Raw genomic sequence first — 57,671 nt, 5'->3', positions numbered from 1 at the left:
TGCCTGCGGGATTTTCGGCCAGACTGCGCTCGGTGGGATTGGCGGCGTCAGCCTGATCAGCCAATTGATCGGTACCGCACTCGGCGTCGCGGTGGCGCTGATCGGTGGCTTCGTCGTGTACGGCGTGATCAAGGCGCTGCATGGGCTGCGCCTGAGTCAGGAACAAGAGTATTACGGCGCCGACCTGTCGCTGCACAAGATCGGCGCGGTGAGCCAGGATTAAGTCTCGGCATCATCACTGCCGGGATAAAAACCGTGAAGCAGGCGATAGCGGTCGATGCGCACCTGATCGACTTTTTCCTGCACCTGATGCGCCGGCAGGCCGAGCATGATCAAGGCGTGGGAGGCGAGCATCAGACTCGATTCCAATAGCTCCGGCACCACTTCGGTGGCGCCGGCGGCTTTCAATTCGGCCCATTGGCTGTCGTCGCGGGTGCGTACCAGGATCGGCACGTGGGCGTTGAGTCGACGCGCTTCCTTGAGGATGCGCAGGGCAATGTCGCTCTGATCCACGGCAACCACCAGCAGTCTGGCGCGCAGCAAGCCCACGGCGGTCAGCAGATCACCGCGCGACGAGTCGCCGTAATGCACGTCGCTTTCTCCGCTGGCGGCTTCCTGTACCCGGACCGGGTCACTGTCCAGCGCGATGTAAGGTTGCTTGGCGTTGCGCAGGAAACGCCCGATGGATTGACCGACGCGGCCGTAGCCGCAAATCACCACGTGCTGATTGAGGTCGGCGTTGAGTGCGCTGATTTCCTCGATCTGTGCTTCCTGATTGGGCTTGCGATGCAGGGCGGCCGCGATGCGGGGCGCCGCGCGCAATAGCAGTGGCGTCAGCAGCATCGAACAGAACGTTGCGGCGAGCAGAAGATCGCCCAACGCTTCGGGCATCATGCTGTGTTGCTGCATCTGCGCCATCAGTGCAAAGCAGAACTCACCGCCCTGGGCCAACGCCAGACCGCTGCGCCACGCCGTTTCGCTGTCACTGCCGCGCCACTTCACCAGCAGTGCCACGACGATGCCCTTGATCACCATCAATCCGACGGTGAGCCCGAGGATCAACAAGCTGTGACTGACGAACAGTTGCAGGTCGATGAGCATGCCGATGCTGACGAAGAACACCCCGAGCAGGATGTCGCGAAACGGTCGGATGTCCGCCTCGATCTGGTGCCGATAGTGGCTTTCACCGAGCAACATGCCGGCCAGAAATGCACCGAGGGCAGGGGACAGGCCAAGCAGGTGCGTCAACCATGCGGTCAACAACACAATCACCAGCGCCAGCAGCACGAACAATTCTGCGGAGCGTGAAGCGGCTACTTCATGGAACAGCCTCGGCAGTAACCAGCGACTGGCCAACAGCAGGCCGACAAACAGCACCACGGTTTTTGCCAGTGTCAGGGGCAACGCCCAGTACCAGGCTTGCGCGCTGCTACCGGCAAATACCGGTACCAATGTCAGCAGCAATACCGCGACCACGTCCTGAAACAGCAACACGCCAACGGCATTCTGTCCGTGGCTGCTGAACACCTCGCCGAGACTGCCCAATTCCTTTGTCACAATGGCCGTTGATGACAGCGAAAGCCCGGCGCCGAGCAACAGCGCCGGTGTCATTGGCATGCCCAGCAGCATCAGCAACAAACCGAGCAGTGCGGTACTGATCAGCACCTGCTGACTGCCGAGACGGAACACCACCTGGCGCAAGGCGATCATCTTCGACAGGGAGAACTCCAGTCCCAGTGAAAACAACAGAAACACCACGCCCAGTTCGGCCACATCGGGCAGGTGTTCGCTTTCGTTGACCCAGTCGAAGGCACTCGGCCCGACCAGCAGTCCGACGCACAGATAACCCAGAACCGGCGGCAGGCGCAGGCGACGAAACAGGGCAATCACCACGAGGGACGAGGCGAGGATGATCAACAGATTGGCAAACACTGGACACTCCGATGTCAGATTCAGGCTTTTCAAGCGTAGAGGCAAAAAGACCGGGAGGATCGCGTAAATGGTTTTTCTGCGGACTGATGTGCGTCAGGGTTTTGCCTGTGAGCCTTTGTCGTGGCGCTGGAGCCTTTGGGCGGCGGTGGCTCGACGGGTTTTCAGGTGCGGCCTAGAATAGGCCCACTCATTTTCTGGTTGAGCACTCATGCTTCCTGAATGTCAGCTGTTCGGCACCCTGGGGTGTCATCTCTGTGAAGTCGCTGAAGCCATGCTGATGGAGTTTGTCGAGCGCGGTTTACTGGTGGAATTGGTCGATATCGCTGAAGACGAATCCTGGTTTGAGGCTTATAGCCTGCGGATTCCGGTATTGCGGCGTGTCGACACCGGGGCAGAATTGGGTTGGCCATTCAGCGCTGATGAAGTCGTCGCGTTTCTGCGTTAACCCGAGTTTCTGGCTCATCCCGTCGGTCGCCGCTGCCATGCATTCCTTGGCATTTTGCGGATTGTTCGGTTACTGTATGTTCATACAGTAAATGCTTCAGAGGGATGAACCGTGGTCAATGTCGAACAGTTGAAAAACAGCGTGAACCGGATGTCGGTTGACGTGGTGCGCGAGGCCGTTCTCGAATTGCGCCTGGACGGGCTGGTCACGGAAGGCAAGACGCCCTTCAACAAGTTGCATTTCAACACCTGCTTTGCCGAGATCGAGGCCTTGTTTCAGCGTGCCGGCTATCACAAGCAACTGGATGTGGTCGGTTATCAGGGTTTGCTCTACGCCTTGTACGACCCGGGTCGCTGGGAGGCGGTCGATGTGCTGCGCTGGCTCAAGGAATTCACTGACGCTGCAGCGCTCAAAACGATCCCGGCCTGAGCATTCTGCGCTAGGTTCGTTTCCCTCAGTGCTGGATAATGCCGCCCTGTATTGAGGGTTCGATTTCCGTATGTCCACATCTACATTTTCTGCTGCGCAGAATCAGGCGAGCACGCTTTATCTGCCACCGGGTGCCTGGCTGACCGTGCTCGATTGCCTGTGCGAGCATTTTCGTGCCATTGATCGCGAGCAATGGCTGGACCGGATCGCCCGGGGGCGGGTGCTGGATGGTCATGGTCAGCCGATCCCGGTGGATTTGCCGTATAAGGAAGGCTTGCGAATTCATTATTTTCGCGAAGTGCCGGACGAGAAGCCGATCCCGGTGGTCGAGTCGATCCTGTATGCCGACGAACATCTGGTAGTGGCTGACAAACCGCATTTTTTGCCGGTGACGCCCGCCGGCGAATACGTTGAGCAAACCTTGTTGCGCAGGCTGATTCGCCGCCTGGACAATCCCCACCTGGTGCCTTTGCACCGCATCGATCGGCATACAGCGGGTCTGGTGATTTTCTCGTCCAACCCACAAACCCGTTCGGCCTATCAGTCGCTGTTCCCCACGCGGCAGATCGACAAGCGTTATGAAGCCATCGCCCCGGCTCTGCCTGATCTGAATTTTCCGCTGGTGCACAAGAGCCGTCTGGTGGATGGCGAACCGTTTTTCCGCATGCAGGAAGGAACGGGTGTCAGCAACACCGAAACGGCGGTGGAGGTCCGGGAAAAGAATGGTGATCTTTGGCGTTATGGATTGTTTCCGGTGACCGGCAAGAAACATCAATTGCGTGTCCACATGACTGCATTGGGCGCGAGCATCTGCAACGATCCGTTTTATCCTGATGTGCTGAAAGACGTCGAGGATGACTACGCCAATCCGCTGAAGCTGCTGGCACAAGGTCTGCGGTTTATCGACCCGGTGACCGCTGAAGAGCGAGAATTCGAGAGCCGGATTACCTTGCAATGGTGAGGCCAAAGCCACCTTTCGAGCGCCCATGAAAAAGCCCGCATTAATGCGGGCTTTTCTGTATCCGGTGTCGACCCAGAGCTTACAGCTCTTTAACGGTACGAACCTGATCCTTGTTGATGCGGGTTTCTTTGCCGTCCAGCTGTTTGAACTCGTAGAAGCCCGAATCGTCATCGTATTTCGGGGTGTCGACGGCCTGGATTTCGCGACCGTCATTCAAGGTGATCACTGTAGGCGACGAGCAACCGGCGAGGGTGGCAAGGCCCAGTGCGAGCATGAAAGTGGCGAGGGTCCGTTGAGTCATGGGTGTGTCTCCGAATGGGAATTCTTTTGGTTACTGAGCTTGAGACGTATACAAGGCGTGAGAGTTCCTTGAATGGTGTCAGTCTGACACAGTGTTGTGCGAATTTAACAGTTCGGGGGTGTTGAGGTTGGCCAGTCGCGGGTCGTTGTCCGGGCACTCCAGGGCAGTGGCGCCGAGATTGCGCATGACCCGGCCGGGGCTGCGTTCACCGGCGTTCCAGGCGTTTTCGAAGGCGTCTAGCAAGGCCACCGGAATCACACACAGCAACGGTTCCCAATGCGCGTCATGGCGCAACATTAAAGGTTTTTCAGGATGCTGATTGGCGGCTTCGCGCATGCTTTGCAGTAATGCCGCGTCAATTCGCGGGACATCACAGGGTAAAACCAGAAGGTGCGTATGGCGCGCAGCTTTCAAGCCTGCACGAATGCCGGCCAATGGCCCTGGAAAATCGCCCTCGTCATCGACCACCAATTGATCGGCAAACGGTGCGTAACGCTCGCGATTACGGTTGCAGGAGATGATCAGATCATCGGTCAGCCCGCGGACCTTGCGCTGCAGATGCACAATCAATGGCTCGCCCAGCCACTCGATCAAGCCTTTGTCCTGACCGCCCATGCGTTGGCCGCGTCCGCCTGCGAGGAGCAGAATGGAGCAGGCGGGCATTTGCGTATCGAGGGTCATGGCAGCTCTCCAGAGGGGCGGCGAAAAAATGGGGCGCTGTGATATAACACCGGGCTGTTTCTCCTACAACTGGACGAGCCTATGAAAGCCAAGGCTGATGTACCTTTCGTGCCGCTCAATATTGCGGTGCTGACTGTCAGTGACACCCGAACCCTGGAAACCGACACCTCAGGTCAGGTCTTCGTCGACCGCTTGGCGGCGGCGGGCCACCATCTGGCGGAGCGGGTGCTGCTCAAAGATGACCTCTACAAAATTCGCGCGCAAGTCGCCAACTGGATTGCCGACGATGTGGTGCAGGTTGTGTTGATTACCGGAGGTACCGGTTTCACAGGGCGCGACAGCACACCTGAAGCCGTTGCCTGCCTGCTCGACAAACAGGTCGACGGGTTTGGTGAGTTGTTTCGGCAGATCTCGGTGGCTGATATCGGCACGTCAACAGTGCAGTCCCGTGCGCTGGCCGGTCTGGCCAATGGCACGCTGGTTTGCTGTTTGCCGGGTTCGACCAACGCTGTACGCACGGGATGGGATGGCATTCTGGGCGAGCAGTTGGACGCACGTCACCGCCCGTGCAATTTCGTTACTCATTTGAAGCAGGCGGCGCCTTGTGAATCCCGTGGGTAAGCCGGGCAAGACCGGGACATTGATGCCGGTCGAGGTGGCATTGGCGCGCCTGCTCGAAATGGCCGAAGCCTCGCCCATTGTCGAGCATGAATATTTGCCTCTGGCTCAGGTTCAGGGGCGGGTACTGAGTGAAGATCTGATTTCGACGCTGGATCTGCCGCCCTGGCCGAACAGTGCCATGGACGGTTATGCGCTGAACCTCGCGGATTGGAATGGCCAGCCGATGCCGGTCAGTCAGAAGGTATTTGCCGGGCAATCCCCCGAACCTCTCAAGCCGGGCACCTGTGCACGGATCTTCACAGGGGCTCCGGTGCCGGCGGGTGCCGATTGCGTGGAAATGCAGGAAAACGCTGCAGTTCAAACCGATGAAACGGTGCGATTCCTCGAGCTGCTGAAGGTTGGGCAGAACATCCGCCCGCAAGGTCAGGAAACCACTGTCGGTGAACTGATCCTGCCCGCCGGAACCCGCTTGGGTCCGATTGAGCAGGGGCTGGCCGCATCGTTGGGTTGTGCCGGGCTGAAGGTCGTGCGCAAGGTTCGCGTCGCGGTGATTTCCACCGGTGATGAATTGGTCGAGCCCGGCCAGGCATTGGGGCCGGGTCAGATATACAACAGCAATCGGGTGTTGCTGTGCAGTTGGCTGCAACGCCTGGGCTGCGAGGTGATCGATGCCGGTATTCTTCCGGATGATCTGGCCACTACCCGTGCACGTCTGGGTGAGTTGCAGGATGTCGACCTGATTCTTTCCACGGGTGGCGTGTCGGTGGGTGAGGCGGATTTTCTCGGCGTCGCCCTGCGCGAAGAGGGCGAGCTTGCCCTTTGGAAGCTGGCGATCAAACCCGGAAAACCGCTGACGTTTGGCCATTTTCGCACTGTGCCGGTCATTGGCTTGCCAGGCAATCCGGCATCGACGTTGGTGACCTTTGCGCTGCTCACTCGGCCATACCTGTTGCGTCGTCAAGGCGTGCGGGACGTCGAGCCGCTGAAGTTTACCGTGCCAGCGGGTTTTGACTGGCCGGTCGCAGGCAATCGGCGTGAGTACCTGCGAGGCCGCCTGGAGCAAGGGCGGGCGACTGTTTACCGCAACCAGAGCTCAGGCGTTCTACGTAGCGCCGCGTGGGCAGATGGATTGGTTGAAGTGCTGGAAGGTCGCACGCTGAGTGCTGGCGACCCAGTGGTCTTCATTCCTTTGAGTGATCTGCTGGACTGATCACTGTCTCGCAAATGCAGGCGTCGGCTGACTCAGGCGACGCCTGCAATGACTCATTCTGTTAATTGCTGATCAGGGTCACAAGTTGGTCGAATCGGCTATTGGCCACCCAACCCAGTAGGCCCAGCACTACTGCTGTCGCACCCGCCGAGTAGGCTAGCCGGTGTTTGATCGTTCTGACATCACAGCGGACTTCGTCCATGTCCCGTCGAAGGTATTTGAGATGGGTTTCCAGCTCGGTAACGCGAGGTTCCATATCAACTTCTCCAGTGGTTCGGGCGCTGTTTTTGAATTCGGACTTGTGATTCGCGCGACTTTCGGCGACAGGTCCGACCGGACTCAATGGCATTCTGGCTTCATGACTGGGCATGAAAGCATCCACCGGTTGTTCCAACTGTTCGCTTGCAACCTTTTCCAGCGCTTGAACTGGCAAGAGTCCCAGGGGTGTATCCACTCATTACATGCACGTCCTTGTGTGTTGGATTGATGATTGATTTCGCCAGCACACGGTGACCCAATGCTTGAGTCGGGTCAATTAAGCCGATTCCGCATGTTTTGTAAGAAAAAATACCTCTGTGTAGGACGTTGAGGTCAGAAGGCCGAATTAATTATGGGGCTGACGGCTTTTTTGCGCGCGGCAGTGGTCAAGATGTCTCAACCGATTCGATTAGGGAGTGATGAGATGAGTGAACGCCGGGCGCTGTTGATTCTGCATGGCAAGCAGGCACTCAACGAGGCGGTACGCACCGCCGTCGAGGACAAACGCAAACAAGGCTGGGAGCTGGCCGTGCGCTTGACCTGGGAGGCGGGGGACGCTCAGCGTTGGGTAAAGCAAGCCTTGGCGGACGGTTACACAAAGATTATCGCCGGCGGTGGAGACGGCACTTTGCGCGACATCGCCGAAGCGCTCGCGGCGCAACCGAATAAAGCCAGTCTGGTCCTTTTGCCTTTGGGCACCGCCAATGATTTTTGCCGCGCAGCCGGCGTGCCGCTGGAGCCTGCCGAAGCCCTTGAGCTGCTCGATGTGCCGCCGCGCGACATCGATCTGGGCGAAGTCGGCGGGCAGATTTTCCTCAACATGGCCACCGGCGGTTTCGGCAGTCAGGTCACGGCCAATACGTCCGAAGACCTGAAGAAAGTACTCGGTGGGGCGGCTTACCTGTTCACCGGTTTGTCACGATTCAGCGAGCTGCATGCCGCTTATGGCGAACTTCAGGGCCCGGATTTTCATTGGCGTGGCGAGTTGTTGGCACTGGGTATCGGCAATGGTCGTCAGGCCGGCGGCGGACACGAATTGTGCCCGCAAGCGCTGGCTGATGACGGGTTGCTGGATATCAGCATCCTGCCGGCGCCACAGGAGCTGGTGGGCACCTTGAAGACGCTGCTCAGTGATGGTTTCGGGATCGATAACATGTTTGTCCGAACCCGTTTGCCGTGGGTCGAAATCAAGGTGGCCGAGGGGCTTTGCATCAATCTTGATGGCGAGCCGCTGGAAGGCGACAACATGCGATTCGAGGCGCGTCCGGCGGCGTTGCGTGTGCATTTGCCGGAGCACTCTCCCCTGTTGGGCGGTGCCCGGTCGGTCAGTCGTCGAGGCTGATAATCTGTTCACGCACGGCGAACAGCACCAGGCCCGCCACGTCGTAGATTTGCAGACGTTTCATGATCTGTGAGCGGTGGGTCTCGACCGTCTTGATGCTCAGTCCCAGGCCATTGGCGATTTCCCGGGTGGATTTGCCCCGCACGATCAAACGCAGGATTTCCAGCTGGCGCGCGGTCAGATTGTGCGAGTCAGCGACTTCCGGCTGCTGCTTCTGATTGCGGGTCAGGGCCTGATTGATCACGGTATGGGCGATGGCCGGGCTCAGGTAGCGCTCGTTGTTGCGCAAGGCTTCCAGCGCATGTTCGAGTTCAGTGGCCGTAGTGTCTTTGAGCAAGTAGCCGTGGGCGCCGGACTCGAGGGCCTGCATGATCAGCGCCGGATCGGTGTGCATCGACAGGATCAGCACCTTGCTCTGCGGACGCACCCGCTTGAGCCGTTGCAGGGCTTCGAGGCCACCGGTTTCTTTCATGGAGATATCCAGCAATACGATATCCGGACTCAGTTGCTCGACCATTTCGAGCAACTGTGAACCGTCATTGGCCTCGCCAATCACCGCGTAACCGGGAATATCCAGCACCAGAGCGCGCACGCCGGCCCTGATCAGCGAGTGGTCATCCACCAGAAGTAAGTTGCAAGTCAACGCATAACCTTATTCGTACTGGCCCGCTCGAGTGCGCGAGGCGCCCAGGGGAAGAGTGCTTCGATTTGAGTGCCTTTGCCCGGCTCGCTGATCACGTTCAGGGTGCCACCCAGTTGCTCGATTCGTTCGGCCATCCCGGCCATACCTCGTTGTCCTTCACGACCCGGATTGGCCGCCGGGGCGAATCCGAGACCGTCATCGCTGATCAGCAGCGTCAGCCCTTTGGGCAGTCGCTGCACGCGTATTACCAGATTTTTCGCCTGTGCGTGACGCAGGATATTGGTAACAGCCTCTTGGGTAATGCGGAAGGCGGCGACCGCCATTTCTTCCGGAATGCCGTTAAGGCGCTGCTGGCAATCGAGGCTCCAGTGCACGCTGGTGTTGGTCAATGTCTTGAGCAGATGTGCACGCAGGCTGGCTTCAAGCCCCAGGCTGGTCAGCTGGCGTGGATTAAGAATGGCCGAAACGTCGCGCACCTTGTTGAGGGTTTCTTCCAGGGTGTCGCACAGCGCGATGCAGTGTTCCTGCAAGTCATCCGGCAGGCGTCGCTTGAGCCATTCGCTCTGCAGTTTGGCGGCCGTCAGCAACTGGCCGATGTCGTCGTGCAGTTCGCGGCTGAGGCGATGGCGCTCGTTTTCCTGGACTTCCAGCAAGCGGTCGGCGAGTTCCTGCGGCTGAAACTTGATCGATTTGCGTGACAGCCGATATTGCACCCAGACACACGCGGTAGCGGCGATGTCGAGCAGTAGCAATCCCAGGCTAAGGGGTGTCGAAAGACCATAGGTCAGCAGGCTGCCGAGTGTGGCCGCGATACACAGTATGAGTGTGAACCGGCGGGCATTTTCCCGGGAGGGTGGCCATGTAGTGATTGACTTGAGGCTGGCGTACATAACGGATGGAGCCAATGGATGTTCGCTGCGGGCAGACCGGCCTGAGGCTGGCGGATCTCTGTCTGAAAATGCTGTCAATTATGTTATTGATTTCAACGCGCTTCAGTGAATGTGTTGACCGCCAACTTCAGTGGATAGCTGTCGCTGAAATCACTGTGCCATTAATTTGAAAGCAACTAATGGGCGGCATAATACCACTTAAGATACCGTTGGTCGCGCTCGCTATATATGTCCAATGAGTCAGGAATTACCTGGTATTGGACGCAAGTTCCATAATGGAAAAGTGATTTATTGAGTTCGATAGATGTAGGTGTTGCCTGAAGTTGTGCTTCTTAACACACAGGCAAACCCTGAGGCCGGCAGAAAACATGAGTGTCTGTCGTCGGTGATTATTTATTTCGATTTGTCGCTGGCAGGTATGAACTATTCAATTACGACATTCAACGTTTGCGTTCCAAGAGCCTGCGCGGACACCGCGTGCTGATCAGGCTTGTCCCGAGTAGGGCAATTGGGGCAAACGTTTGCTCACCAGTGGCGGTTGAATCTGGCTTTGGCCGACCTGGAAGGCGAAGGCTTCGATCAGCGAGGTCTGTTCACTTTCATCCAGAGTCAGTTGGCCGGTCTGCTGATCGACCAGTTCAAGTTGCCAGGCCATCAACGTGAAGCAATCCTGCAACGCTATCAGGGCCTGTTCGTGAAGGACGACGCGATCCTGGATCAGATTGAGCAGGCTGTAAATGTGCAGAGAAAATTCGGAAATCGCCTCCAGCGCCAAGGCTTCAGCCCGGCGTGCGAGTTTCAGGAGGGTATTGAGCATGCACTCGATGGCGTCCTTGTCGTTGCTGATCAGTTGCAGATGGCTGAGGCATTCTTCGGACTTGGCCAGGAGTTGTTCGGCCTCGACAAGGAATTCGGGAAAGCGTTGTACCCACTCTTTGCGGTCCATTGGCATGCTTATCTCCACCACGTCATGTCTGATGAGGGAATGCCGTGTGTGGCGACGATCATGAATCGTCGGGAGATCGCGCCCAAACGTGCAGGTGCACAGACTGAGGGGTTCCAGAGGGCTTGTTTCCACTGAACTGCGATCGCACACAATAGCCTGACTCCGTTCATGCAATGAGAATGGCGTCACATTAATGGCTATTGGATATTGCGAATATCAGGTTGGGCCTGATTGTTACTAGGGGAATCCCTTAGACACGGGAACCTACCGTGCAAACCGAGGTCGCGCCGCAGAGAATGTAGCAGATGAAAATCACCGGGCCAGTAAAGCATGATGTTAATGTGACATCAATGCCTGAGCATGGCATTTTTGACGGGGTCGGGTATGGCAATCAAGAACCGCCATTTGCCGCCGATAACCTCACATAGTGAATTCATCAGAACAAGCCCAGGAGTCATTGATGGCCGGCATTCTCGACACGGTAGACCAACGCACGCAACTGGTGGGTGAGAATCGCCTGGAAATTCTCATGTTTCGACTGGCCGGACGGCAGTTGTTCGCGATCAACGTGTTCAAGGTTCAGGAAGTGCTGCAACTGCCGAAGCTGACCTTGATGCCGCAGCGTCACCCGTTTGTCTGCGGGGTGGTCAATCTGCGCGGTCAGACCTTGCCGGTGATCGATCTGTCCCAGGCGATCGGCATGCGTCCATTAGTGCCAGGCCCGAACAGCACCATCATCGTCACCGAGTACAACCGCTCGGTGCAGGCCTTCCTCGTCGGTGGTGTGGATCGCATCGTCAACATGAACTGGGAAGCCATTCTGCCGCCGCCGACCAGCGCCGGGCGTCAGCACTATCTGACCGCGATCAGCAAGGTGGACGATCAACTGGTGGAGATCATCGACGTCGAGAAAGTTCTCGCCGAAATCGTCCCGTACAACGCCAAGGTCTCGCGGGAAAAGCTCGAAGACCCGGTGCTGGAACGCGCTCGCGGCCGTGAAGTGCTGCTGGTCGACGACTCCAACGTCGCGCTTTCGCAATTGCGCGACACCCTCGGCCAGCTCGGCGTGAAAATGCACATTGCCAGCGATGGTCTGAAGGCGTTGAACATGCTCAAGGCCTGGGCCGATACCGGCGTGAACATGACCGACAAGCTGCTGATGATTTTCACCGATGCGGAAATGCCGGAAATGGACGGCTATCGCCTGACCACCGAAATTCGCAACGACCCGCGCCTGCGTGGTTTGTACGTGGTGCTGCACACTTCGTTGTCCGGCAGTTTCAACGACTCGATGGTGAAGAAGGTCGGTTGCGACAACTTCCTCTCCAAGTTCCAGCCGGACAAACTGGTCGACGTGGTGCGCCAGCGCCTGATGCTCGACGAAGTCCCGGCTTGATCACACACCCATTGTAGGAGTGAGCCTGCTCGCGATAGCGGTGTGTCAGCCCCGAATCATTACCTGACACACCGCTATCGCGAGCAGGCTCACTCCTACAGTTATTGCTCTTTGATTCCTGATCAAGCTCGTATAGGGTGGCGTTTTTATCCTCCAGGGAGCTGGCCATGCTGCGTCTGAGCGCGCTTTATCGTTACCCGTTGAAATCCGGCAAAGTCGACGTGCTGCAACATGTCGACCTCGATAAGCTGGGGCTCGATGGCGACCGACGCTGGATGCTCGTGGATGAAGCGAGCGGCCGGTTCCTGACCCAGCGCGCCGAAGCGAAGATGAGTCAGTTATCGGCCCTGTGGAATGCGCAGGGCGGGCTGACCCTGAGTGCGCCGCAACAGTCCTCCCTCGATGTTGCCTTGCCGGGCAACGACGCCGAACTGCGCGGCGTGACGATCTGGCGCGATACCCTACGCGTGCCGGATGCCGGTAATGAGGCCGCACGCTGGGTCAGTGACTTCATCGGCAAACCGACCCGTCTGGTGCAGGTGCCGCTGGATCGCGCTCGCACCACGCAAGCTGGCTATGGCAACGATGATGATCAGGTGGCGTTTGCCGACGGATTTCCACTGCTGTTGATTGGCGAGGCATCCCTGCAGGATCTGTCGCAAAAGGTCGGACGGCCCTTGGAAATGCTGCGTTTTCGACCGAACCTGGTGATCGAAGGCAGTGAGGCCTATGCCGAGGACAGTTGGAAGCGTATTCGCATTGGCGATGTCGAGTTCCGCGTGGTCAAGTCATGCTCGCGCTGCATTCTCACCACCATCGACCCGCAAACCGGTGAGCGCAGTGCCGATCGTGAACCGCTGGCCACCCTGCAAAAATACCGCGCTGAAGCCGATGGCGCGATGTTCGGCCAGAATCTGGTGAATGACAGCAATGGTCGACTCGAAGTCGGCATGCCGGTGGAGATTCTCGAGTAAGCCGTCACCACAACGAAAAATGCCCGTGTCCTTGGACACGGGCATTTTTCTTGGTGCAGTGAAACCGTGGCGTTAGCCGCGGTATTCGCACAGGTAAGCGGTGTCGACCGCCACCTTCAGCTGGAACTTGCTGTCGGCCGGAACGTTGAACTGGCTGCCGGCGGCGAAGGTTTCCCAGTTGCTGCTGTCGGGCAGTTTGACGGTCAGCGCGCCAGACACGACGTGCATGATTTCACGCTGGCTGGTGCCGAATTCGTATTCGCCCGGGGCCATGACGCCGATGGTCGCCGGACCTTCAGCGGTGCCAAAGGCGATCGACTTGACGGTGCCGTCGAAGTACTCGTTGACTTTAAACATGGGCGATTCCTCGAAAAGGGCTGAAAAAGGGAGGCGGCCAGTATGCACAAGGCTTTCAACGCCGTCACCTGCCCGGGGCTGTCCGGCGAGTTTTCGAATTGACCCTAGAGTGGCAAGACCAGCGGCAATAACCGCGCGGTGTTGCGCGCATCCTCCAGCGCCCGATGCTGTTGCCCGCTGAACTGCATGCCAGCCAGTTGCAATGCGCCGTTAAGGCCGAGCGGCCGTTCGAGGCGCCGAGCCTTGGCGAAGCGTTGTTTGAGGTTCATGTGCGGCACTTTGCTCAAGCCACTGTCGATGTGCAGACGCTGCCACTCCTGCAACAACTGCTTGCGGTCGTAATCGCCCCAACTGGCCCAGCCTTCGAGGCGCGTCTGATGCTGCGCGAGCCAGCGTTCGAATGCCGGCCAGACTTCGGTCAACGGCTGGGCCGCGTCGATGTTGGCCTGGGTGATGTGCGTGAGTTCGCGACAAAAAGGCGTCAGCAACGGCCGTCGCGTCGGTTTGACGAAGCGCTGGAAGTGATCCTGCTCGCGCCCGGCGCGATCGACCAGGGTGGCGCCGATCTCGATAATTTCCATTTCGGTGACCGGCCAGCCACCCTCATCGGTGGTGGCTTCCAGATCTATGACCAGCCAGTGGGGCATCGCAGGGTTCCTGATTTCCGCGTTCTGATAACTCAGAGCGTAGTCAAAACCCGCATGGGTGTGTGGGCGACTACTCGACCTGCAACAGAACCTGACGATTTTTTACCTGATCGCCAACCTTGACCTGCACCCGCTTGAGCACGCCGTCGATACCGGCCTTGAGCGGATGCTCCATTTTCATTGCCTCCAGCACCACCAGCAACTGACCTTTGCTGACCGCGCTGCCTTCGCTGACCAGTACGTCGACGATGGCACCGTCCATCGGTGCTTTCAAGGTGCCGGAGCTGACGCTGGTCTGACTGTCGATCACGGCGTGAGTTCGATCCTCCAGACGCAGACTGCCAGGATGGGTGAACAGCCAGAGTTGCCCGCCATCCAGGCAATAGGCGTGGCGCTGGCGTAGACCGTCGATTTCCAGTGTCAGCGACAGCGCGTCGCGGTCGATGAGTTTCAATTCAATCGAGCGTTCGCCTACCTGCACGTTGAATGCGCCTTGTGCTTGCGCGAGCAATTGCACTGTCCAGTTCTGCTCGTCGAGACCGAGGCGATAATGCAGCGGCACACTGGCGTTGTTGCGCCAGCCGGTGAGCGGAGCGCGGTGGGAGAGGGCGCTGGTTTGATAGAACAGCACCGTTGCAATCGCCAGTTGCTCTGCATCGGGAACGTAACGGTGCAGGCAGGCGTGATCGCTGAAGTGCTGCGCAATGAAGGCGGTACTGAATTCACCGCTGATGAATCGGGGATGTTGCAGCAGGCTGGCGAGCAGACGCTGATTGCTTTGCACCCCTAGCAGCACCGTGTCCTGCACCGCCCGCAGCAGTTTGCGCCGGGCTTCTTCACGGGTCTCACCGTGGGCGATCAGCTTGCCGAGCATCGGGTCGTAAAACGCACTGACCGACTGCCCTTCAAGCAGGCCATGATCGATTCGCGCGCCGTGCTGTAGCGCTGGTGCCCACGTCTCGACACGGCCTGTTTGCGGGAGGAAATCCTGTGCTGGATCTTCGGCGTAGAGGCGCACCTCCATTGCATGCCCGTTGAGTTGGACCTGATCCTGAGTCAGCGGCAATGGCTGACCTTCGGCAACCCATAATTGCCACGCCACCAGATCCAGCCCGGTGATCAGTTCGGTCACCGGGTGTTCCACCTGCAGACGCGTGTTCATCTCAAGAAAGTAAAACTGCCCGCGCGCGTCGAGCAGAAACTCCACGGTGCCGGCTCCGACGTAATTCACCGCACGCCCGGCTTTCAGCGCGGCTTCACCCATGGCCTGGCGCAGTTCGGCGGTCATCACCGGGCAGGGCGCCTCTTCGATGACTTTTTGATGGCGACGCTGGATCGAACAGTCGCGTTCGCCGAGGTAGATCAGGTTGCCGTGTTGATCGCCGAACAGCTGTACTTCGACATGCCGTGGCTCGATCAACGCTTGTTCGAGGATCAATTCATCGCTGCCGAAACCGTTCAATGCTTCGGAGCGTGCGGTGCGCAGTTGCGCCGGCAAATCAACGGCGTTGTGCAGCAGACGCATGCCGCGTCCACCTCCGCCGGCACTGGCCTTGATCATCAGTGGGTAGCCGATGCGTTCAGCTTCTCGCTGCAGGGTTGCATCGTCCTGTTCGGTGCCTTGATAACCGGCGATGCAGGGCACGCCGGCTTCGAGCATGGCGATTTTCGAGCGGCGTTTGCTGCCCATCAATTCGATGGCTTCGACGCTGGGGCCGATGAAGATCAGTCCGGCCTGTTCGCAGGCGCGGGCGAACTCGGCGTTTTCCGAGAGAAAGCCGTAGCCGGGGTGGATGGCGTCGGCGCCGCTGCGGCGGGCGGCGTCGAGGATGACCGGGATGTTCAGGTAGGACTGCTGCACGGGGGCCGGACCGATGTTTACCGCTTGATCGGCCATTTTGACGTGCAGTGCCTCGGCGTCGGCATCGCTGAAAACGGCGACGGTGCGGTAGCCGAGGGCTTGGGCGGTGCGCTGAATGCGGCAGGCGATTTCACCGCGGTTGGCGATCAGGATTTTGTGGATGGCGGGCATGGGCTATTTCCTCAGAAGTTGCGTCGCAGGTGCTGGCCTCTTCGCGAGCAAGCTCGCTCCCACAGGGGATTTATGAACGATACAAATCCAATGTGGGAGCGAGCTTGCTCGCGAAGCTTTTAAGAGGCCCACCGAGGTTTGCGTTTCTGCATGAATGCCATGGTTCCCTCCACACCTTCGTCGCTTGTCACCGCTTCGCTAAACCACTGCGCCGCCTCGTCAAGCAGTTCACTCGAAAGCTGCCCGGCACTCGCCAACAACAATTTCTTGGTCATCGCATTCGCCTCCGGCGCGCAACACAACACATGTTGCAGCACCTCATCGAGCCGCTCGGCCAGCGCTTGTGCATCCTGCTCGACAAAGTGCACCAGCCCCAGACGTCGTGCCTGGTGCCCGTCGAAACGTGCCGCCGTCAGCGCCAGTCTTCGGGTTTCGGTTAGGCCGATGCGCTGCACCACAAACGGCGCGATCTGCGCCGGCAGTAAGCCGAGGCTGGTTTCCGGCAAGCCGAATTGCGCCTGATGATCGGCAATCGCGATATCGCTGACACACACCAGTCCGAAACCTCCGCCGAGCACTGCGCCTTGCAGCACCGTAATCAACACGTGCGGCGTGTGTTGCGCCTCTTCCAGCAAAGCCCCGAACGCACGATTCAGATCACGATAAGCCTCACTGCCCTGCGCACGGGCATTGGCCATGTCCTTGATGTCACCGCCGGCACAGAAATGCCCGCCGGCACCGCTGAGTACCAATGCCCGAACGCTGCGGTCATCGTGCACAGCTGCCAGTACCGCGCGCAATTCGCCAACCATCTGCAGGCTCATCGCATTGCGGCTATCTGGCCGATTGAGGGTGATATGCAACACGCCGCCATGCCGTTCCAGCAACAGCGTCTGGCATTCCGGCAGACGGCTCATTTGTTTTTCCCCGGCAGGATGCCCATCAGTTTGCAGATGATCCCCAGCATGATTTCGTCGGCGCCGCCGCCAATCGACACCAGCCGCACATCGCGATAAGCGCGGGCCACCGGGTTGTCCCACATGAAACCCATGCCGCCCCAATATTGCAGGCAGCTGTCACTGACTTCGCGGCCGAGGCGCCCGGCCTTGAGCTTGGCCATCGATGCCAGCCGCGTGACGTCCTGGCCTTTCACGTACTGCTCGGTGGCCTGATAAACCAGCGCGCGCAGGCATTCGATTTCGGTCTGCAATTCGGCGAGGCGGAAGTGGATGACCTGATTGTTGATCAGCGCATTGCCGAAGGTCTTGCGCTCCTTGCAGTACTCGATGGTGCTGTCGACGCAATATTCCAGGCCTTTGATCATGTTCGCCGCACCGAACAGGCGTTCCTCCTGAAACTGCAACATCTGCATCATGAACCCGGCGCCTTCGTGGCCGATGCGATTGCGCTGCGGTACGCGCACGTTGTCGAAAAACACCTGCGCAGTTTCAGAACTGCGCATGCCGAGCTTGTCCAGATGCGAACTGAGGCTGATCCCCGGCGTGTTCATCGGCACCATGATCAGCGACTTGTTGATGTGCGGTTTGTCGTCCGAGGTGTTGGCCAGCAGGCAGATGAAATCGGCGCTCGGCGAGTTGGTGATCCACATCTTGCTGCCGTTGATCACATAGTCGTCGCCGTCCTTGCGCGCGGTGGTTTTCAACCCGGCGACATCCGAGCCGGCACCGACTTCGGAAACGCCAATGCAGCCGACCTGTTCACCGCTGATCGCCGGGCGCAGGAACTCTTCACGCAGTTCATCGGAGCCGAAGCGGGCGAGGGCCGGGGTGCACATATCAGTCTGCACACCGATCGACATCGGAATGCCGCCGCAGTGAATGGTGCCGAACTCTTCGGCAGCGACAATCGAATAGCTGTAGTCCAGACCCATGCCGCCGAATTTTTCCGGTTTGGAAATACCCAGCAAACCGAGGTCGCCGGCCTTGCGGAAAATCTCGTGGATGGGAAAGCGGCCGGCCTTTTCCCATTCTTCGACGTGCGGATTGATCTCGTGCTCGACGAATTGGCGGACGGTACGGCGCAGGGCTTCGTGTTCCGGGGTGAAGATCATTGTTATTGTTCTCCGTAGGGTCCGTGGCGGTCAGAACCGGCTGACGCCGAAGCTGTTGGGTTGCAGCGTGCGAATCTCGGCTTCGTGGCAGATGTCCAGCAAATAGCCGAGCAAGGTGCGCGTGTCGCGTGGATCGATCAGCCCGTCATCCCACAGGTTGGCGCTGCCGTAGAGCGCGGTGGACTGACTGTCGAGTTTCTGCGCGGTGACCTGCTCGAGCATGTCGAGCATTTTCGGGTCTGGCGTCAGACCGTCCTTGAGCTGTTTGGCTTCGGTGACGATGCGCAACACCTTGCCGGCCTGAGCGCCGCCCATCACCGCCGTTCGGCTGTTCGGCCAGGCGAAGATGAAACGCGGATCGAGACCGCGCCCGCACATCGCATAGTTGCCGGCACCGTAAGAGCCGCCGACGACAATCGTCAGTTTAGGCACCCGCGCATTGGCCACCGCTTGGATCAGTTTCGAGCCGTGTTTGATCACGCCTTGCTGCTCGGATTCGGTGCCGACCATGAAGCCGGTGGTGTTGTGGAAAAACAGCAGCGGCGTCTGGCTTTGATCGCACAACTGAATGAACTGCGCGGCCTTGCTCGCACCGTTCGGTGTGATCGGGCCGTTGTTGCCGATGAAACCGCAGGCGCGGCCCTGAATCTTCAACTGGCCGCAAACGGTCTGCTGATCGAACTCGCCCTTGAATTCGACGAAGCACGATTCGTCGGCGATGCGCGCGATGATTTCGCGCACGTCGTAGGGCTTTTTCGGGTCGTCGGGGATCAGGCCGAGCAACTCGTCTATCGGGTAGAGCGGCTCTTTGTATTGCGGCTCCGGCAGCCATGGCAGTTGTTCGTTCCACGGCAGCATTCGGAGGATCTCGCGTACCTGACGCACGCCATCGGCATCGTTTTCCGCGAGGTATTCAGCCGTCCCGGCGACCTGCGCGTGCATCTCGGCACCGCCCAGTTCTTCATCGGTGGCGACTTCGCCGGTGGCGGCTTTGAGCAGCGGGGGACCGGCGAGAAACAGCTTGGCCTTGCCGCGCACCACCACCACGTAATCCGACAGCCCCGGCTGATAAGCGCCGCCGGCCGTGGCCGAGCCATGCACCACGGTGATTTGCGGCAAACCCATTGCTGACATCCGCGCCTGATTGGCAAAACTGCGCGCGCCTTCGACGAAAATCTCGGCGGCGTAGTTGAGGTTCGCGCCACCGCTTTCGGCGAGAGTGATCACCGGGAGTTTGTTTTCCTGGGCGATCTGTTGCAGGCGCAGAGACTTTTTCAAACCGCTTGGCGAGATGGTGCCGCCCTTGATTGCGCTGTTGTTCGCCACGACCATCGCGCGGATTCCGCTGACGTAACCGATGCCTGCGATCAGTCCGCCACCGGCGGAGCTGCCGTCCTTGTCGTCGTGCAATTTGTAGCCGGCAAGGCTGGCCAGTTCGAGAAAGGGCGCGCCAGGGTCAAGCAACAGATTCAGGCGCTCGCGGGGCAGCAGTTGCCCGCGCTTGTCGAATTTGGCCTTGGCTTCGGCGGCCTTGTTCAGCAGGTTCTGTTCGAGTTGCTGCACTTGCTCGATGGCCGCAAGCATTGCCGAACGATTGCGGGCGAAGGCTTCACTGTGAGGGTCGAGTTGAGACTGGATCTGCGGCATGACCTACTCCTTGTCCTTCAGCACATCGGGCAGGTTGGCTCGATGAAAGCCGTTGAACGACTCGCTGTGAGTCGCCTTGTGCAGTGGCCATGCACGGCTGCCGAGGCTGGCCGCACCGTCGATTTTCAAGGTGCTGCCGCTGATGAACGCCGCCGCCGGGCTGAGCAGAAACACGATCGCGGCGCTGACTTCCGATTCGGTGCCGATGCGCTTCAGTGGCACGTGTTCACGCAGGGTCGGAATCACCGCTTTGAACGCGCCTTCGTAAGTGTCCATGCCGCTGGAGGCAATCCAGCCCGGCGCCACCGCGTTGACTCGCACACCGGCATAACCCCACTCGAACGCGGCAGTTTTGGTGAAGTTGTCCATGCCCGAACGCGCCGCCCCGGAATGACCCATGCCGGGCATGCCGCCCCACATGTCGGCGAGCATATTGACGATGTTGCCGCCGTGTTTGCTCATCGACTGGTTGAACACTTCCCGCGCCATCAGGAAACCGCCCACGAGGTTGGTACGCAGCACGGTTTCGAAGCCTTTCTGATTGATTGCGGCCAGGGGCGACGGATACTGGCCGCCGGCGTTGTTGACCAGACCGTGAATCGGCCCGTGCTCCGCGATCAGCGCCTTGACCAATTGCTTCACCGCTTCTTCATCGCGGATATCGCAGGCCTGCCAGTGGGCGCGGCCACCGTCCTCGGCGATTTCGGCGGCGACTTTTTCGAGTTTTTCCGGCTTGCGCCCGACCAACAGCACGTTGGCGCCGAGCGCTGCCAGTTCATGCGCGGTGCAACGGCCGATGCCGCTGCCGCCGCCGGTGACGATAATGCTCTGGCCGCTGAACAGATCGGCATTGAAAATCGACGCGTATGCCATGCACATCCCCCTCTAGTCGAACTGTTCGGCGATGCTTTGCGGCACCGGGATCTGGATTTCCAATAGTTGCTGGGCGAAGGCTTTGCCTTGCGGATCGATGCGCAGACTGGCCACGCCACCACCGCCAAGCGCGTTTTCCAGGAGAAAGTTGAGGCTGTGGGTGCCGGGCAGATACCAGCGCTCGACCCTGCCGTGGATCGGGTCGAGCACGTGGCTCATCCAGTCGACAATGACGGCCGGCGTCAGCGCTTCGGCGATCCATGGCAGGTATTCGGGTTTGCGCGGCAGCACGCCGATGTTGCTGTGATTGCCCTTGTCACCGGAGCGCGCCACGGCCAGTTTCACCAGCGGCACACTGGCATCGGCGCGGCCCTGTGGTTTCGGCGGTTGCTGGGGAATCGGCAAATCGTCGCTGTCGAGCGCTGCCAATGAGGGCAGGGCACAAGGATGGCGAACACCGGCCAGGTCAATCTGCAAGGCGCAGGCGCTTTTATCGATCAGAAAAGAAAACAGACGAATCAGCGGATACACCGTCGGCCGCCCGCCGACGATACCGGTCAGCCCGGGTGCCATGCCGGTGGCGGCCTGGGCGATTTCCCGGGAGAACAGCACCAGTGCCTGTTTATTCGGGTGGCGCACGGCGAGTTTGATCACCACTTCACGACTGTCGTGGCGCTGGCCGTGAGGGCCGTAGGTGGCTTCGCTGCCGAGCAGTTCGATGTCGGTTTCGCTGTAGGGCGCCCAGCCGCGCAGGCTGAACATCTCTGCGGTTTTGGCGATGATCGCCTGACTGACGCGCTGCGCTTTTTCCACTGCATCGATGCCGGCGATCAGGCAACTGGCGGTGCAGCGAAAACCGTCCGGATACGTGGCGCTGACCTTGTATTTGTCGCGGGGTGGCAGGCCTCTGGCGCCGTGCACGTGCACCGCGTTTTTGCCTTGCTGCTGAAGTTTGACCTGAGTGAAATCGCAAACCACGTCGGGCAACAGATAGGCTTGTGGATCGCCGATTTCGTAAAGCATTTGCTCGCCGACGGTCAGTGGTGTGACCAGTCCGCCGCTGCCTTCAGGTTTGCTGACGATGAATTGGCCGTCGGCGCTGACTTCCACGATCGGAAAGCCGATGTGTTCGTAGTCCGGCACTTCGCGCCAATCGGTGAAGTTGCCGCCGGTGCACTGCGCGCCACATTCGATGATGTGCCCGGCCAGCGCGGCCTGGGCGAGTTTGTCGTAGTCGTGCCACGACCAGTCGAATTCATGCACCAGTGCCGCACTGACTACAGCGCTGTCGACCACGCGTCCGGTGATGACGATGTCGGCGCCCAGACGCAGCGCTTCGACGATGCCCGGCGCGCCGAGGTAGGCGTTGGTCGACACGCACATTGGCGGCAGCGGGGCGCCGCTGAACATTTCGGTGATGCCGCTGAATCGTTTGAACTGGGGTTGCAGGTCATCGCCCAGTAATACGGCGATTTTCAGCGCGATGCCGGCCTTGTCGCACGCCGCTTGCAGGGCGGCGGCACAGGCTTGCGGATTGACTCCGCCGGCGTTGCTGATCACGCGAATATTCTGCTCGGCCAACTGCGGCAGCAGCGGCGTAAGGATTTCGATGAAGTCGCTGGCAAATCCCGCCTGCGGATCTTTCATGCGGGCGCCGGCCATGATCGACATAGTGATCTCGGCCAGATAATCGAACACCAGATAGTCGAGCTTGCCGCCCTCCACCAACTGCGCGGCGGCGGTGGACGTATCTCCCCAGAATGCACTGGCGCATCCGATGCGAACGGTGGTGGGCATTTTTATCTCCGACTCAGCAACCTGCGACAGAAGTGTCTGGAGGCTACCAAGCAAGCGCTTGGTTTGTAAACAGCTGAAACTATCTTCTGCCCAAGCGCTTGCTTGGTTGCCGCTGGCGGCTTAAATTGCGCGCAACCCTGCGGTTTCAGGGGGCAACAGACTGATCGACTGTAGGAGAGAACGGGTGGACGAGCAAAAAGCCTTGAGGGTCATGCGCGATTTGGTCGATGAAGGCCAGTTGACCGACCCCGACAGCGCCCGCGGCAAATTGCTGCAAGTGGCCGCTCACCTGTTCCGCAACAAAGGCTACGAGCGCACCACGGTGCGTGACCTGGCCGGCGCCGTCGGCATCCAGTCAGGAAGCATTTTTCATCACTTCAAAAGCAAGGATGAAATCCTCCGTGCGGTGATGGAAGAAACCATCCGTTACAACACCGCGTTGATGCGAGCGGCGCTGGCCGACGCGGCGGATGTGCGCGAGCGCGTGCTGGCGCTGATCCGCTGCGAATTGCAGTCGATCATGGGCGGTAGCGGTGAAGCCATGGCGGTGCTGGTCTACGAGTGGCGTTCGCTCTCCGAAGACGGCCAGGCCAAAGTGCTGGCGCTGCGCGATGTCTACGAGGACATTTGGCTGCAAGTCCTGGGGGAAGCCAAGGACGCCGGATTTATTCGTGGCGATGTATTTATTACCCGACGTTTCCTCACCGGTGCACTGTCGTGGACGACCACATGGTTCCGTGCCGGCGGCAGTTTGAGCCTCGATCAGTTGGCCGACGAGGCGCTGATTCTGGTCCTCGAAGCGCGTTGAAGCACTTTCTATCCGGCCGGGAAACTGGCTAACTGGGCGAAACCGCCTAGCTTGAATGCATTGATCGGTATTTTTTCGGGGAGTGGGGTGTTTTGAAGTCTTCGCCAATTCGGACGGCCGCGGGGTTGTTGCTCGCAGCGCTGGCTGCATTTTGGGTTTTGCCCGCTCAGGCAGCGCAACTGGTTCGGGTCGGCGCGGCGCATTTTCCGCCTTACACCATTCGCCCCGAGAGCGGTGCCGACACAGGCCTCCTGCCGCAGTTGGTCGAGTCCCTCAATCGCCTGCAAAGCGACTATCAGTTCGTCCTTGTGCCGACCTCGATTCCCCGACGTTTCGGTGATTTCAAGCAGGGCCGGATCGACATGGCGATTTTCGAGAATCCCGATTGGGGCTGGAAAGACATTCCTCACACGGATGTCGACATGGGCCTTGAGGACGCCGAGATTTTCGTCGCGCAACGCGAGGACGGGCGTCAGCAGAGCTATTTCGCCGACCTCACCGGCAAGCGCCTGGCCCTGTTCAGCGGTTATCACTACGAATTCGCCAACTTCAACGCCGACCCCAAATTTCTTGCACAGAATTACAACGCCACGCTGACCTATTCCCATGACAGCAATCTGCTGATGGTGCTGCGCGGTCGTGCCGATATTGCCTTGGTCACCCGTTCCTAGCTGTTCGATTACCTGTTGCGTAACGAGAAGGTGCGCGACGAATTGCTGGTGTCGCAGCGCATCGATCAGGTCTATCACCACTACGCGATTTTGCGCCCGACGGCGCCGATTACCGGTGCTGCGTTTGGCAAGCTGCTGCAGGGTTTGCGCGACAACGGTGAAATGCTGAAGATTTTTGATCCGTACAAGATTGCGGTGGTGCCGGTGCCTCATCACTGAGGCACCGATTTCCCGGTAAAGCCTAAATTTTCCTTCCCGGCTCACGTCACATCGTTGAACTGTCGACGATTATCGTGAGCCCGACCCATGTCCAATCTGAATGACCTGAATGCCCTGGCTTTGCCCTCGGGCAGTCAATTGATCGCTGATGCCACTGAAAGCCGTCTGAGCCTGAGCCTGGACGGCCAACCGCTGATCCGCCTGCGCCTCGATCGAGAGGCCAAGGGGGCGATCCAGCTCGATGAGCGCTTTGCGCTACCGCCCGGGCAGGCGTTGTGGGCAGCCTGTTACTGGCTGTTCGCGCGGGATCCGGCGTGCCAGCAATTGACCTGGCAACTGGATCAGCCGCCGACCGAAGCCTTGCTCAGTGGCTTGCTGCTGAGCACCGAAGTGGCCGGTGAATATCGCTGTGAACGCACGCTGTTCTGGCAACTGCCACAACCGTGGCTTGGCACTTCGCTGACCGGCAGTTATCCGCAGCAAATGGTCATCAGCCAGGGCAAGCGCCATCCTTTGCGGCCGGTGAAGCCGCGCGGTGAAGTGTATCGGCGTTTCGATGCCCGTCTGGGCGCGTGGATTTCCCTGCGCACTGTAGAGATCGAAGAAGACCTGCCGCGTTTCAATCGCTGGCAGAACAGCCCGCGCGTCGCCAGCTTCTGGCAGGAAGAGGGCAGTCTCGAGAAGCACCGCGAATACTTGAGCAAGCTCGAGGCCGATCCGCACGCGCTGACGTTGATCGGCTGTTTCGATGATCAGCCGTTTGCCTATTTCGAAGCCTATTGGGCCAAGGAAGATCGCATTGCGCCGTTCTACGATGCCGACAATTACGATCGTGGCATTCACATGCTGGTCGGCGAGGAGGATCACCGCGGCCCGCACAAAGTGGCGAGTTGGCTATCGGCGCTGGTGCATTACCTGTTTCTCGATGATCCGCGCACGCAACGCGTGGTCGCTGAGCCGCGGGCTGACAACGCGAAGATGATCGGCCATATGCAGAATCAGTGCTTCCACTGCGAGAAAGAATTCGACTTCCCGCACAAGCGCGCGGCGCTGATGATTCTGGGGCGTGAGCGGTTTTTTGATCGGTGCAAACTGGCCTGAGGCGATTTAAAAGCAAAAGATCGCAGCCTTCGGCAGCGCCTACAGAGGAATGCATTTCCATGTAGGCGCTGCCGGAGGCTGCGATCTTTTTCTATCTGGCCACGTGGTCTTAGCGACGACCCGCAATCACCGCATCCTGACGGCTGCCCGAGACCTTGCGGCAGTGCACCAGCGCATCACGAATCATGAAGTTGACCAGGGTTGGCGAAACGCCGAGCTCCTTGGCGATGTCCTTTTGCGGCACGCCGTGCAGGCGGTACATCTCGAACGCATAGCGCGTGCGGCTGGGCAGTTCGGTCAGCGCGTCGGCGATGTTTTCCAGGGTCGAGAAGTTGATGTGCGAGGTTTCCGGCGAAGCACCTTGAATGACCACGTTCAGCCCTTCCTCTTCAGGGCCGGAGTACTTCTGCTCAAGCGCCTGCTTGCGGTAGTGATCGATGGCGAGGTTGCGCACGATCTGGAACAGATAGCTCAGTTGCGCCTTGATCGACGACGTGATCGGTGGCGCCGACTGCAATCGGAAAAACGCATCCTGCACCACGTCTTCGGCACGTGAGCGGCAGCCGGTAATACGGGCTGCAATCTTGACCAGAATCAGTCGATTGTCGACGAATGCCTGAAGTAGCGGTGAATCGCACCTGCTTGTGGATACTTGTTCCGTCATGGAAATCACCTTGCTGCCAAATAGGTTAGTGGGACGCCTGGGGACGGGGCCGTCCTACACATCGAGCGACAAATTATGTTGAATGATAATGATTGTCAATTGAGAAAGAGAACTAATGATCCAAATCGGTGCGATGTGAGCACTGCGACACGCCGCCACACCCCGGCCCCATTGGCGATCCAGCCTGCCGACTAATTATTTCAAGACGTCATCCGTTCTCATTGGTGAATGGTTCCGGGTGCACGACCCCGGCCAGACAGCATTCCGATGCCTTGCGCGGTCGGCACAGACCGCGCCCTGCATGCCCTTCGCGGGGTGTGACGCAGCAAACCGATTCCATTAGCAAGCCGAATTCAGGCAGGAAACCTCATGACCGACGCGTTCGAACTCCCCAGCACCCTGGTCCAAGCCCTTCAGCGCCGCGCGGCCCTGACGCCGGATCGACTGGCCTTGCGTTTTCTCGCTGAAAACCCGGAGCAGGCTGTGGTGCTCAGTTATCGCGAGCTGGATCAACGCGCACGCATGATCGCCGCCGCGCTGCAGGCTGATACTGAGTTCGGTGATCGCGCGGTGCTGCTGTTCCCCAGTGGCCCGGATTACGTTGCGGCGTTTTTTGGTTGCCTGTACGCCGGCGTGATCGCCGTGCCGGCCTATCCGCCGGAATCCGCGCGTCGTCATCACCAGGAGCGTTTGCTGTCGATCATTGCCGATGCCGAACCGCGTCTGCTGCTGACCAGCGCCGACCTGCGCGACGCCTTGCAGCAGATCGAAGGCGCGCCACCGCTGCTGTGCGTCGATACCCTCGACAGTGCACTGGCCGAAAACTGGCTTGAACCAAGCCTGCCGCAAGACCACATCGCCTTCCTGCAATACACCTCCGGCTCCACCGCACTGCCCAAAGGCGTGCAGGTCAGCCACGGCAATCTGGTCGCCAACGAACTGTTGATCCGTCACGGTTTTGGTATCGATGTGAACCCGGACGACGTGATCGTCAGTTGGCTGCCGCTGTATCACGACATGGGTCTGATCGGTGGTCTGCTGCAGCCGATTTTCAGCGGCGTGCCGTGCATCCTGATGTCGCCGGCCTACTTTCTTGGCCGGCCATTGCGCTGGCTCGAAGCGATCAGCGAGTACGGCGGCACCATCAGTGGCGGGCCGGACTTTGCCTATCGCCTGTGCAGTGAGCGGGTCAGTGAATCGGCGCTTGAACGCCTCGACCTGAGCCGCTGGCGCGTGGCCTATTCCGGTTCCGAGCCGATCCGTCTCGACACCCTCGAGCGCTTTGCCGAGAAGTTCACCGCGAGCGGTTTCAGCGCCGACAGTTTCATGGCGTCGTACGGTCTTGCCGAGGCGACGCTGTTCGTCGCCGGCACCCCGCGCGGCACCGGTATCCCGGCACTGCGCGTGGATGATCAGGCGCTGGCGCAAAACCGCGCCGAGCCTGGCGATGGCAGCCCGATCATGAGCTGCGGCATCAGCCAGCCGGAACACGCCGTGCTGATCGTCGAGCCGAGCAGTCTCGAAGAACTCGCTGATAACGCGGTGGGCGAAGTGTGGGCCGCCGGCCCGAGTATCGCGCTCGGCTACTGGCGCAACCCCGAAGCCAGCGCCAAAACCTTCGTCCAGCACGCCGGTCGCACCTGGCTGCGTACTGGCGACCTTGGTTTCATTGGTAATGGCGAGCTGTTCATCACCGGCCGCTTGAAAGACATGCTGATCGTGCGCGGCCACAACCTCTATCCGCAGGACATCGAGAAGACCGTCGAGAACGAAGTGGAAGTGGTGCGCAAGGGCCGCGTCGCTGCATTCGCCGTCACTCAGGACGGTGAAGAGGGCATTGGCATTGCGGCGGAAATCAGCCGCAGCGTGCAAAAAATCCTGCCGCCGGAAGCGCTGATCAAAGCCATTCGCCAAGCAGTCGCTGAGGCGTATCAAGAGGCGCCGAGCGTGGTGGTGCTGCTCAATCCGGGTGCGCTGCCGAAAACTTCCAGCGGCAAATTGCAGCGTTCGGCGTGTCGCAATCGCCTGGCCGATGGCAGTCTCGACAGCTACGCGGTGTTCCCTTCGACGGCGTCTGAAAGCCAAGAGTCGACCACCAGCGCATCCGAACTCGAAACACTGATCGGCAACATCTGGGCCGAGCAACTCAACCTCAAGCAGGTCAACGCCGACGATCACTTCTTCCTGCTTGGCGGCAACTCGATCGCCGCCACCCAAGTGATCGCCCGCGTCCGCGAAGAACTCGCGCTTGAGCTGAACCTGCGCCTGCTCTTCGAAGCGCCAACGCTGTCAGCATTTGCCGCTGCCGTGGCGCAACAGCAACAGGACGGCGGCAGCGCCCAAGGTGCAATCAGCGCGTTGTCGCGCAGCGAGCCGATGCCGCAATCGCTGGCGCAAAATCGTCTGTGGATCACCTGGCAACTCGACCCGCAGAGCAGCGCCTACAACATTCCCGGTGCCCTGCGTTTGCGCGGTGAATTGGACGAAGACGCGTTGCGCGCCAGTTTCCAGCAACTGATCGAACGCCATGAATCCCTGCGCACACGCTTCTTCGAACGCGATGGCGTGGCCCTGCAACAAGTCGATGCTGCTGCCGATTTCAACCTGCAACTGATCGACATCAGCGACTTGCCGGCGCCTGAGCGCGAGGCCCGTGCGCAACAAATCCGCGAAGACGAAGCACGCACTCAGTTCGACCTGGAAAAAGGTCCGCTGCTGTGGGTGACACTGGTCCGTCTCGACGATGAAGATCATCAATTGCTGGTGACGCTGCACCACATCATCGCCGACGGCTGGTCGCTGAACGTATTGATCGACGAATTCTCACGCCTGTATGCCGCCGCTTCGCAAGGCGCAACCGCCAACCTTGCGCCGCTGCCAACCCAGTACGCCGACTACGCCAGCTGGCAGCGCCAATGGCTGGCGCAAGGCGAGGGCGAGCGGCAACTGGCGTACTGGAAAGCGCAGTTGGGTGACGAGCATCCGCCCCTCGAACTGGCCACTGACTCCCCGCGTTCGGCACAGCATGTTCACAGTGCTGAGCGTCACACCGTGCGGCTGGGCGCGAACCTCAGCGATGCGATCCGTAACACGGCACAGGCTCAGCAATCGACCCCGTTCATGCTGTTGCTCGCGGCATTCCAGAGCCTGCTGCATCGCTACAGCGGTCAGCGCGACATCCGCATCGGCGTGCCCAATGCCAACCGTCCGCGCCTGGAAACCCAGGGTCTGATCGGCTTCTTCATCAACACTCAAGTGCTGCGCGCGCAGATCGATTCGCGCCTGTCGTTTATCGAACTGCTGGCCCAGACCCGTCAAGCCGCACTCGGTGCGCAAGCGAATCAGGATCTGCCCTTTGAACAACTGCTCGAAGCCTTCCCGCAGGCTCGTGAACAAGGCTTGTTCCAGGTCATGTTCAACCACCAGCAGCGCGATCTGAGTGCACTCAAGCGCCTGCCGGGACTGCTCGCCGAAGAACTGCCGTGGCACAGCCGCGAAGCCAAGTTCGACCTGCAATTGCACAGCGAAGAGGACCGTAACGGTCGCCTGACGCTGTCGTTCGACTACGCCAGTGAACTGTTCGACGCGACGACCATCGAGCGTCTGGCCGAGCACTTCAGCAACCTGTTGCGTGAAGTCTGCGAACGCCCGGAGCAAGCCATCGGCGACCTGCAACTGCTGACCACCACCGAGCACGATCAGCAAAAACACTGGAGCATCGCGCCGTGCACCCCGGCGCAGCAGTGGCTGCCGGAATTGCTCAGTGAACAGGCGCGGCAAACCCCGGAACGCACCGCGTTGGTGTGGGACGGCGGTCGCCTCGATTTCGCCGAATTACATACTCAATCCAATCGCCTCGCCCATTACCTGCGCGACAAAGGCGTCGGCCCGGATGTCTGCGTGGCCATCGCCGCCGAGCGTTCGCCACAACTGCTGATCGGCCTGCTGGCAATCATCAAGGCCGGCGGCGCTTATGTGCCGCTGGACCCGGATTACCCGGCCGATCGTCTGGCCTACATGCTCAGCGACAGCGGCGTCGAACTGCTGCTGACCCAGACCGAATTGCTCGGCCGCTTGCCGGCCAGCGCCGGCGTCAGCGTGATCGCCATGGACGCGCTGCACCTGGAAAACTGGCCGAGCCAGGCACCGGGCCTGCATTTGCACGGCGACAACCTCGCTTACGTGATTTACACCTCGGGTTCCACCGGGCAACCGAAAGGCGTTGGCAACACCCATGCGGCGCTGGCCGAACGTCTGCAGTGGATGCAGAACGCTTACGACCTCAATGAAACTGACGTGCTCATGCAAAAGGCCCCGATCAGTTTCGACGTGTCGGTGTGGGAATGCTTCTGGCCGCTGATCACCGGCGCACGCCTGCTGATCGCCGGCCCGGGTGAGCACCGCGATCCGCATCGCATCGCGCAACTGGTTCAAGAATATGGCGTGACCACGTTGCACTTTGTGCCGCCGCTGCTGGCGCTGTTCATCGATGAACCGCTGAGCGCCGAATGCACCAGCCTGCGCCGGGTCTTCTCCGGCGGTGAAGCACTGCCGGCCGAATTGCGCAACCGCGTGCTCGCGCAACTGCCAGCGGTGCAACTGCACAACCGTTACGGCCCGACTGAAACCGCAATCAACGTCACCCATTGGCATTGCACCACTGCCGATGGCGAACGTTCTCCGATTGGCCGTCCGCTGGGTAACGTGATCTGCCGTGTGCTCGATGGCGATCTGAATTCAGTGCCGGCCGGTGTGCCGGGTGAACTGTGCATCAGCGGCATCGGTCTGGCTCGCGGTTACCTTGGCCGTCCATCGTTGACCGCAGAACGTTTTGTCGTCGATCCATTGGGTGAGCAGGGCGCGCGGTTGTACCGCACCGGTGACCGTGCGCGTTGGACGTCCGATGGCGTGATCGAATACCTCGGTCGTCTTGATCAGCAGGTCAAACTGCGTGGCTTCCGCGTCGAACCGGAAGAAATCCAAGCACGCTTGCTCGCCCAGAACGGCGTCGCCCAAGCCGTGGTGCTGGTGCGTGAAACTGCTGCCGGCGCGCAACTGATCGGCTACTTCACCGCCACCGATACCAGCGAAGATCACGACGAGCAAGTCACTCGCCTGAAAACCGCACTGGCCGCCGAGCTGCCGGAGTACATGGTCCCGGCGCAACTGATGCGTCTGGACGCAATGCCCCTGAGCCCCAGCGGCAAACTCGACCGCCGCGCCTTGCCCGAGCCGCAATGGCAAGTGCGCGAACATGTCGAACCGGTGACTCAACTGGAACAGCAGATCGCCGCGATCTGGCGTGAAGTGCTCGGGCTGCCTCAAGTCGGCCTGCACGACGACTTCTTCGCCCTCGGCGGTCATTCGTTGCTGGCCACGCAAATCATCTCGCGCACCCGTCAGGCCTGCGACGTCGAACTGCCATTGCGCGCGTTGTTCGAGCACAGCGAACTGGTTGATTTCGCCGAGCAGATCCGCCTGATCCAGGCCAGCGGCCGCACCAACAAACAGCCGCCGATCGGCAAGGTTGATCGCAGCAAACCGGTACCGCTGTCCTACTCGCAACAGCGCATGTGGTTCCTCTGGCAGATGGAACCGGACAGCCCGGCGTACAACGTCGGCGGCATGGCGCGCCTGCGCGGCGTGTTGCACGTCGAGCGTTTCGAGGCGGCGCTGCAAGCACTGATCCTGCGTCACGAAACTCTGCGCACCACGTTCCCGAGCGTCGACGGCGTCGCCCGTCAACACGTGCATGCCGAGACGGGCGTGCGCATGGGCTGGAAGGATTTCTCAACATTCGCCGCCGATGTGCGCGAGCAAAAGGTTCAGCAATTCGCCGACGAAGAAGCGCATCTGCCGTTCGATCTGGAAACCGGTCCGCTGCTGCGCGCCTGCCTGGTGAAGACCGCCGAGCACGAGCATTACTTCGTGCTGACCCTGCACCACATCGTCACCGAAGGCTGGGCGATGGACATCTTCGCCCGCGAACTCAGTGCGCTGTACGAAGCGTTTGTCGATGATCGCGATTCGCCGCTGCAACCGCTGCCGGTGCAGTACCTCGACTACAGCGTGTGGCAGCGCAACTGGCTGGAATCCGGCGAGCGTCAGCGTCAGCTCGACTACTGGACCGCGCAACTCGGCCGTGAGCATCCGCTGCTGGAATTGCCGGGCGACCGTCCGCGTCCGCCGGTGCAAAGCCATCAGGGCGAACTGTTCCGCTTCGACCTCAGCGACGACCTCGCCGCGCGGGTTCGGGCGTTCAATGCGCAAAACGGTCTGACCCTGTTCATGACCATGACCGCCGCGCTGGCCACCCTGCTTTACCGCTACAGCGGCCAGACCGATCTGCGCATCGGCGCGCCGGTGGCCAACCGCATCCGCCCGGAAAGCGAAGGGCTGATCGGTGCGTTCCTCAACACCCAGGTGCTGCGTTGCCAGCTCGACGGCATGATGTCGGTCGGCGAACTGTTCGAGCAGGTGCGCCACACCGTGATTGAAGGCCAGTCGCATCAGGATCTGCCGTTCGATCATCTGGTTGAAGCCTTGCAGCCGCCGCGCAGTGCTGCTTACAACCCGCTGTTCCAGGTGATGTGCAACGTGCAGCGCTGGGAATTCCAGCAGAGCCGTATGCTCGCCGGCATGACGGTGGAATATCTGGCCAACGATGCGCGGGCGACCAAGTTCGACCTCAATCTGGAAGTCACCGACCTCGACCATCGACTCGGTTGCTGCCTGACCTACAGCACCGATTTGTTCGATGAACCGACCATCGCGCGCATGGCCAAGCATTGGCGCAACCTGCTCGAAGCGTTGATCGCCGATCCACAACAACGCCTCAGCGAATTGCCGCTGCTCGACGCTCCGGAGCAACAGCAACTGCTCGACAGCCTCGGCGTCGAACCGGGCGAGCATCGCCTCGACCAGTGCATTCATCACCTGTTCGCCGAGCAGGCACTGGCGCGCAAAGACGCGCCGGCCCTGACCTTCGCCGGGCAGACTCTCAGCTACGCCGAACTCGACGCGCGTGCCAATCGTCTGGCCTGGGCGTTGCGTGAACGTGGTGTCGGCCCGCAAGTGCGCGTTGGCCTGGCGCTGGAGCGTTCGCTGGAAATGGTCATCGGCCTGCTGGCGATTCTCAAGGCCGGTGGCGCGTATGTGCCGCTCGACCCGGAATACCCGCTCGACCGTCTGCACTACATGATCGAGGACAGCCGTATCGGTCTGCTGCTCAGTGATCGCGCGGTGTTCAAAGCCCTCGGCGATCTGCCGCCAAGCGTGGCGCGCTGGTGCCTGGAAGAGGACAGTGCAGCACTCGCCGCTTACCCGGCCAGCGAGCTGCCGTTTATCAGCTTGCCGCAGCATCAGGCCTATCTGATTTACACCTCCGGTTCGACCGGCAAACCGAAAGGTGTGGTGGTCTCCCACGGCGAAATCGCCATGCACTGCCAAGCCGTGATCGAGCGTTTCGGCATGCGCCCGGATGACTGCGAACTGCATTTCTATTCGATCAACTTTGACGCGGCGACCGAGCGTCTGTTGGTGCCGCTGCTCAGTGGCGCGCAGGTTGTATTGCGTGCCCAAGGTCAGTGGGACGCCGAAGAGATCTGCGGTTTGATCCGCACCCATAAAATCAACGTACTCGGTTTTACCCCGAGCTACGGCAGCCAGTTGGCGCAGTTCCTCTCGACGCAAAATGAAATTCTGCCGGTGCGGATGATCATCACCGGCGGTGAAGCATTGACCGGTGAACACCTGCAACGGATTCGTGCGGCGTTCAAACCGGCGAGGTTCTTCAACGCCTACGGCCCGACGGAAACCGTGGTCATGCCACTGGCCAGTCTGGCGCCAGAGGTGCTGGAGGAGGGCGCCGGCAGTGTGCCGATCGGCAGCGTGATCGGTGCGCGTGTGGCGTACGTTCTCGACGCCGACCTAGCATTGGTGCCGCAAGGTGCGACCGGTGAGTTGTTCGTCGGCGGCGCCGGTCTTGCACAGGCCTATCACGACCGTCCGGGCATCACTGCCGAACGTTTTGTCGCTGACCCGTTTGCCGCCGATGGCGGGCGCATGTACCGCACCGGCGACCTGGTGCGCCAGCGTGCCGATGGCTTGGTGGAATACCTGGGGCGGATCGACCATCAGGTGAAAATCCGTGGTTTCCGTATCGAACTGGGCGAAATCGAAACCCGTTTGCTCGATCACGATTCGATCCGCGAAGCTGTGGTGCTGGCACTGGATGCGCCGAGCGGCAAGCAACTGGTTGGCTATCTGGTCACTGAAGTCGCCGAGCAAAGTGAGGCCCAACAGGCCGAACTGCGCGATGCCCTCAAGGCGCACCTCAAGGCACAACTGCCGGATTACATGGTGCCGACGCACCTGATTCTGCTGGCGAGCATGCCGCTGACCGCCAACGGCAAACTCGACCGCCGCGCGTTGCCAGCGCCGGACCCGGAACTCAATCGTCAGGACTACGTGGCGCCGAGCAACGAGCTCGAGCAGACCCTGGCGCAGATCTGGTGCGAAGTGCTCAACGTCGAACAGGTCGGCCTCAACGACAACTTCTTCGAACTCGGCGGCGACTCGATTCTGTCGATCCAAGTGGTCAGCCGTGCACGTCAGCAAGGCATTCATTTCAGCCCGCGTGATTTGTTCCAGCATCAGACCGTGCAGACCCTCGCCGCCGTCGCCAGCCGCACCGAGCAAGTGACAGCCGAGCAAGGTCTGGTGGCCGGTGAATCGCGCCTGACGCCGATTCAGCACTGGTTCTTCGATACGGCAATCCCTGAGCGTCAGCACTGGAACCAGGCGCTGTTGCTGGAACCGACCGTAACCCTCGAACCGCATCGTCTGGAGCAAGCGCTGCTGGCGGTGATCGAACAGCATGATGCCTTGCGTCTGCGCTTCACCGAGGTCAACGGCGAGTGGCAAGCGACGCACCAACCGGTGTCCGATGCGGCGGTGTTGTGGCAAGTGCGCGTGACCTCGATGGACAAGTGCGAAGCACTGTTCGCCGATGCCCAACGCAGCCTCGACCTGGAACAAGGTCCGTTGGTCCGCGCTGTGCTGGTCGATGGCCCGCAAGGTCAGCAACGCCTGTTTATCGCGATCCATCACTTGGTCGTCGACGGTGTGTCGTGGCGCGTCTTGCTCGACGATGTGCAAACCGTGTACCGCCAACTCAACGCCGAACAAGCGGTAAAACTGCCGGCAAAAACCAGTGCCTTCAAGGACTGGGCGGCGCGTTTGCAGGCCTACGCCGGCAGCGAATCGCTGCGCGAAGAACTCGACTGGTGGCAGACCCAACTGGCCGGTCCGAATGCCGACCTGCCATGCGAAAATCCGCAGGGCGGCCAGCAGAATCGTCGCGCGCAAACCGTCAGCGTGCGCCTCGATGCCGAGCACACTAAACAGTTGCTGCAACAGGCGCCGGCGGCCTACCGCACGCAGGTCAACGATCTGCTGCTGACGGCATTGGCCCGTGTGCTGTGCCGCTGGAGCGGCCAGACATCGGCACTGATTCAACTGGAAGGCCACGGCCGCGAAACCCTGTTCGACGAGATCGACCTGACCCGTACCGTCGGCTGGTTCACCAGCGCCTATCCATTACGTCTGACCCCGCACAACATCGAAGAGGCCGCCGGGCAGGGCGCTTCGATCAAGGCGATCAAGGAACAACTGCGCGCTGTACCGCACAAAGGCCTGGGCTACGGCGTACTGCGTTATCTCGCCGACGACCTCAGCCAGCGCAGCATGGCGGCGCTGCCGCATGCGCCGGTCACCTTCAACTACCTCGGTCAGTTCGACCAGAGTTTCGGCAGTGACGCGCTGTTCCGTCCGCTGGATGAGCCGGTCGGCGCCGCCCACGATCCGCAGGCGCCATTGCCGAACGAGTTGAGCGTCGACAGTCAGGTTTACGGCGGTGAGCTGCTGCTGCGCTGGACCTTCAGCGCTGAGCGTTACGAGGCGCAGACCATCAACGATCTGGCCGACGCTTACCTCGGTGAGCTGCAAAGCCTGATCGCCCATTGCCTGCAAGACGAGGCCGGCGGCCTGACGCCGTCGGACTTCCCGTTGGCCAGGCTGACCCAGGCGCAACTCGATGCCTTGCCGGTGCCTGCCGCGCACATCGAAGACGTTTATCCGCTGACACCGATGCAGGAAGGCATGTTGCTGCACACCTTGCTCGAACCGGGCACCGGCCTGTACTACATGCAGGATCGCTACCGCATCAACAGTGAACTCGACGCCGAGCGTTTCGCCCAGGCGTGGCAAGCGGTGATCGCCCGTCACGAAGCATTGCGCGCGTCGTTCTGCTGGAACGTTGGCGAAGACATGCTGCAAGTGATTCACACACCGGGTCGCACACCGATCGAGTATCTGGACTGGAGCGCCATCGCCGAAACCGAGCAGGAACCAAAGCTGCAAGCGCTGCTGAAACATGAGCGCGAGGCCGGTTTCGATCTGCTCAATCAGGCGCCGTTCCACCTGCGCCTGATCAAGGTCGGCGCGGCGCGTTACTGGTTCATGATGAGCAACCACCACATCCTCATCGATGCCTGGTGCCGCTCGTTGCTGATGAACGACTTCTTCGAGATCTACACCGCGATGGGCGAGGGTCGTGACGCGCAACTCGCCGTGCCACCGCGTTATCGCGATTACATTGGCTGGCTGCAACGTCAAAGCCTCGCCGAGGCGCGGCAGTGGTGGCAGCAGAACCTGCAAGGGTTCGAGCGCACCACGCCGATCCCCAGCGACCGTCCGTTCCTGCGCGAACACGCCGGTGAGAGCGGCGGCATGATCGTCGGCGACCGCTACACGCGCCTCAATGTCGAGGACGGTGCACGTCTGCGGGAACTGGCGCAGGCCCATCAACTGACCATCAACACCTTCGCCCAAGCGGCGTGGGCGCTGGTGCTGCGCCGTCTGAGCGGTGATCGTGATGTGCTGTTCGGCGTTACCGTGGCCGGGCGTCCGGTGGAAATGCCGGAGATGCAACGCACCGTCGGCCTGTTCATCAACAGTATCGCGCTGCGGGTGCAGATGCCGGCTGATGATGAACGCAGCAGCGTGCGTCAGTGGTTGAGTGGTCTGCTCGACAGCAACATGCAGCTGCGCGAGTACGAATACCTGCCGCTGGTGAACATTCAGGAACAAAGCAAATTGCCGAAAGGCCAGCCGCTGTTCGACAGCCTGTTCGTCTTCGAAAATGCCCCGGTGGAAGTCTCGGTACTGGACCGTGCGCAGAGCCTGAATGCGACCTCGGATTCAGGCCGTACCCACACCAACTTCCCGCTGACGGCGGTGTGCTACCCGGGCGATGACCTTGGCCTGCACCTGTCTTATGACCAGCGTTATTTCGACGAATCGACCATCGAACGCATGCTCGGCGAGTTCAAACGCTTACTGCTGGCACTGGTTGATGGCTTCCATGGCGACATGGCCGATCTGCCGCTGCTGGGTGCCGAGGAACAGGATTTCCTGCTGCACGGTTGCAACCAGAGTGCCCACGACTATCCGCTGGAGCAGAGCTACGTTGCGCTGTTCGAAGCGCAAGTTTCCGCGCATCCGCAGCGTATCGCCGCGACGTGCCTTGATCAGCAACAGAGCTACGCCGAGCTGAACCAGAATGCCAACCGTCTCGGCCATGCACTGGTCGCGGCCGGGGTGCAGAGGGATCAACCGGTGGCATTGCTCGGCGAACGTAATCTCGATCTGCTCGGCATGATCATCGGCAGCTTCAAGGCTGGCGCGGGTTATCTGCCGCTGGATCCGGGCCTGCCGAGTCAGCGTCTGCAACGCATCATCGAGCTGAGCCGCACGCCGGTGCTGGTCTGCTCTAAAGCATGCTTTGAACAGGCGCAGACGTTGCTGGACGAATTCAGCTGCGCCAATCGCCCGCGCTTACTGGTGTGGGAAGAGATTCAAGCGACGGCGACATCGGCGCAGGATCTGGGCATTTACAGCGGCCCGGACAACCTCGCCTACGTGATCTACACCTCGGGCTCCACCGGCCTGCCGAAAGGCGTGATGGTCGAGCAGCGCGGCATGCTCAACAACCAGTTGAGCAAGGTGCCATATCTGCACCTGAGCGACGCCGACGTGATCGCCCAGACCGCTTCGCAAAGCTTCGATATTTCGGTCTGGCAGTTCCTCGCCGCACCGCTGTTCGGCGCGCGGGTGGACATCGTGCCGAATACGATTGCTCACGATCCGCAAGGGTTGCTGGTGCACGTGCAAGCGCAGGGCATCACCGTGCTCGAGAGCGTGCCGTCGCTGATTCAGGGCATGCTCGCCGCGGAGCGCTTGAGTCTGGATGGCTTGCGCTGGATGTTGCCGACCGGTGAAGCGATGCCGCCGGAGCTGGCGCACCAGTGGCTGCTGCGTTACCCGGACATTGGTCTGGTCAACGCTTACGGCCCGGCGGAATGCTCGGATGACGTGGCGTTCTTCCGTGTCGACCTGGCGTCGACGCGCGGCAGCTATTTGCCGATCGGCACGCCGACCGACAACAACTTGCTCTATCTGGTCGATGGCGCGCTGGAACTGGTGCCGCTGGGTGCGGTGGGCGAGTTGTGCGTGGCGGGCACGGGCGTCGGTCGCGGTTATGTCAGCGACCCGTTACGCACCGCACCGGTGTTTGTGCCGAACCCGTTCGGCGCGCCGGGCGAGCGTCTGTATCGCACCGGTGATCTGGCGCGGCGTCGCAGCGACGGTGTGCTGGAGTACGTTGGCCGTGTTGACCATCAGGTGAAGATTCGCGGTTACCGCATCGAGCTGGGTGAGATCGAGGCGCGTCTGCATGAGCAACCGGAAGTGCGCGATGGTGCGGTCGGTGTGCAGGAAGGCGTCAACGGCAAGCACTTGGTCGGCTATCTGGTTGCGGCCGATTCGGCACTCAATCCGAGCGAACGCCTGGAGCGGATCAAACAGCGCCTGCGCGCCGAACTGCCGGAATACATGGTGCCGCTGCACTGGTTGTGGCTCGATCAGCTGCCACTGAATGCCAACGGCAAACTCGATCGCAAAGCCCTGCCGGCGCTGGAGATCGGCCAGTTGCAGAGTCAGGATTATCTGGCACCGCGCAACGAGCTGGAGCAGACGTTGGCTGACATTTGGACCGAAGTGTTAAAGGTCGAGCAGGTCGGTGTGCGCGACAACTTTTTCGAACTGGGCGGGCACTCGTTGCTGGCCACGCAGATCGCTTCGCGGGTGCAGAAAACCCTGCAACGCGACGTGCCGCTGCGAGCGATGTTCGAGTGCAGCACGGTGGAGGAGTTGGCTGAGTACATTGATGGACTGGCGGCGAGCGATATCACCGAGGAGAAGGTTGATCGGTTGAATGATCTGATGGCGGAGCTGGAGGGCTTCTAGTTCTTTAGCGCATGCAATGGCCTCATCGCGAGCAGGCTCACTCCTACAGGGGAACGCATTCCAAAATGTAGGAGTGAGCCTGCTCGCGATGAGGCCGGTACATTCATGTACATTTCCAAGGTTGACGATAAAGAACCGGCAGCTCAGTCTGCCGGTTCTCTTTTTTTGTCGCGGGGGTGGTCGATGCCTTTTTTCACGGTGGACGGACAAGCGCTGCATTACATTGATCAAGGCACAGGCCCGGCGGTGTTGCTGGCCGGCAGCTATCTGTGGGATCAGGCCATGTGGGCACCGCAGATTGCCGCGTTGTCGCCGCACTATCGGGTGATTGCGCTGGATCTGTGGGGGCACGGCCAGTCGGGGCGATTGCCGGAAGGCACGACATCACTGGACGACATCGCCCGTCAGGCGCACGCCTTGCTCGATCATCTGGAGATCGAGCAGGTCACCCTCGTCGGGCTGTCGGTCGGTGGCATGTGGGGTGTACGTCTGGCGTTGTCGGCACCGCAGCGGATCAACGGTCTGGTATTGATGGACACCTACGTTGGCGTCGAACCGGAGCCGACTCGTCAGTACTATTTCTCACTGTTCAAGCAGATCGAAGAAAGCGGTGAGATTTCCGAACAATTGCTCGATATCGTCGTACCGATCTTCTTTCGCCCGGGCATCGATCCACAGTCGGCGCTGTATCAGGAATTTCGCGCGAAACTGGCGGCGTATTCCTCTGATCGACTGCGTGAAAGCATCGTGCCGATGGGGCGCATCACCTTTGGCCGGGATGATCTGTTGCCACACCTGAGCGAATTGAACGCCGCGACCACGCTGGTCCTTTGCGGCGATCAGGACAAACCACGACCACCGTCCGAAGCAAAGGAAATGGCCGAGTTGATCGGTTGCCCGTGGGTGCTGGTGCCGGACGCGGGGCATATCTCCAATCTGGAGAATCCCGAGTTTGTCACGGAGGTGTTGTTTACCTTCCTCAGCGAGCGCAACCGACACACCGAGTAAACGGCAATCGTCAGAACGCCGCGCGGAGCCGGCTCCGGTCGGCGATCCGCCGTAGGGGCCAGTGCAGGCAACGAAAAGACAAAATCTGCGATACTCGTGCCCGCGATGACACTCATTAAGGGACTGATGTGGAACAATTTTACTGGCGCGATCTGAAGGATCTCGAGGACAAATGGGCGGGCTTGAGCGTTGAGGTCAAACGAACCACGTCAAACAAGCCGCCGCTTCACCTACAGAGCGGGAACAACGGGCGGATGAAGTTGATGCTCAACGACATCACGTTGTTTTGGGGCACCATCGCCACCTCGTACTACGGTGCGTGGCTGGTTCGCAATCCGCAATCCATTCAACTGGAATCATCACCGGTACCTGCCATCGATTCTGCTGACGTCCAGGAACATTTTGATTTGCCGCCCGATGAGCGTATCCGCAACTGGTGTCGCTACTTCATCAGCAAGTTAATGGAACATCAGGCGGACTTTCTCTACCCCGGCCATTGGGTGGCGCGTCCGCTGTTGCCCACTGCGGCACGCTACACATATGGCGAAGGCGTACGCGGCTGGTATTTCTCCACACCCACAGAAGCGTCCAGCCATTTGCCGAGATGGTACGCGCGCGGTGAGGGAATTCTCGACAATGTAAATCCGCAGACCGTGCATTGGCTTGACTGGGATTTGGGTCATCTGATCGGCTTGCACACCGTGGACCCATTGTCAGGCCGGATGAAGTGGTGGCGTAAAAAAGCCCGAGAGGGCAGCTTGCCGCCCATCCTGCTCTGGTACGTGGGCGGGTTGTGCTCCTACGTGATTATCGATGGCCATTACCGGTTGCAGGCAGCGCTCGACGAGCACGTAAAACCCGACTTTATTGTCTTGAGCTCCACTGAGGCGCGACAGGTCAAGTTGTGTGAAGACACCCAACAGCGAGTGTTCAGCTCACTGATGATGCAAAGCGCGAAAAACCCCGAGTTTGATGTACGAACATTGAATCAGGCGCTGATCCACACCTTTGATGATCGTCCCTACCATTGGGCGGGTACACATGCCTGGGCGGGCATCGCGTCAGATCAACAATGGAGCGCTGAGGTAGCGACGTTCTTGCGGGCGCAGGGCGCAACAGAACACCTGGAAGACATCCTCGGCCGTTGCGATTTTTGAAAGCTTGCGCACGTGTGCGCAAGCCAACAATGGTTACTTGGGCCCGAGAATCTTCGCCAACTTGTCCGGCGAAGGCGCGCCTTGCTGCTGTTGCAGCTCACCCTTGTCATCCATATAGAAAATCGCCGGTGTCGCCTGCAAGTCGAGGTCTTCCATCAACTGCATGTTGGCCGCCAGTTTGGTCTGCACGGGCGCTGGAATATCTTTCAGCGCTTTCAGTGAGCTGCCCTTGCCAGCCTTTTCGTGATCTTCCAGGGCCTTGGCCGGATCTTTCGCCGCCAGCAACGCGGCCGACTTGCCAGGGCTGTCTTCGCGAATGATGCCGACCATGATGTGCCGCAGTTGCACCTTGCCAGCCTTGACCCATGGCCGTGCCTGTTCCCAGAACATGTTGCAGTACGGGCAGTTCGGGTCACTGAACAGGTACACGGTGCGCGGTGCATCCTTGTTACCGTCCTGAATCCAGTTGCTCGCCTCGAACTTGGCCCAGACTTCCTTGGCCATCGGCGCATAAACCAGTTTTTGCAGTGGCTCGCTGCTCAAGTCCTTGCCGTCGGCGTCGTACAGATTACCGAGCAAAACGTGTTTGCCATCCGGGGTCAGGTACAGCGCCATGCCACGGTTCTGATATTGCGCCGCATAACCGCGCAGACCATCGGGGGCGTCGAACTGGCCGACGATCTTCGCGCCTTTGGCTTCGATCTGTTTGATCGCCGCAGGCAGTTCTTCAGCAGCCTGCACCGACGGCAAGTGCAGCAGGGCGGTGCCCAGAGTCAGCGTCAGCAGGTGGCGGAGGCGGGGCATGGCAGTTTCCTTGCAGAGGTGGCCGGGGCAGTGGCCGGGGTCGAATTCGGGGTCGGGGTGTCGAAGTTTTCCAGGGCGCGAGCCAGGCTGGCGTTCGATAGTTCGCCCAAGTGGCTGCTCAGCAGCCGACCGTCAGGGCTATAGAACAGCGTAGTCGGCAATGCCATGGAACCCACGGCCTGACCCAGCCGACCGCTGCGATCGAACAGCACGTTATTGAGGCTCAGGCCCTGGGTTTCGAGAAACGTCGCCACGCTTTGCATGCTTTCGGCCTGATTGACGAACAGGAAGGTCAGGTCCGGGCGTTGTTGCTGGGCATTTTCCAGCACCGGCATTTCGCGCCGGCACGGCGGGCACCAGGTCGCCCACAGATTGATCACCAGCGGGCCGCCCTGATAGTCGCTGAGCTGGATGGTTTCCCCGGCCGCATTACGCAGGGAAATGTCCGGCAGTCGGGTGCCTTGTTCATAGATGTTCAACGACAGCGTCGCCAACAGCCAGAACGCCACACCGCTGGCCACGCCAAAACCCAACGGGCGACGCAAGCCCGGACGGCGCCAGCCGCGATACAGCGCCACGAGCAACAGCACGATCACCCCCGGCCAGGCGAGGAAACCACCGTCGCGCAAATCGATGATTTGCCACGGGTCATTGCGATAGTGCGACCAGTACAGCAGCACAAAGGCAATGCGCGCCGCGAGCATGCCCAGCAGAAACAGACTGAACAATGCCGACTCGGGGTTATCGCCACCACGTTTGGCCACCCGCCAGCCGACAAAGGTCGCCAGCGCCAGGGCACTGATCAGCAGCAGGTGATTAAGCGCGATGGCAAAGGTGCCGAGGGTGAGAGTCAGCATTAATTAGCGTCCCGGGTGGTGGCCCAGCGTTGCAGGAAAGTCTCGGCATCAACTTCGCCGGTGATGCGCTGGCTGCGGCGTTCTTCGCCATCGGTGCCGATCCAGACGAAGCTCGGTGGCCCCGGCACTTTGTAGCGGCTGAGCAATTCACGGCTGGCGGCGTTGTCGGCGGTGACATCGAGCCGGAGCAGGCGCACATCGCTCAACGTTTGCATGACCTTGTCCTTGCCGAACACCTGCTTCTCCATGACTTTGCACGACACGCACCAGTCGGCGTAGTAATCGAGCAGCACCCACTGACCCTGGGCCTTGGCGGCATCGAGTTCGCGTTGCAGCGCCGCCGGCTCTTTGATCGTGGTGAACGCGTCATGAGCCGATGGTGCCGCAGTCCCGACGCGGCCGGCACTGTAGACCTGCAACGGCTGATACGGATCATCGCTGCCGCCCGCCGCGCCAATCACCAGCAAACTGCCCCACAGCCCGAGCAACAACGAACTCGCGCCGAACAACTGGGCCACTCGGCCAAAACCTTCGGACTGTTTCCACGCACAGAACGCGGCGATCAACAGCAGTGCACCGCACAGGCCCAGCCACAACGAAGGATCGAGGACCGGACGCAACATCAACAGTGCCGTGGCGAGGAAGAGGAAACCGAACACACCCTTGAGCAGGTTCATCCAGGCACCGGGTTTGGGCAGGAAGCGATTACCCACGGTCACCAATAACAACAACGGCACGCCAATGCCGATGCCCAGCGAAAACAGAATCAAGCCACCGTGCAGCGCATTGCCGCTTTGCGCGATATACAGCAATGCACCGGCCAGCGGCGCGGTCATGCACGGGCCGACCAGCAGACCGGACAACGCACCGAGCACCCCGGCGCCAATCAGACTGCCACCGCTGCGACTGCGCGAAGCGTGTTCAAGACGATCACGCAGGGCCACCGGCAGTTGCAGTTCAAAGAAGCCGAACATCGGCAATGCCAGCACCACGAAGATCGCGGCAAACGTGCCGAGCAGCCATGGATTCTGCAACCACGCCTGCAGGTTTGCGCCGAGCAGCGCCGCAATCACGCCCATCGCCGCATACACCAGTGCCATGCAGATCACGTAACTGCCGGCCAGTGCGAAACCGCGACGCGGGGTGGCACCACTGCCGACTACCATGCCGGCCAGAATCGGCAGCATCGGCAACGTGCACGGGGTGAAGGCCAGCAACAGACCGAGGCCGAAAAATACCAGCAAGCTCCAGCCCAGCGCCCGTTGCTGCAGGCTGCTGGCCAAGGCTTGATCCAGTGCTTCTGCGCTTGCAGCCACTGCGGCTTTGCCGCCCAGATCGATGACCCTGGTTTGCGGCGGGTAGCACAGGCCGGCATCGGCACAGCCCTGATAGCTGACTTTGATCTGGCCTGTGGCGGTTGCCGGGATTTTCACTTCCAGCCCTTGGCGATAGACCGGTTGTTCACCGAAGAACTCGTCGCTGTGGGATTCGCCTTCAGGCAGCGCGGGCTGTTGCTCTGCGCTCAGCCCGTCGAATTTCAGGCGTTTCTGATACAGGTAATAGCCATCGGCGATTTGCCAGAACAACTGGGTTTCGCCCGATTCCAGACGTTCGGACGTGAGCACGAAGGCTTTGTCGACCGGCAGAAACTCCGGTTTTGTCTCAAATGGATTGTTCCCGGCCTGGGCCAGGCTGGAAATCAGCAGAGCAAAGAAAAGAAAAAAATGACGCATGGAGGAGCCTTGTCCCTGTGCAAGTGAGGTGCACAATGGGCGGCGGCGATTAACCGATGATTAACCGCCACGCCCTTGTCGCTGTGACGTTCGGGGCATAATGTCAGCTTAATCGGCCAACTGCCTAATCGGCTTTTTCTACGGGACTCACCATGCACGTACTGGTTTGCGAAGACGATGAGCTGATCGCCAGCGGCATCGTTGCCGGTCTCACGGCTCAGGGTTTGACCGTTGAGCACGTCAACACCGCGTCGAAAGCGCGGGCGATGCTCAAGGTCGCCGAATTTGACGTGATGGTGCTCGATCTCGGCCTGCCCGACGAAGATGGCCTCAAGTTGCTGCAACAACTGCGTCAGAACGGCCTGGAGATTCCAGTGCTGATTCTGACCGCGCGCGACTCGGTGACCGACCGTGTCGACGGCTTGCAGGCCGGGGCCGACGATTACCTGCTCAAGCCGTTCGATCTGCGCGAACTGTTCGCCCGTCTGCAAACCCTGTTGCGCCGGGTCGCCGGACGCAGCGTCAACCTGATCGAGCACGGCGCGCTGACCTACGATCCGAGCAGTCGCGAAACCACCCTGGCCGGGCAACCGGTGGACTTGTCGCGCCGCGAGCAATCGCTGTTGCAGGCGCTGCTGCACAATCGAGGTCGGGTGCTGTCCACCGAGCAGTTGAAAGACAGTGTCTACGGCTTCAACGATGAACTGGAAAGCAACGCGCTGAACGTGCACATCCATCACCTGCGCAGCAAACTGGGCAAGGGCATCGTCGAAACCGTGCGCGGTCTGGGCTATCGCCTCGGTCCGGCCGACGGTGGAGAGCAAGGCAAGTGATGAGCCTGCGACTGCGCCTGAGCCTGACCCTCGGCGCCGCGTTTGCGCTGATCTGGGCGCTGGCGGCGGCCTGGATGCTCAGTGACCTGCGCAATCAGATGATGTTCTCCCTCGACCAGCGTCTGGTGGCGTCGGCGCGCATGGTTGCCGGGTTGCTGGAACAGTTGCCGACACTGCCGAGCAAAGGCGAGGGCACCCATTTCAGTGCCGAACAACTGAATATCCCCGGTGGCATGGCCTGTCAGGTCAGCTCCTTGCGCGGGGAAATTCTCGCGCGCAGTCACAACAATCCCGAACAAGCGCTGGAAGCCGAGAAAATGGGCTTCCATGACCAGATGATCGACGGCGCGCCGTGGCGCAGCTTCACCCTCGCCCGCGGCGATGTGCGCATCACCACGGCCGACCGGCAGATCGAGCGCGAAGCCCTGAACATGTCGATTCTGCTGGCGGCCTCGGTGCCGGTGGGCGTGGCGCTGCTCGGTTGCCTGTGCCTGTTGTGGCTGGGCATCGGCCAGGGGCTGGCGCCGCTCAATCGCTTGCGCGAAGCGTTGATGCGACGCAATGCCGATTCGCTCGAGCCGTTGCAGATCCAGACCTTTCCCAGCGAATTGAAGCCGCTGCTCGAAACGCAGAATCAGTTGTTCCAGCGCATTGGCAAGACCATCGAGCGTGAGCGCCGTCTGACCGGTGACGCGGCGCATGAACTGCGCAGTCCGCTGACGGCGATCAAGACTCACCTGCAAGTTGCGCGCATGACTGACGGCAACGCCCGCGATCAGTCGCTGGCGCGGGCCGAGGAGGGCGCCGATCGCTTGCATCGCACCCTCGAACAATTGCTATTGCTGGCGCGGGTCGAGGGCAGTCTGTCGTTCGATGACGGTTCGCAATGCAGCGCCGAGCAAGTGGCACGCCTGGCCATTCAGGACGCCACGGGTGGCGAGCGCCTGCGCATCAAACTGCAACTGCCGACCGAACTTTCCGCTGCGCCGCTGCAAATGCCGGCCGTGCTGTCGATTGCCGCGCTGCGCAATCTGCTCGACAACGCTCTGCGCCATACCCCTGAGGACTGTGCGGTTGAGCTGAGCCTGGAAACCATTGGCAACCGCGTGCGTTTTGTCGTGCGCGACCACGGGCCGGGGATTGCGCCGGATGATCTGCAACACCTGACCCAACGTTTCTGGCGCAACGGCCAGAGCACTGGTTGCGGCCTCGGCTTGGCGATTGTTCAGGCGATCGTCCAGCGTTGTGACTGCGCCCTGCATTTCGACAGCCGCCCGGATGGCCTGCGCGTCGAACTGACCATGCCGTTGCAGCCCATCTGATTCCAGCACAGCCTGTGTAGGAAATCGCGCCAGACACATTAAATGTAACTTCTCGGCGTTCGCTATCCGGCCGGGGTGGGGGTAAGGTCAACGCAGCTTTGACTCAATGGATTGAGGGAACTGCGCCATGGAAGCACCCATCTGCATTCGTCCGGCCATCCTGGCCGACGCCGGCATCATCAGCCGCATCATCGAACGTTCTATCCGTATCGGTTGTGCGCTCGACCACCGTAACGATCCGTCACTCGTCAGCCAATGGATCGGCCGGCAATGCGCCGATTTCATCAGTGCTCGACTGGCCGATCCTCACTTCTATCTCTGTATTGCCTTGCGGGCGGACAAACCGGTCGGTGTCGGCATGGCGCAGGCCAGCGGCGACATTTTGCTGTGTCATGTCCAGCCGGAGTCATTTCGCCGGGGCGTCGGGCGCGCGTTGATGCAGGATCTGGAGGGCTGGTTAAGGGTTTGCGGCGCCTCTCATGCTGACCTCAACAGCACGCGCACCGGCCGCGCTTTTTACCGTCGTCTGGGCTATCGCGAGTCAGCGCCGCCCCTCGAATACCAAGGCTTGCAGACCCTGCCGATGCACAAGTCGCTGGCAGCGCCGGGCTGACAACTCGATCACGGGCTAAATCCTCGGCCCCCTTAAGCGTTTCCAGAACAGGAAAACCTGCAAGTGCGCCCCGCAATCGGAATGCGCACCTGTCCGGTGTGCTGTTTTGGTCACTATCCATAGCCAATTGAGGGGTCGAGAGATGTCAGTCGCCACCAGCCTTATCGAAGAGTCGTCGGCCCGGGTTACCTCGGCGCCGGCCGAAACGCTTTACCAGTTCAACGAATCGCCATTGCTGGCCCGCCAGGCCCGGCAGGAATCCAACGCCCGCAGCTATCCGCGACGCATTCCTCTGGCGCTCAAGCGTGCCAAAGGTCTGTATGTCGAAGACGTTGAGGGGCGCACTTTCATCGACTGCCTCGCAGGTGCCGGCACGCTGGCGCTGGGGCATAACCACCCGGTGGTGATCGAAGCGATCCAGCAAGTGCTGGCCGATGAATTGCCGCTGCACACCCTCGACCTGACCACGCCGGTCAAGGATCAGTTCGTCCAGGATCTGTTTGGCCTGCTGCCTCCCGCCCTCGCGGCTGAAGCGAAAATCCAGTTCTGCGGCCCGACCGGCACCGATGCCGTGGAAGCGGCATTGAAGCTGGTGCGCACGGCGACCGGGCGCAGCACCGTGCTGTCGTTCTCCGGTGGTTACCACGGCATGAGCCAGGGCGCGCTGAGCCTGATGGGCAGCCTGGGGCCGAAAAAACCGCTGGGTGCGCTGCTCAGCAGTGGCGTGCAGTTCATGCCGTTCCCATATGACTACCGTTGCCCGTTCGGCCTCGGTGGCGCGGCGGGCGTAAAGGCCAACCTGAGCTACCTGGAAAACCTGCTCAGCGACCCGGAAGCCGGCGTGCAACTGCCCGCAGCGGTGATCGTCGAGGCGGTGCAGGGCGAGGGCGGCGTGATTCCGGCGGACATCGAGTGGCTACGCGGCTTGCGCCGCATCACCGAAAAGGCCGGCGTGGCGCTGATCGTCGACGAGATCCAGAGCGGTTTCGCCCGCACCGGCAAGATGTTTGCCTTCGAACACGCCGGCATCACCCCGGATGTGGTGGTGTTGTCCAAAGCCATCGGCGGTAGCCTGCCGTTGGCCGTGGTGGTTTATCGCGACTGGCTCGACACCTGGCAACCGGGGGCGCATGCCGGCACCTTCCGTGGCAATCAGATGGCCATGGCGGCAGGTTCTGCGGTGATGCGTTATCTGGTCGAACACAAGGTCTGCGAACACGCTGCTGCCATGGGTGAGCGCCTCAGCGAGCACCTGCGCATCCTGCAACGCGACTTCCCGCAACTGGGTGATATTCGTGGTCGTGGCCTGATGCTCGGCGTCGAGCTGGTCGAGCCGAATGGCACACCGGATGCGCTTGGCCATCCGCCGGCATTTGCGCGACTGGCGCCGCTGGTACAGCGCGAATGCCTCAAGCGTGGGCTGATTCTGGAGCTGGGCGGTCGACATGGCGCGGTGGTGCGTTTCCTGCCGCCGCTGGTAATCACTGCCGCCGAAATCGACCGTGTTGCGCAAATCTTCGGTCGCGCTTTGGCCGCTGCCACCGCGTCGCTGTAAATTTTTCGCCGCGCCGAACGTTCTTTCTACATACCCGGCTGCACCCCTCGTGCAGCCAACCCTTACAACGATGGAGAACCAGCATGACGTCAGTATTCGACCGCGAGGACATCCTCTTTCAGGTCGTGGTCAACCACGAAGAGCAATACTCGATCTGGCCGGATTACAAAGCCGTGCCGCAAGGCTGGCGCACCGTGGGCAAGAGCGGGCTGAAAAAGGAATGCCTGGCTTACATTGAAGAAACCTGGACTGACATGCGTCCGCTGAGCCTGCGCCAGAAGATGGAAGGGCAGGCTGCCGCGCAGTAAGCGGTCAGGCAAAAAGAAACCCGCTGGACTGGAAACAGTCAGCGGGTTTTTTCATGCCCTGGATTTGTGTAGTCCGGGTTGGCCTCTTCGCGAGCAAGCTCGCTCCCACATGGGATCGGTGTCGTGCACAACCCCCTGTGGGAGCGAGCCTGCTCGCGATGAACGATAACGCGGTCCGGCTGGAACTACGCCCCGCTCAAACCCTTAAGCAGCAAATCCACATTGCCTTCCAGCTCCGCCACCGGATCCGCCGCATCGGTACTCAACACCACCAGACGACTACCCGATTCGGTGATCGCCGCTTTCACCGGTTCCGACGGCTGCCGATGATGCAGCACCACCGCGACATCATTGTCCTTGAGCGTTGCCGTGAGTTTTTTCAGATCCTCAGCCGTCCACTCGGCATCAGGCCGTGGATCCTTGCCGATCAGTTCCAGATTGAGGCTGCCGATCAGATACCCGAAGTGATCGCTCAGACTCAACACGCTCAGATTGTCAGCGCTGGCCAGACGTGCCTCGCTGTCGGCGCTGAGCTTCAGCAAACGCTGCTTCAACGTCGCCAGATTCGCCTCGATCGCAGGCTTGGCGCTCGGTGCCAGGCGCACCAGATCCGCTGCCATCACATCCGCCATGCGCCCCATGTTGTTGCTCGCCAGCCATGGCTGACTGTTCAAACCATCGACCTTCAGATCCGGTTGCACGGCGATGCCGGGCAGGGCGCCGTCGACCGGGCGCGCCGCATCCACTTCAACAATGCGGATATTGCTGCGACGGGCAATCGGGTACAGCGGATCATCGGCCCACAGCGAGCGCAGGCCAATCACCGCATCGGCGCCGGTGGCCAGTTTGCTCAGTGCCGGGGCGCCGCGACCGGTGAAATAGGCGGTCTGACGGCTGCCCGGCAGGTTCGCCGGCGCCGCACGTTCAAGGTTGATGTCAGTGCCTTTGAGCAGCACTTCGCCCAAGCCATACGTGATCGGCAACGAGGCCAGCACTCGCAGCGGTTTGGCGTTTTCGGCAGCCAGCAACGGCGTGCAGACCACACCGCACAGGGTCATGGCCAAGGTCAGTTTTCGCAGTGAACAAGTCATTTATCCAAGATTCCCTTTCAGACTCGGGACAACCCCGCGCGCAATGGCGGCGAGGGCGAAGGCAATGCCGGCGACCAGAATGATCGCGGCACCGGACGGAATCGGCAGATCGAACACGATCGGCGCCAGGATCCCGCACAGTGTGCTGACGGTGGCGATCAGCACCGAGCACCAGAAGAAGCCTTTGAGCGACTGGCTGAGCAAACGCGCCGCCGCTGCGGGAATCACCAGCAGTGCACCGACCAGAATCGCGCCGATGACTTTCACCGCCGCCACGGTAATCAGCGTCACCAGAATCACGAACAGATAATCCAGGGTCTTCACTGCCACCCCGCGCACCGCCGCCAGTTGCGGATTGAAACTGGCGAGCATGATGCGGTTGTACAGCGGTAGCGCCAATGCCATGACCAGCGAACCGACGATGGCCAATACCGCCAGATCGTTGCCGTTGACTGTCAGCACCGAGCCGAACAACACGTTTTCGAGAATGTGCACATTGATCTTGCCCGCCAGAATCAACAGCAGACTCGCGCCGAGTGCCAACGACACCGAGAGGAACACGCCGATCAAGGTGTCCGGTGCCAGACCAGTACGGTTGCGCAGGTAATTGAGCAGGATGCCGAACAGCAGGCAGTAGCCGAACAGGCTGCCATAGGGGCCTGTGTAAGGTTCGCCGAGCAGGATGCCGATGGCCACACCGGTCAATGCTGCGTGGCCGACCGCTTCGGAAAAAAATGCGAAGCGCTTGACCACCACCAACGTGCCGAGGCCACCGAGTACCGGGCCGATCAACAAGCCGGCAAGCAATGCATTGACCACAAAACCGTAGGCCAGCGCTTCCGGCAGATAACCGGACGAGGCCCAGCCTTGCACCATCAAACGAAAGGCTTCGTAACTCATCAGGCAGCGCTCCGTGGATGGGTGGAAAACAGCGTGAGCAGGCGTTCCGGGGTCAGCGCCTGTTGTGGTGTGGCGTCGAACAGCACGCGACGGTTCAGACCGGTAACGCGATTGGCCAGGCGCCCGACCGCCTCCAGATCGTGCTCGATCCACAGCACCGTGATGCCCGCCGCGCGCCAGTCGCCGAGCAAGCGTTCGAACACCTGAATCCCGGCTTCATCGAGGGCCGACATCGGCTCATCCAGCACCAGCAATTGCGGTGTCGGAATCAGACCTTGCGCGAGCAGGACCCGCTGCCGCTCCCCCCCGGACAACGCGCCCATGCGCCGTTTGCGTTTGTCCTGCATGCCGACGCGTTCCAGCGCATCGCCAATGGCACCGGCGTAACGCTTGCTCAAACCGAGAAACGCCGGGCGTCGCTGACACATGGCGGCCATGAAATCGTCGACGGTCATCGGCAGACCGCGATCGAACTCCAGCGCTTGCGGTACATAACCGATGGTGCCGGGCTCGCCGGGCCAGTGCAGGCTGAGCTGGCCCTGATGCGGCATTTGCCCGAGCAAGGTTTTGATCAGTGAACTCTTGCCACCACCGTTGGGGCCGACCAGCGCATGCACGCTGCCGGGCTGCACCTGGAAGGTGACGTTATCCAAAATCTTCGTGCGGCCCAGCGTCAGAGATACTTCCGCAAAATCCAAAGTCGGCCCCAATCCTTGTGGGAGCGACGGTGCGACGATTCGACCTGCTCGCGAATGCGGTGTGTCATTCAATACAGATGTTGGCTGATCCGGCGCCTTCGCGAGCAGGCTCGCTCCCATAGGGTTTTCGGTGTTGTCGGCAATCAGGTTTTCTCTGGAAGTCATGCGCCAGACTCCTGAATCGCCCGCACCACGGTGTTGAGGTTGCCGGTCATTTCTTTTTCGTACTTGTCGGCGGTGTACTCGCCGTAGGAAATGTGTGACAGCGGGTACAGCTTCACGCCGGATTCACGCTGAATCGTTTCGACGTAAGTGGACGGGAAATCCATCTCGGAGAAGATTACTTTCACGTCGAGCTCGCGTAATTGATCGATGGTCTTCTTCAACTGACTTGGGCTCGGCTCGATACCGTGGGCCGGTTCGACCACGGCGGTCACTTCCAGGCCGAACTCACGCAGCAGATAGTCGTAAGCCGCGTGCACCGTGGCCACGCGCAGTTCGGCGTTCGGCGCCTGGGTCAGTTTGGCCAGCGCGTCGGCACGCATCTGCCGCAGGCGTTTACCGTAGGCGCGGGCGTTCTGCGTGTAAGTCTTGGCGTTGTCCGGATCGAGCTTGCCCAGTTCGCGGGCGATGTTGTTGACCTGGGCGATGGAGGCGCTGATCGACAGGAACGTATGCGGGTTCACCACTTTACCGGCGCCGCGTGCGGCGACGCCGGTGGCGGCCAGCAGCGGTACGTTTTCATTGGCTTCGATGGTTTTGATCTTCGGCGTTTCGCTGGCGGCGATCATGCGGTCGGCGAAGTCGTCGTGGCCGACACCGTTGAGCACGATCACGTCCAGCCCACTGATGCGTTTGATGTCCTCGGCCCGTGGCTCATAGGCGTGCGGGTTAAAACCGGCCGGGATCAGCGGCACCACTTCAGCCTTGTCACCGACGATGTTCGCCACATAGCTGTAATAAGGGTGCAGGGTGATGCCGATGCGCAGGCGTTTCGCCGGCTCGGCGCTGGCCAGGGGGCTCAGCAGCGCGGCGCAAAGGCCGATTAAAAACAGACGCAATAACGGACGGCGAGGCGATGAAATAGACATGGGCAAGCGGTCTTCTCTCGGAGGAGGACGAGGAATCAATGGCGATGTTCGCGGGTAACCCCGGCATCGTATTGCGCGACGATTTGTTTCCAGCCGGCGGCGGACAGGGCGGCATCGGTCAATTCGGTCGGCACTTGCAGACCGGCATCGCGGTTGAGCCAGATGTCCGGCGCAGCCTTGTCATCGCGACTCAACAGCATCACGAAGGAACCGGCGACGGCCGGGTTTTGGCTTTGACCGAAATACGCGGTGCCCGCCAGCAGTTGCCAGGCATGACCACCCCGGCTGACCGAACTCGCATCCTGGGCAAACGGCGCGAAGCCTTCGTCGGCCAGATTCTGCGGTGTCGGCAGGGCTTGTTGTTCTTCGCGCAGCAAGCGGATTTCGTCGAGGGTCACTCGCAAGTCGGCGTAGATGCCTTGCTCCGAAGCACTGAGGTCACGGCGCGCGTCAAGCTGATGGGTAGTCACCGGCTCCGGCTCATGGGAAACCCCGCGCCACGCGACGACTGAACCGGCGACCGCCAGAATCAACAGGCACAACAGCAGCACATTGAGGGTTTCATGCCCGGCACCGGCCGGGCGCACGATTTGCGTAGTTGGCGTGGTCATGGGGCCTCGATATCGGCTTGGTCGATTTCGACAACGTGGCCTGGGCCTGCGTCGAACAGCACGTAGAACTCGGCGCCGGGTTTCTTGAACGTCAGGGTCGAGTCGCCGCCAAGCTTGCCCGGCAGCAGAATGGTTTCGTCGTAGCCGATCACATCGAGGGTCACCCCCGGCGCACCGCTGCCGTCGGAAAAGCCACCGGTGCATTTGATCTGCTCGGCATCGATGGCTGTGCATTCGCACATCGGGTTGTGGGCGAGGGCGCTGGCGCTGAAGCCGGCGCCCAGCACCAGCAGCGCAGCACTCAGGTGCCGGCGCAAAGGGCGGTGAGAGCGGGTCATGGTTTGGCTCCTTGTTTGTTCAGCCAGGCGATGGTGGCGGGGGAAGCCTGACTCAGGGGAATAGAGGCTTGATGCATGCTGCCGTCCCAGCCTTCCATGGTGATCCACAGTTCGGCGTCGGCTGGGGTTTTTACCGGGACCGGCAGTTGCGTGCCCATGCGGTAAGGCGTGCCGAAGAAAATCACCCCGGCGGCGCGCAGGCTGCGCGGTTTGCCGATACGCAGGTAAGTTGCCTTGACCGGCTCGACGCAGGCCGTGCACAGCGCGGCGCTGAAGGCTTTCAAGTAGCTGCCGGGACCGTCGGAACGTGGCGCCTCAATGCGCAACTCGGCCAGACGCAGGCTCCACGGACCGACCTGTATTTCACCGATTTCCCGTTCGCCCAGGCCGGCGTCGCCGCGAAACAGCGCCGCGTCGGAGAAGTATTTGGGCATGAACCCCAGCGGGATCAGCAGCAATAGAACGTTGATGTGAAAGCGCCATTTATGCCAGAACAGGCTCAGTCGTGAAGGTTGAGCGGCGGTGGTGACTTTGCTCACAGGTTGACCTCCGACGGTTCACGGTTGATCAGCGGTTGCGCATTGACGCGTTGCTTCTTGTTTTCGCGCTTGAGCGCGTTGGCGGTGGCCAGGGCAGTGCGTTTGGTCCAGATCAACAAGCCACTGAGCACCATCATGCTGAGCAACAGGCCGAAGAAGAACCAGATCATTTTGATCCACAACCCGCCAAAGTCTCCGGTATGCAGCGGCCGCATGGACTCGGTGACAAATTCCAGCGAGGTGCGGTCGGAGAGCACGCGCGAAGATTCCAGATCGCCACTGTATGGATTGAGCGACGCGTTCTGGAACATCAGTGGGTACCAGCCGCGGCCACGGATATCGAGGTGGCTGTAGGCGTTGAACGGCATGCTGATGACGCTGGCTTCAAGCCCGGGAATCTTCTGTTGGGCAATTTCGATGGCGCGATCAAGGCTGATCTGCGCGGGCGGTTGGCCATCTGCGGATAACGGCACACTGTCGCGCGCCAGCGCCGGAAGAATCTTCTCGCTGGAAATGGAAATCTGATAATCGGACAGTGTGGCTTCAATCAGAAACCAGGTGCTGGTGATCGAGATCACTGCGATGAACCAGATCGACCAGATACCGCTCAGGCGATGGAAATCGCCCCAGAAAATTCGCGCACCGTGACGCAAACGCAGGGTCGGGCTGAAAAACCCCTTCCAGAAACGCTTGTAGACGACCAGCCCGGTAATCAGCGAAGCCAGCATCGGCAGGCTCAGCGCCGACACCAGGTACCAGCCCCAGCTGTAACCGTTGGTGAACGGCACCAGCCACCAGCCATGCAGTGCGCGGGTAAAACCGCGGAAATTGAATTCCGGTGCCGTGCCCTGAATCACTCCTGTGTACGGGTTGACGTAGGTCACCAGCGAGCGCCCGTCGGGATAGCTGAGGGTCACTTCCAGCGCGAAATGCGATTCGTCCGGACGGCTGATGCGCTGGACCAGCGCCTGCGGCTCGGAAGATTTGATCGCCGCGATGATCTGGTCATAACCGAGTCGCGGCGCGTCATCCGATGGCTGGCTGGCGCGCATCTGCGGGTTGGCCAGCCAGACGATTTCCTGACTGACCACCGCCAAGGTGCCGGTGACACAGACGATCAGGACAAAAAACCAGATCGGTAACGCCAGCCAGCTATGAACGAGGAACCACAGTTTGGAGCGGGATTTCTTCGACATGATTGCGCGTCTTGATAGCGGTGAAAGGGCGCGTAGCTACGGGCTTCGCAGCACGGGAGTCCCCGAAAGGCCGGACGTGGCTTTTGCCTACGCGAACGGCCTGCATCTCTATAGGACGGATGAGCGAGGAAAATCCCGAAAGGTGATATGAAAGCAAATGTTTCCCAATTCCCCGATCACCACAAATCCCCTTGTGGGAGCGAGCTTGCTCGCGAAGGCGCTGGGTCAGTCACTTCATCCGTTGCCTGATCCACCGCTTTCGCGAGCAAGCTCGCTCCCACAGGGTTGCGCTGATCGGCCGATCAAACACGATTCATGATCCACGCCATCACTGTCTGGCAATTGATGGCCAGTCCGCGCTCCCTATGATGGGAATCACCTGATTTCCCTGAGTGAGCGCCTTGATGACCGCCAGAACCCTCTACGACAAACACATCGATGCGCACACGGTGTGTCGCCTCGACGATCAGGGCCATGTCCTGTTGTACATCGATCGTCAGGTGATCAACGAATACACCAGCCCGCAGGCCTTCAGCGGGTTGCGCGCTGCCGGGCGCGACGTCTGGCGGCCGGGCACGGCGCTGGCAGTGGTCGATCACGTCAACCCGACCGCGCCGATGCGCGTCGCGGCAATGCCGGATGCGGGCGGCGCCCGCCAGGTGTCTTATCTGGCGGAGAACTGCCGCGATTTCGGCATCGAATTGCTGGACATTCTCGACAAACGTCAGGGCATCGAACATGTGATCGCCCCCGAACAGGGCTTTATTCTGCCCGGCATGGTCATCGCCGCTGGCGACAGCCATACCACCACCTATGGCGCACTTGGCGCCTTCGGGTTCGGCATCGGCACCTCCGAGATCGAGCATCTGCTGGCCTCACAGACGCTGGTCTACAAACGTCTGAAAAGCCTGCGCGTGACCGTCGATGGCGACCTGCCGCCAGGTTTGACTTCCAAAGACGTGATCATGGCCCTGATCGGTCGTATCGGCGCCTCCGGGGCCAGCGGTTACGCCATCGAATTCTGCGGCTCGACCATCGCTGCCCTCAGCGTTGAAGCGCGCATGACCATCTGCAACATGGCGGTCGAGGCAGGCGCGCGGGGCGCATTCATGGCCCCGGATGAAAAGGTCTTCGCCTATCTCAAGGGGAAGCCGCGTGCGCCGCAAGGTGAGCGATGGGAACAAGGCCTGAAGAAATGGCGTGAACTGTGTACGGATCCCGAGGCGGTGTTTGACCGCGAGATTCATCTGGATGCCAGCGTGCTGGAACCGATGGTCACCTGGGGCACCAGCCCCGATCAGGCCGCCGCGATCGGCGCGCGGGTGCCGGATCCGCAAGCGATCAGCGATCCGATCCTGCGTCAGGACATGCGCCGTGCCCTCAATTACATGGGCCTGGAAGCGGGCATGGCGCTCAGCGATATCGTCATCAGCCACGCCTTTATCGGCTCGTGCACCAATGCGCGGATCGAAGACCTGCGCGATGCCGCCAGCGTCGTGCGCGGTCAGCAAGTGGCCGGGCATGTGCGGGCGATGATCGTCCCGGGTTCCAGCGAAGTGCGCGCGCAGGCCGAAGCGGAAGGGCTGGCGCAGATTTTTATCGACGCCGGTTTCGAATGGCGTCAGTCCGGCTGCTCGATGTGCCTGGCGATGAACGACGACGTCCTCGCGCCCGGCGACCGCTGCGCGTCCAGCACCAACCGCAATTTCGAAGGCCGTCAGGGTGCCGGCGCG

At 60.6% G+C, this 57,671-nt stretch carries 47 protein-coding genes and 1 pseudogene (1 of these 48 running past the window's edge); 21 read left to right on the top strand and 27 right to left on the bottom strand.

Annotated elements, in window-relative coordinates; genetic code table 11:
* Positions 1–223, top strand: partial view of an ammonium transporter gene (locus tag ACWR1S_RS22435; RefSeq protein ID WP_016985472.1) — the final stretch only. It extends 986 nt beyond the left edge of the window; the window shows 223 of its 1,209 coding nt (coding positions 987–1,209); its start codon lies beyond the left edge, outside the window; the stop codon is at positions 221–223.
* Here the strand turns inward: ACWR1S_RS22435 and ACWR1S_RS22430 are convergent.
* Positions 220–1,932 (bottom strand): cation:proton antiporter, encoded by a 1,713-nt coding sequence (locus ACWR1S_RS22430; RefSeq protein WP_454565032.1) that lies wholly within the window; start codon positions 1,930–1,932, stop codon positions 220–222. The two genes, ACWR1S_RS22435 and ACWR1S_RS22430, sit on opposite strands and share 4 nt — an antisense overlap.
* Positions 1,933–2,140: 208 nt before the next feature.
* On the opposite strand from ACWR1S_RS22430, the gene ACWR1S_RS22425 reads away from it, so the two are divergent.
* The 3 genes from ACWR1S_RS22425 to ACWR1S_RS22415 all read left to right on the top strand — a co-directional run bounded on the left by ACWR1S_RS22425 (position 2,141) and on the right by ACWR1S_RS22415 (position 3,767).
* Positions 2,141–2,377, top strand: coding sequence for a glutaredoxin family protein (locus ACWR1S_RS22425; RefSeq protein WP_454565031.1), 237 nt, complete (start codon positions 2,141–2,143; stop codon positions 2,375–2,377).
* 111 nt (positions 2,378–2,488) lie between these two features.
* Positions 2,489–2,806 (top strand): transcriptional regulator, encoded by a 318-nt coding sequence (locus ACWR1S_RS22420; protein WP_093435111.1) that lies wholly within the window; start codon positions 2,489–2,491, stop codon positions 2,804–2,806.
* 70 nt (positions 2,807–2,876) lie between these two features.
* Positions 2,877–3,767, top strand: coding sequence for a pseudouridine synthase (locus tag ACWR1S_RS22415; RefSeq protein WP_454565030.1), 891 nt, complete (start codon positions 2,877–2,879; stop codon positions 3,765–3,767).
* 79 nt (positions 3,768–3,846) lie between these two features.
* Here ACWR1S_RS22415 and ACWR1S_RS22410 read toward each other — a convergent pair whose 3' ends face one another.
* Together ACWR1S_RS22410 and mobA are read right to left on the bottom strand one after the other, a co-directional pair.
* Complete coding sequence (locus ACWR1S_RS22410; RefSeq protein ID WP_007908660.1) at positions 3,847–4,068, bottom strand: YgdI/YgdR family lipoprotein; 222 nt, start codon at positions 4,066–4,068, stop codon at positions 3,847–3,849.
* A 78-nt stretch (positions 4,069–4,146) separates the two neighbouring features.
* Positions 4,147–4,749: a molybdenum cofactor guanylyltransferase MobA gene (mobA, locus tag ACWR1S_RS22405; RefSeq protein ID WP_454565029.1), complete on the bottom strand. Its 603-nt coding sequence runs from the start codon at positions 4,747–4,749 to the stop codon at positions 4,147–4,149.
* A gap of 81 nt (positions 4,750–4,830) precedes the next feature.
* On the opposite strand from mobA, the gene moaB reads away from it, so the two are divergent.
* Positions 4,831–5,370: a molybdenum cofactor biosynthesis protein B gene (moaB, locus tag ACWR1S_RS22400; protein ID WP_454565028.1), complete on the top strand. Its 540-nt coding sequence runs from the start codon at positions 4,831–4,833 to the stop codon at positions 5,368–5,370.
* Complete coding sequence (locus ACWR1S_RS22395) at positions 5,354–6,580, top strand: molybdopterin molybdotransferase MoeA (RefSeq protein WP_454565027.1); 1,227 nt, start codon at positions 5,354–5,356, stop codon at positions 6,578–6,580. The genes moaB and ACWR1S_RS22395 overlap by 17 nt, the downstream gene beginning before the upstream one ends.
* 61 nt (positions 6,581–6,641) lie before the next feature.
* Here the strand turns inward: ACWR1S_RS22395 and ACWR1S_RS22390 are convergent, their stop codons facing one another.
* Positions 6,642–6,950 carry a hypothetical protein gene (locus ACWR1S_RS22390; RefSeq protein WP_454565035.1) on the bottom strand — a complete coding sequence of 103 codons (309 nt, stop codon included), beginning with the start codon at positions 6,948–6,950 and terminating at the stop codon, positions 6,642–6,644.
* A 312-nt stretch (positions 6,951–7,262) separates the two neighbouring features.
* Between ACWR1S_RS22390 and yegS the strand changes: the two genes are divergently transcribed.
* A complete protein-coding gene (gene yegS / locus ACWR1S_RS22385; RefSeq protein WP_454565026.1) occupies positions 7,263–8,180 on the top strand; it encodes a lipid kinase YegS in 918 nt (305 codons plus the stop codon).
* On the opposite strand, the gene ACWR1S_RS22380 is transcribed toward yegS, so the two are convergent.
* From ACWR1S_RS22380 to ACWR1S_RS22370, 3 genes are all read right to left on the bottom strand, one after another.
* On the bottom strand, positions 8,164–8,823 hold the full coding sequence (locus ACWR1S_RS22380; protein WP_435037551.1) for a response regulator: 660 nt from the start codon (positions 8,821–8,823) through the stop codon (positions 8,164–8,166). The two genes, yegS and ACWR1S_RS22380, sit on opposite strands and share 17 nt — an antisense overlap.
* A complete protein-coding gene (locus ACWR1S_RS22375) occupies positions 8,820–9,713 on the bottom strand; it encodes a sensor histidine kinase (RefSeq protein WP_454565034.1) in 894 nt (297 codons plus the stop codon). The genes ACWR1S_RS22380 and ACWR1S_RS22375 overlap by 4 nt, the downstream gene beginning before the upstream one ends.
* A 484-nt stretch (positions 9,714–10,197) precedes the next feature.
* Positions 10,198–10,665, bottom strand: coding sequence for a hypothetical protein (locus ACWR1S_RS22370; protein ID WP_454565025.1), 468 nt, complete (start codon positions 10,663–10,665; stop codon positions 10,198–10,200).
* 454 nt (positions 10,666–11,119) lie between these two features.
* Between ACWR1S_RS22370 and ACWR1S_RS22365 the strand changes: the two genes are divergently transcribed.
* Complete coding sequence (locus ACWR1S_RS22365; protein ID WP_007908676.1) at positions 11,120–12,055, top strand: chemotaxis protein CheV; 936 nt, start codon at positions 11,120–11,122, stop codon at positions 12,053–12,055.
* Between the two features lie 167 nt (positions 12,056–12,222).
* Positions 12,223–13,029, top strand: a complete 807-nt coding sequence (locus ACWR1S_RS22360) for an MOSC domain-containing protein (RefSeq protein WP_454565024.1) — start codon at positions 12,223–12,225, stop codon at positions 13,027–13,029.
* Between the two features lie 72 nt (positions 13,030–13,101).
* On the opposite strand, the gene ppnP is transcribed toward ACWR1S_RS22360, so the two are convergent.
* The 8 genes from ppnP to ACWR1S_RS22320 form a co-directional block, all read right to left on the bottom strand.
* The gene (gene ppnP / locus ACWR1S_RS22355) at positions 13,102–13,386 is read right to left on the bottom strand and encodes a pyrimidine/purine nucleoside phosphorylase (RefSeq protein ID WP_454565023.1); all 285 of its coding nucleotides are present in this window, start codon (positions 13,384–13,386) and stop codon (positions 13,102–13,104) included.
* Positions 13,387–13,490: 104 nt separating this feature from the next.
* Positions 13,491–14,033, bottom strand: a complete 543-nt coding sequence (locus ACWR1S_RS22350; RefSeq protein WP_454565022.1) for an exonuclease domain-containing protein — start codon at positions 14,031–14,033, stop codon at positions 13,491–13,493.
* A gap of 70 nt (positions 14,034–14,103) precedes the next feature.
* A complete protein-coding gene (locus tag ACWR1S_RS22345; protein WP_454565021.1) occupies positions 14,104–16,065 on the bottom strand; it encodes an acetyl/propionyl/methylcrotonyl-CoA carboxylase subunit alpha in 1,962 nt (653 codons plus the stop codon).
* 119 nt (positions 16,066–16,184) lie between these two features.
* The gene (locus ACWR1S_RS22340) at positions 16,185–16,982 is read right to left on the bottom strand and encodes an enoyl-CoA hydratase/isomerase family protein (RefSeq protein WP_454565020.1); all 798 of its coding nucleotides are present in this window, start codon (positions 16,980–16,982) and stop codon (positions 16,185–16,187) included.
* On the bottom strand, positions 16,979–18,136 hold the full coding sequence (gene atuD, locus ACWR1S_RS22335; protein ID WP_454565019.1) for a citronellyl-CoA dehydrogenase: 1,158 nt from the start codon (positions 18,134–18,136) through the stop codon (positions 16,979–16,981). Before atuD ends, ACWR1S_RS22340 begins: the two co-directional genes overlap by 4 nt.
* Positions 18,137–18,166: 30 nt before the next feature.
* On the bottom strand, positions 18,167–19,783 hold the full coding sequence (gene atuC / locus ACWR1S_RS22330) for a geranyl-CoA carboxylase subunit beta (protein ID WP_454565018.1): 1,617 nt from the start codon (positions 19,781–19,783) through the stop codon (positions 18,167–18,169).
* A 3-nt stretch (positions 19,784–19,786) separates the two neighbouring features.
* A complete protein-coding gene (locus tag ACWR1S_RS22325; RefSeq protein ID WP_454565017.1) occupies positions 19,787–20,656 on the bottom strand; it encodes an SDR family oxidoreductase in 870 nt (289 codons plus the stop codon).
* Positions 20,657–20,668: 12 nt separating this feature from the next.
* Positions 20,669–22,453 (bottom strand): acyclic terpene utilization AtuA family protein, encoded by a 1,785-nt coding sequence (locus ACWR1S_RS22320; RefSeq protein WP_454565016.1) that lies wholly within the window; start codon positions 22,451–22,453, stop codon positions 20,669–20,671.
* 184 nt (positions 22,454–22,637) lie between these two features.
* Between ACWR1S_RS22320 and ACWR1S_RS22315 the strand changes: the two genes are divergently transcribed.
* The 3 genes and pseudogenes from ACWR1S_RS22315 (at position 22,638) to ACWR1S_RS22305 (ending at position 25,252) form a co-directional block, all read left to right on the top strand.
* The gene (locus ACWR1S_RS22315) at positions 22,638–23,261 is read left to right on the top strand and encodes a TetR/AcrR family transcriptional regulator (protein ID WP_454565015.1); all 624 of its coding nucleotides are present in this window, start codon (positions 22,638–22,640) and stop codon (positions 23,259–23,261) included.
* A gap of 92 nt (positions 23,262–23,353) precedes the next feature.
* Positions 23,354–24,151: pseudogene (locus ACWR1S_RS22310) on the top strand (substrate-binding periplasmic protein).
* Positions 24,152–24,238: 87 nt separating this feature from the next.
* On the top strand, positions 24,239–25,252 hold the full coding sequence (locus tag ACWR1S_RS22305) for a GNAT family N-acetyltransferase (RefSeq protein ID WP_454565014.1): 1,014 nt from the start codon (positions 24,239–24,241) through the stop codon (positions 25,250–25,252).
* 109 nt (positions 25,253–25,361) lie between these two features.
* On the opposite strand, the gene ACWR1S_RS22300 is transcribed toward ACWR1S_RS22305, so the two are convergent.
* The gene (locus tag ACWR1S_RS22300; protein WP_038364167.1) at positions 25,362–25,916 is read right to left on the bottom strand and encodes an RNA polymerase factor sigma-70; all 555 of its coding nucleotides are present in this window, start codon (positions 25,914–25,916) and stop codon (positions 25,362–25,364) included.
* 369 nt (positions 25,917–26,285) lie between these two features.
* On the opposite strand from ACWR1S_RS22300, the gene ACWR1S_RS22295 reads away from it, so the two are divergent.
* From ACWR1S_RS22295 to ACWR1S_RS22285, 3 genes are all read left to right on the top strand, one after another.
* Positions 26,286–39,284 carry a non-ribosomal peptide synthetase gene (locus ACWR1S_RS22295; protein WP_454565013.1) on the top strand — a complete coding sequence of 4,333 codons (12,999 nt, stop codon included), beginning with the start codon at positions 26,286–26,288 and terminating at the stop codon, positions 39,282–39,284.
* Between the two features lie 183 nt (positions 39,285–39,467).
* Entirely contained in the window at positions 39,468–40,292 is an 825-nt protein-coding gene (locus ACWR1S_RS22290) for an alpha/beta fold hydrolase (protein ID WP_454565012.1), read from the top strand.
* Between the two features lie 128 nt (positions 40,293–40,420).
* Entirely contained in the window at positions 40,421–41,449 is a 1,029-nt protein-coding gene (locus tag ACWR1S_RS22285) for a ParB/Srx family N-terminal domain-containing protein (RefSeq protein WP_077573890.1), read from the top strand.
* A 33-nt stretch (positions 41,450–41,482) separates the two neighbouring features.
* On the opposite strand, the gene dsbG is transcribed toward ACWR1S_RS22285, so the two are convergent.
* Genes dsbG through dsbD form a run of 3 tightly spaced genes read right to left on the bottom strand, consistent with a single transcriptional unit; the run spans position 41,483 to position 44,843 of the window.
* A complete protein-coding gene (gene dsbG / locus ACWR1S_RS22280) occupies positions 41,483–42,253 on the bottom strand; it encodes a thiol:disulfide interchange protein DsbG (RefSeq protein WP_454565011.1) in 771 nt (256 codons plus the stop codon).
* Positions 42,229–43,110, bottom strand: a complete 882-nt coding sequence (locus ACWR1S_RS22275) for a prolipoprotein diacylglyceryl transferase family protein (RefSeq protein ID WP_454565010.1) — start codon at positions 43,108–43,110, stop codon at positions 42,229–42,231. Before ACWR1S_RS22275 ends, dsbG begins: the two co-directional genes overlap by 25 nt.
* Positions 43,110–44,843: a protein-disulfide reductase DsbD gene (dsbD, locus tag ACWR1S_RS22270; RefSeq protein WP_454565009.1), complete on the bottom strand. Its 1,734-nt coding sequence runs from the start codon at positions 44,841–44,843 to the stop codon at positions 43,110–43,112. The genes ACWR1S_RS22275 and dsbD overlap by 1 nt, the downstream gene beginning before the upstream one ends.
* A 152-nt stretch (positions 44,844–44,995) precedes the next feature.
* On the opposite strand from dsbD, the gene ACWR1S_RS22265 reads away from it, so the two are divergent.
* The 5 genes from ACWR1S_RS22265 (at position 44,996) to ACWR1S_RS22245 (ending at position 49,474) form a co-directional block, all read left to right on the top strand.
* Positions 44,996–45,676, top strand: a complete 681-nt coding sequence (locus tag ACWR1S_RS22265; protein ID WP_454565008.1) for a response regulator — start codon at positions 44,996–44,998, stop codon at positions 45,674–45,676.
* Positions 45,676–46,998: an ATP-binding protein gene (locus ACWR1S_RS22260; protein ID WP_454565007.1), complete on the top strand. Its 1,323-nt coding sequence runs from the start codon at positions 45,676–45,678 to the stop codon at positions 46,996–46,998. The genes ACWR1S_RS22265 and ACWR1S_RS22260 overlap by 1 nt, the downstream gene beginning before the upstream one ends.
* A 127-nt stretch (positions 46,999–47,125) precedes the next feature.
* The gene (locus tag ACWR1S_RS22255; protein WP_454565006.1) at positions 47,126–47,611 is read left to right on the top strand and encodes a GNAT family N-acetyltransferase; all 486 of its coding nucleotides are present in this window, start codon (positions 47,126–47,128) and stop codon (positions 47,609–47,611) included.
* 142 nt (positions 47,612–47,753) lie between these two features.
* Positions 47,754–49,166: a diaminobutyrate--2-oxoglutarate transaminase gene (locus tag ACWR1S_RS22250; RefSeq protein ID WP_454565005.1), complete on the top strand. Its 1,413-nt coding sequence runs from the start codon at positions 47,754–47,756 to the stop codon at positions 49,164–49,166.
* 83 nt (positions 49,167–49,249) lie between these two features.
* Positions 49,250–49,474, top strand: a complete 225-nt coding sequence (locus tag ACWR1S_RS22245) for an MbtH family protein (protein WP_025113201.1) — start codon at positions 49,250–49,252, stop codon at positions 49,472–49,474.
* A gap of 185 nt (positions 49,475–49,659) precedes the next feature.
* On the opposite strand, the gene ACWR1S_RS22240 is transcribed toward ACWR1S_RS22245, so the two are convergent.
* The 8 genes from ACWR1S_RS22240 to ACWR1S_RS22205 are packed head-to-tail and all read right to left on the bottom strand — an operon-like array spanning position 49,660 to position 55,938.
* Entirely contained in the window at positions 49,660–50,565 is a 906-nt protein-coding gene (locus tag ACWR1S_RS22240) for a metal ABC transporter substrate-binding protein (RefSeq protein ID WP_454565004.1), read from the bottom strand.
* Complete coding sequence (locus ACWR1S_RS22235) at positions 50,566–51,465, bottom strand: metal ABC transporter permease (RefSeq protein WP_007917717.1); 900 nt, start codon at positions 51,463–51,465, stop codon at positions 50,566–50,568.
* Positions 51,465–52,328 (bottom strand): metal ABC transporter ATP-binding protein, encoded by an 864-nt coding sequence (locus ACWR1S_RS22230; RefSeq protein ID WP_454565003.1) that lies wholly within the window; start codon positions 52,326–52,328, stop codon positions 51,465–51,467. The genes ACWR1S_RS22235 and ACWR1S_RS22230 overlap by 1 nt, the downstream gene beginning before the upstream one ends.
* Positions 52,325–53,254, bottom strand: coding sequence for a metal ABC transporter substrate-binding protein (locus tag ACWR1S_RS22225; RefSeq protein ID WP_454565002.1), 930 nt, complete (start codon positions 53,252–53,254; stop codon positions 52,325–52,327). Before ACWR1S_RS22225 ends, ACWR1S_RS22230 begins: the two co-directional genes overlap by 4 nt.
* Before the next feature lie 35 nt (positions 53,255–53,289).
* Positions 53,290–53,865, bottom strand: coding sequence for a DUF6162 family protein (locus tag ACWR1S_RS22220; protein WP_454565001.1), 576 nt, complete (start codon positions 53,863–53,865; stop codon positions 53,290–53,292).
* Positions 53,862–54,203: a hypothetical protein gene (locus tag ACWR1S_RS22215; RefSeq protein WP_454565000.1), complete on the bottom strand. Its 342-nt coding sequence runs from the start codon at positions 54,201–54,203 to the stop codon at positions 53,862–53,864. The genes ACWR1S_RS22220 and ACWR1S_RS22215 overlap by 4 nt, the downstream gene beginning before the upstream one ends.
* On the bottom strand, positions 54,200–54,742 hold the full coding sequence (locus tag ACWR1S_RS22210; RefSeq protein WP_454564999.1) for a thiamine pyrophosphate-binding protein: 543 nt from the start codon (positions 54,740–54,742) through the stop codon (positions 54,200–54,202). The genes ACWR1S_RS22215 and ACWR1S_RS22210 overlap by 4 nt, the downstream gene beginning before the upstream one ends.
* Positions 54,739–55,938 carry a PepSY-associated TM helix domain-containing protein gene (locus tag ACWR1S_RS22205; protein ID WP_454564998.1) on the bottom strand — a complete coding sequence of 400 codons (1,200 nt, stop codon included), beginning with the start codon at positions 55,936–55,938 and terminating at the stop codon, positions 54,739–54,741. The genes ACWR1S_RS22210 and ACWR1S_RS22205 overlap by 4 nt, the downstream gene beginning before the upstream one ends.
* Before the next feature lie 404 nt (positions 55,939–56,342).
* On the opposite strand from ACWR1S_RS22205, the gene leuC reads away from it, so the two are divergent.
* A partial coding sequence (leuC, locus tag ACWR1S_RS22200; RefSeq protein WP_454564997.1) for a 3-isopropylmalate dehydratase large subunit occupies positions 56,343–57,671 on the top strand: 1,329 nt, incomplete at its 3' end.

The organism is Pseudomonas sp. AIG, from assembly GCF_977020205.1.
The sequence above is the reverse complement of the archived record's forward strand: the minus strand, read 5'-3'. Positions and strand labels throughout refer to the sequence as shown.

Excerpts from the sequence above, each read along its gene's own strand:
- ACWR1S_RS22425 (WP_454565031.1), top strand. The coding sequence starts at position 2,141 with ATGCTTCCTGAATGTCAGCTGTTCGGCACCCTGGGGTGTCATCTCTGT.
- ACWR1S_RS22415 (WP_454565030.1), top strand. The coding sequence starts at position 2,877 with ATGTCCACATCTACATTTTCTGCTGCGCAGAATCAGGCGAGCACGCTT.
- ACWR1S_RS22410 (WP_007908660.1), bottom strand. The coding sequence starts at position 4,068 with ATGACTCAACGGACCCTCGCCACTTTCATGCTCGCACTGGGCCTTGCC.
- mobA (WP_454565029.1), bottom strand. The coding sequence starts at position 4,749 with ATGACCCTCGATACGCAAATGCCCGCCTGCTCCATTCTGCTCCTCGCA.
- moaB (WP_454565028.1), top strand. The coding sequence starts at position 4,831 with ATGAAAGCCAAGGCTGATGTACCTTTCGTGCCGCTCAATATTGCGGTG.
- ACWR1S_RS22390 (WP_454565035.1), bottom strand. The coding sequence starts at position 6,950 with ATGCCCAGTCATGAAGCCAGAATGCCATTGAGTCCGGTCGGACCTGTC.
- yegS (WP_454565026.1), top strand. The coding sequence starts at position 7,263 with ATGAGTGAACGCCGGGCGCTGTTGATTCTGCATGGCAAGCAGGCACTC.
- ACWR1S_RS22375 (WP_454565034.1), bottom strand. The coding sequence starts at position 9,713 with ATGTACGCCAGCCTCAAGTCAATCACTACATGGCCACCCTCCCGGGAA.
- ACWR1S_RS22370 (WP_454565025.1), bottom strand. The coding sequence starts at position 10,665 with ATGCCAATGGACCGCAAAGAGTGGGTACAACGCTTTCCCGAATTCCTT.
- ACWR1S_RS22365 (WP_007908676.1), top strand. The coding sequence starts at position 11,120 with ATGGCCGGCATTCTCGACACGGTAGACCAACGCACGCAACTGGTGGGT.
- ACWR1S_RS22360 (WP_454565024.1), top strand. The coding sequence starts at position 12,223 with ATGCTGCGTCTGAGCGCGCTTTATCGTTACCCGTTGAAATCCGGCAAA.
- ppnP (WP_454565023.1), bottom strand. The coding sequence starts at position 13,386 with ATGTTTAAAGTCAACGAGTACTTCGACGGCACCGTCAAGTCGATCGCC.
- ACWR1S_RS22350 (WP_454565022.1), bottom strand. The coding sequence starts at position 14,033 with ATGCCCCACTGGCTGGTCATAGATCTGGAAGCCACCACCGATGAGGGT.
- ACWR1S_RS22345 (WP_454565021.1), bottom strand. The coding sequence starts at position 16,065 with ATGCCCGCCATCCACAAAATCCTGATCGCCAACCGCGGTGAAATCGCC.
- ACWR1S_RS22340 (WP_454565020.1), bottom strand. The coding sequence starts at position 16,982 with ATGAGCCGTCTGCCGGAATGCCAGACGCTGTTGCTGGAACGGCATGGC.
- atuD (WP_454565019.1), bottom strand. The coding sequence starts at position 18,136 with ATGATCTTCACCCCGGAACACGAAGCCCTGCGCCGTACCGTCCGCCAA.
- atuC (WP_454565018.1), bottom strand. The coding sequence starts at position 19,783 with ATGCCGCAGATCCAGTCTCAACTCGACCCTCACAGTGAAGCCTTCGCC.
- ACWR1S_RS22325 (WP_454565017.1), bottom strand. The coding sequence starts at position 20,656 with ATGGCATACGCGTCGATTTTCAATGCCGATCTGTTCAGCGGCCAGAGC.
- ACWR1S_RS22320 (WP_454565016.1), bottom strand. The coding sequence starts at position 22,453 with ATGCCCACCACCGTTCGCATCGGATGCGCCAGTGCATTCTGGGGAGAT.
- ACWR1S_RS22305 (WP_454565014.1), top strand. The coding sequence starts at position 24,239 with ATGTCCAATCTGAATGACCTGAATGCCCTGGCTTTGCCCTCGGGCAGT.
- ACWR1S_RS22300 (WP_038364167.1), bottom strand. The coding sequence starts at position 25,916 with ATGACGGAACAAGTATCCACAAGCAGGTGCGATTCACCGCTACTTCAG.
- ACWR1S_RS22295 (WP_454565013.1), top strand. The coding sequence starts at position 26,286 with ATGACCGACGCGTTCGAACTCCCCAGCACCCTGGTCCAAGCCCTTCAG.
- ACWR1S_RS22290 (WP_454565012.1), top strand. The coding sequence starts at position 39,468 with ATGCCTTTTTTCACGGTGGACGGACAAGCGCTGCATTACATTGATCAA.
- dsbG (WP_454565011.1), bottom strand. The coding sequence starts at position 42,253 with ATGCCCCGCCTCCGCCACCTGCTGACGCTGACTCTGGGCACCGCCCTG.
- ACWR1S_RS22275 (WP_454565010.1), bottom strand. The coding sequence starts at position 43,110 with ATGCTGACTCTCACCCTCGGCACCTTTGCCATCGCGCTTAATCACCTG.
- dsbD (WP_454565009.1), bottom strand. The coding sequence starts at position 44,843 with ATGCGTCATTTTTTTCTTTTCTTTGCTCTGCTGATTTCCAGCCTGGCC.
- ACWR1S_RS22265 (WP_454565008.1), top strand. The coding sequence starts at position 44,996 with ATGCACGTACTGGTTTGCGAAGACGATGAGCTGATCGCCAGCGGCATC.
- ACWR1S_RS22260 (WP_454565007.1), top strand. The coding sequence starts at position 45,676 with ATGAGCCTGCGACTGCGCCTGAGCCTGACCCTCGGCGCCGCGTTTGCG.
- ACWR1S_RS22255 (WP_454565006.1), top strand. The coding sequence starts at position 47,126 with ATGGAAGCACCCATCTGCATTCGTCCGGCCATCCTGGCCGACGCCGGC.
- ACWR1S_RS22250 (WP_454565005.1), top strand. The coding sequence starts at position 47,754 with ATGTCAGTCGCCACCAGCCTTATCGAAGAGTCGTCGGCCCGGGTTACC.
- ACWR1S_RS22245 (WP_025113201.1), top strand. The coding sequence starts at position 49,250 with ATGACGTCAGTATTCGACCGCGAGGACATCCTCTTTCAGGTCGTGGTC.
- ACWR1S_RS22240 (WP_454565004.1), bottom strand. The coding sequence starts at position 50,565 with ATGACTTGTTCACTGCGAAAACTGACCTTGGCCATGACCCTGTGCGGT.
- ACWR1S_RS22235 (WP_007917717.1), bottom strand. The coding sequence starts at position 51,465 with ATGAGTTACGAAGCCTTTCGTTTGATGGTGCAAGGCTGGGCCTCGTCC.
- ACWR1S_RS22230 (WP_454565003.1), bottom strand. The coding sequence starts at position 52,328 with ATGACTTCCAGAGAAAACCTGATTGCCGACAACACCGAAAACCCTATG.
- ACWR1S_RS22225 (WP_454565002.1), bottom strand. The coding sequence starts at position 53,254 with ATGTCTATTTCATCGCCTCGCCGTCCGTTATTGCGTCTGTTTTTAATC.
- ACWR1S_RS22220 (WP_454565001.1), bottom strand. The coding sequence starts at position 53,865 with ATGACCACGCCAACTACGCAAATCGTGCGCCCGGCCGGTGCCGGGCAT.
- ACWR1S_RS22215 (WP_454565000.1), bottom strand. The coding sequence starts at position 54,203 with ATGACCCGCTCTCACCGCCCTTTGCGCCGGCACCTGAGTGCTGCGCTG.
- ACWR1S_RS22205 (WP_454564998.1), bottom strand. The coding sequence starts at position 55,938 with ATGTCGAAGAAATCCCGCTCCAAACTGTGGTTCCTCGTTCATAGCTGG.